We start from the raw sequence: 57671 nt of genomic DNA on the forward strand, positions 1-57671 counted from the left end.
GCGCCGAGATTTGCTACAAAGCGTCTGTGTCAATTTAGTGTCATGCCGCATATAGTCAGTCCAATGGTGCAGCTGTCACTCAGAAGCCGGTCAATCGCGGGACATGAGTAGATCACCGTGACGAGTTAATGTTTACCGATATCTAAAGAGATGGTAAGGGACAAATCGCAAGCCCTGTCTAGACACGGCATTGCCGTCCTCTTAGTGCTTGCGATTGTCGGCGTGCTCGCGCGCTCGTGGATCGCCTACCAAACCACAACGACGGCTGTCCGTCAAGCAGAAGCGGCGTATGAAGCTCGCCGCCAAGTCCTTACCGTTCTAACGGATCTTCTCGATCAGGAGACCGGCATGCGCGGTTATATGAGCACAAAACAGCGCTCATACCTCGCTCCATTCACCGCAGCAAGCGGACGGATAGAAGCCGATTTTGCTCTGGCTTTCAAATCGTCAGAAACGGCCAATGCGCAGAGCATCGAGCCGACGCTTCTCGACGCCGAATCCAATTACAAGCAATGGCTCGGACACGTCGCGGCGCCGCTCGTGGCTGGATCGAGCATTCGCGATGCTGCCGGCTTGCAATCCCAAGGCAAATCCCTCATGGATCGCATGCGCTCCGATATCGCTCATGCCCTAGACGTCCTTGATGACAAGTCGGCTTCGTATTCCAGACATACCCAAGAACAACTCAGGTTCGGCGCGATTGTCAGCGTTCTCATCGGATTGGCGCTTTGCTCGGCTATCGCGTTCATGTTAGGGATTCAGCGCCGGATCGAAGGCGAACGCGACCGCTTCGTCAACAGCGCTCAGGATATGTTCGTCGTGGCCGGCATGAATGGCCATTTCTTGGATGTGAATCCCGCCACTGAGCGCATATTGGGCCGGACGCGCGCAGAGCTCCTGAAAAAACCGTTCATATCGTTCGTCCATCCCGATGACGTGGCGCGCACGATCGAAGCGGTGAAGAGTCTGAGCACCGGCCAGTCGCTCGTGGGCTTTCGAAATAGATATCAAGCTGCGGATGGAACGTATCGTTGGATGTGCTGGAACTCTGTTCCAGACGTTCGACGGCGAATCACCTATGCTAGCGGTCGCGACGAGACGGATCGTGTGGCGTTTGAGATGGAGCGCGACCAGCTAGCCTACAACGATCTGGTCACGGGCTTGCCGAATCGGGCATCATTCCTCACAAGAACCTCGCGCGCGTTGGCTGCCGCACATGCGGCACAGACGGAACTCGCCGTCATCTTGTTCGATCTGGATGGGTTCAAGGCCGTGAACGACGCGTACGGGCACTCCGCCGGCGATGCGGTGCTGCGCGAGCTGGCGCAGCGGGTCCGATCCGTGCTTCGCGAGGCCGATCTCGTCGCACGGATCGGCGGCGATGAATTCACCATTCTGTTGCAGGCGCACGTGGGATCGCTCGACGTCGACATCGCCGTCCGCAAGATCGAAAGCACCTTTTGCGAGCCGCTCCGCGTTCTTGGCCACGAGATGCAAGTAAATGCCAGCATCGGCGTCGCTCGATATCCGCAAGACGGGGATACGACCGAAGCCTTGCTCGCGCGTGCGGATGAAGCCATGTATCGGGCCAAACGGTTGGCCGGCCACGCCTTGCCCTGAACTACAGCCAAAAACCCGGGGTCAGACAGGCTGGTCTTGAAGCGTTCGAATCCGTTCGACGACGTCGAAATGTATCGGAGCGGCGGCGCTCAACTTCTCATAACAAGCGAGAGCGGCGCGAACGTCGCTCCTTCGCTCGTGCAGCAACCCGAGCTGCAGCAGCGCTTCATCGTATTCCCACTTCTGGTAGCCCCGTCCGCCTAGTGCCTCCGTCAAGGCATGCACCGCATCGTCGGGATGATCGGTCTGTTCCAACCGGAGCGCTTCGATGATCTTTGCGAGCAACCGCCCCCCGCGATCTCGCGAAAGCAACTGCGCCACGCGCGTCGACCGCTCCAGCAGATCCATCTTTAGATACGCCAGCGCGGCGAGATAGCGGACGACGGGAGGTGAGATCTTCGGCATCGCCGCCTGTTCGTAATACACGACTGCCGCTTTGATGTCGCCGACGGCTTGCAGCACTTCGGCAAAGATCAAGCGGTGCGCGACCGGGGTGGGACTCCCGACCGTGTGCGCCCATGTCTGACGAAGCACGGCTTCGCCCGCGCCGGAGCGCAGGGCGTTGCTTAACCGATCTGCTTCCTCGTGCGGTATCAGCCGCTCGTTCGCGAGCAATGCGACGGCCCTGAGCGCATCGGCGAATTGTCCGTCGACCTGGCGTGATTGCGTCGTCTTCGGTGGCTCGGTTTTTGCCGGTATCGCATTCGCTGGACTGGCTTCGGCGTGTGCATTGCCCACCAGTTTGCCCACCGCGGCGACACGGGCGGCCAGCACGGCCCCCTGGCGGTCTTGCTCCGCCATCAATCCATCCAAGGCGTTCATCGCCTGCACGGCCTCGTCTGTTTTCGCGTGAAGCGTGGCACCGAGCGTTTCGAGTGTCTTGCACGCGGCGTCGGTCTCACGCTTTCGGCCGATGGCGATATCGAGCGCGGCGCGCGTTTCTTCGAGATGACCGTGGGTCTCGTCGGCGACCGCCTTCACGGATACCGTCGTTCCCTCAACGGTGGAGAGATTGTGCTCGAGCGCGTCTGCGTGACTGCGTGCCTGAGCGATGTTCGCGCGAAGTTGTTCGAGGGTGCCCTCCACGGAACCGGCTTCTGTTTTCGCTTTGGCGACGCTCACCTCGACGATCTCGACTTGTGACTTCGCGCCGTCGAGCGTGACGCCGATCGCGGCCGCTTGTTGTTCGGTTGCTACTCGAAGTTCGTCGACGAGCGCGGCCAACGAGCTCAGTTCTTCGACCGCGCGCTTGCGCTTTTCCGCGGCCTCACTCAGCGCTGCATCTTCTTCCGCCTTTGCCCTCTTTGTCACGTCAAGTGTACGCTGCAGGTCGAGCACGGAATCGCGAAGCGACGTGCTTCTCGCCTTGAGCGACTCGATCATCGACTGAGCTTGGGTCAATTCATCCTCGACGAGAGCACGCCGGCGATCGGTTTCTGCGACGCTTTTCGTTACGCTCTCAAGATCGACGGGCGATTCGGGTCGATGATTATCCACGGGGCACCTCTGGAGCTTATGTGGTGGGGAAAAGCAAACTGCGTGAGCGATTGAATGCGAACATCAATTCGTCGAGCAAACGTTCGCGCGCGAAAGCTCGCGCGCCTTGCGACTTATTACTCGGGGGCCCGCTCGCTTTGGTCGGAGGGCGGGCAAGCGATGCGGAAGCGAGATTTCATCGCGTTTTCGCACTGGACTATCCGGGTCCCTACAATTGAACGCCGATTTCCAGCATCGTGCGGAACTGATCGCGCTGCGCGCCGTGATCGCCAAATGCAAGGCCAGGTGCCGGGCTCGTGACCCGCACGCTGGAAAAATCTACGCGTGCAAAAGTGTGGCCGTTGGTCCAACTGGGTGTTAACGTATACGTATTCACGCCGCTCCCGGGTCCGTAGCCGATGAGATCCGCATTGCCGCTCGGGTCGCCGACCGTGCTGGAATTGTGCAGCGTTTCGTAGCGTACCGCGGTGCTGAAATGGCTGCTGAAAGTCCAGTTCGCCAGGAATGCTCCGCCGAACGCGCTTTCGGGTCCCGCGTAGCCTAGCCCGGCAGCAGCGGGCGAGCGCGCGTACAAGATGTATGGCGCGATCTGAAGCTTGCCGCGCGTGCGCGAGAAGACGACGTTCAGCAATTCTTTGTTCGCGATGGATGCCGTCGGATTCCCCGGTGTCGTGCTATTCGGAATGACGGCGACGAACAGCAGCGAGTCCGTAGAGTCCGGCGCAAATGTCAACGCGCCTTCGGCCGCGCCGAACTTGCCGGAATAGAAACCATCATCAACGCCGAGCGTGGCGGTGAGCTTGCCGGTTGTGAACGACGCACGAACTCCTCGAGTGACGGCGTTCTCCACGTTCCAGACGGCGCCGCGCTGAACATTCCAGTTCAGATACGTGTATGTGGATTCCGCGCCGGTCAGTGTCGCGAGCACGCCCGCGCTCACATTGAAGTTGGCGTTCGGCACGTATTCGACGTAGGCGAGCGGCAACGGCCCGAAGAGATCGGTATTGGCCCCCGATTGGATCGTCTTATTGCCTGCGATCCCCACGACGGGAATGCTGTACGCTCCACCTTGAAGCGCCCACTGAAAAGTACCCTGCGGCTTGGAAAGCAAGACGAAGGCATTGCTCAGATTGGACCGAGCTGCATGATCGGCGCCGTCAGAAGAATCGAAGCTGCCTGTCGCGTTGACGCCGCTCGTCAGCGCAAGCGATTCGCTCAACACCACGTGCAGAACGACCGGCGGCGTTGGCGTCGCAGCCGGCGACGGAGCCGCTGCGGGCGCAGGCTGTGCGGGATCTGCGTTGGCGGCAAGTCCGCCGAGCGCGATCGATATCACAGCGATAAACGCGACTGAGAACATTCGAAAGCCGGGCAGTTTCATTTTTGTCCGTCCAAAGCTAGGTTCAATTGCATGACGTTCACGTGCGGCTCCCCCAAGAATCCAAATGTACGCGGCATGATGTGCAGCGTAACTACTGCGTCCACCGCCTCAACGGTCAAGTGGCGCGCCTTCGCCACTCGCGGAGACTGATAGAACGCGGCTTCGGGGCTGATGTCCGGGTCGATGCCGCTGCCGCTGCTTGTCACGAGATCCATCGGGACCGGCATCGTCGCGTCGGGGTTTTCTTTCGTCAACGTCTTGATCGTAGCCGCAGTGGCGTCGATCAACTTCTTCGACGTGGGGCCGAGGTTAGTGCCGCTCGTCGACGTCGGATCGTATCCGCTGCCTGCGGCGGAGGGGCGCCCATGAAAGTACTGCGGCCTGGTCCACAGTTGGCCAATGATATCCGATCCGATGGCTTGACCGTTGCGGTACACGATCGAGCCCTTCGCCTGCGCCGGGAAGAGGAGTTCCGACACACCTGTCATTGCTAGCGGATACAGGATGCCCAGCAAGATCACGGTGACGGCCGTATAGGCTGCGGCGTGGCCGAGATGGCGAATCGTGTCGTCCTTAATTGTCTGCAGTTTCATAACGATTTTTCCCAACGCCTCACGTGAGATGGAACGCGGCGAGTAGTAGGTCGATAAGCTTGATACCTACGAACGGCACTATGATGCCGCCAATGCCGTAAACGAGCACGTTTGTGCGCAGCACCGCGTCGGCGCCCCTCGGGCGATATACCACACCTCGCAGTGCCAGCGGTATCAGCGCCACGATGATGAGCGCATTGAAGATCACAGCAGCGAGTATCGCGCTCTGCGGAGTCGTGAGACGCATGATGTTCAACGCATTCATCGCAGGATACGCGACTGCGAACATCGCCGGCAATATCGCGAAGTACTTCGCCACGTCGTTGGCGATCGAGAATGTCGTTAGCGCGCCGCGCGTCATCAAAAGCTGTTTGCCGATCTCGACGACTTCGATGAGCTTGGTCGGATCCGAATCGAGATCTACCATGTTTGCGGCTTCTTTGGCGGCTTGCGTGCCCGTATTCATAGCCACGCCGACATCGGCCTGCGCGAGCGCCGGCGCGTCATTCGTACCGTCACCGGTCATCGCAACCAGTCGCCCGGATTCTTGCTCGCGCTTGATCAGCGCCATCTTGGTCTCGGGCGTGGCCTCTGCGAGAAAATCATCCACGCCAGCCTCGCGCGCGATCGTCGCCGCGGTCAGCGGGTTGTCGCCCGTGATCATTATCGTGCGGATGCCCATAGCGCGCAACCGAGTGAAGCGCTCGGCCATGTTCGGCTTGAGGATGTCCTTGAGATGGATAACTCCAAGGATCCGCTGGTCGTCGGCGAGCAACAGCGGCGTGCCGCCCGACCGGGCGACGCGTTCCACTTCGTCCGCGAGGACGACGGTGCTCTCGCCCGTCCGCTCCCGTACCCAGGCCCGGACAGCGTCCGGCGCGCCTTTGCGGATCGCACCGCCGCCAGGCAAATCGAGCCCACTCAAGCGTGTATATGCGCTGAACGGAACAAACGTCGAGCCTTCCGGAACGAGCGACTGCACATCGACATCCGCCGCGCTGGCCGCCTGGCCATCTTCAGGTCGAGGACCAGCCAGAGTCACGATTGACCGGCCTTCGGGCGTCTCGTCCGGGATCGATGACATCAACGCCGCGCGCGCCGCGACTATATCTGTAACACCGGGCGCGCAGATGATCTCGGTCGCACGCCGGTTGCCGAGCGTGATAGTCCCGGTCTTATCAAGCAACAAAGTGTCCACGTCGCCGGCCGCCTCCACCGCGCGGCCGCTCATCGCCAGAACATTTCGTTGGAGCACGCGATCCATGCCCGCGATGCCGATGGCGGAGAGAAGGCCGCCGATCGTCGTCGGGATGAGGCAGACGAGGAGCGCGATTAGAACCGTAACCGACTGAGCAGTACCCGCGTAAAGCGAAAACGGTGATAGTGTCGCCACCGCGATCAAGAAAATTATCGTAAGACCGGAAAGCAGAATAGAAAGAGCGATCTCGTTCGGCGTCTTCTGGCGCGACGCGCCCTCGACGAGAGCAATCATTCGGTCCAAGAAGGTTTCACCCGGATTCGAGGTCACCCGCACGACGATGCGGTCCGAGAGGACGCGCGTCCCGCCGGTCACGGCGCTGCGATCTCCGCCACCCTCTCGGATCACCGGAGCGGATTCTCCGGTGATCGCCGACTCGTCGACGGACGCTGCGCCCTCGATCACGTCGCCGTCCGCCGCGATCAATTCACCGGCGATGACGGCGAAGATGTCGTCTTTTCGAAGCGATGTCGCTGGCACCGACTCTTCGCGTCCCGCGACCACGCGCCGCGCCATCGTATCAGTCTTCGTGCGGCGCAAAAATTCGGCTTGGGCTTTGCCGCGGCCCTCGGCCACGGCCTCAGCGAAATTTGCGAATAATACCGTGAACCAGAGCCAGATCGAGATCGCGAAATCAAAACCCGCTGGACCGTGTGAACGTAGGGCCCGAAGAAAAAAACCGAGCGTGACCAGCGCGCCGATCTCGCAGATGAACATGACGGGATTGCGCGCCTGCCAGCGCGGGTCGAGTTTAGCAAAAGAATCCCGGACTGCTCGAATGATAATGGTCTGGTCGAAGAGCGCGCGGGCTCTCGGGCGGCGATCGATTCGGCGTTGCGTAATCATGACAACTATTGAACCTGTCCTAGAATCATTCGGAGCTGTTCAACGATCGGCCCGAGCGCATCGGCCGGGAAGAACGTGAGCGCGCCTACGATGATGATGACGCCGATGAGCAAGCCGACGAAGATCGGCGAATAGGTCGTGAATGTGCCGATCGTTTCCGGCGCTCGCGGCTGGCCGGCGAGCGAACCGGCAAGCATCAATGCCGGGATCAGGAAGAGGAAGCGGCCGCACAACATGACGATGCCCATAAACACGTTGAAGTACATATTCGGACCAAGACCAGCGAAGGCGCTGCCGTTGTTTTCGGTGGTTGAGGCGAATCCATAGAGCAGTTCGGAGAATCCATGAACGCCGTTGTTGCCAAGTGTGGCAGTTCCGGCGGGCACGAGCACCGAAATTGCGACCGGAATGAGCGCGAAGATCGGCAGAACAAGCGCACCGAGAATCGCGAGCTGCACTTGGCGCCGGTCGATTTTCTTGCCCAAGTATTCCGGCGTTCGTCCGACCATGAGTCCCGCGATGAACACCGTCAAAACCACGAACAAGACCATGCCGTACAGCCCGGTTCCGACGCCGCCGAAAACCACTTCGCCAAGTTGAAGATCGGCGAGTGGCACGAGTCCGCCGAGGGGCGTGAACGAGTCGTGCATAGCATTGACGGCGCCGCACGACGTATCCGTGGTGACGGTGGCGAAGAGCGCCGAGGCGCCGACGCCGAATCGGCATTCCTTCCCCTCCATGTTGCCGCCCGCTGTGCCCAGCGCGTGTACGATCGGATTGCCTGCGGATTCTGCCGCGTAGGCGACGGAGAATCCGGCGAAAAAGAGTATCGACATCGCGGCGAAAAGGGCCCAGCCCTGTCTCGTGTCTTTGGCGTGGCGGCCGTACGTGTACGTCAGGCCGGCTCCGATCAGGAATATGAGCAGCATTTCAAAGAGGTTCGTCAACGGCGTCGGATTCTCATTAGGCGACGCAGAGTTGGCGTTCACGAAGCCGCCGCCGTTAGTACCAAGCTCCTTGATGACTTCTTGCGATGCCATCGGGCCACCGGTGATTGCCTGTTTGAATCCTTCGATCGATACAACATTTTGGTACGCGTGGAAGTTTTGGGGAACGCCCTGCCAACAAAGCCACAATCCGCCGACAACACTTATCGGAAGCAGCACGTACAAGAGCGCGCGGGTCATGTCAGCCCAGAAGTTGCCGACGGTTTTACGATCAGTTCGACACACTCCACGGATCACGGCTATCGCGATCGCGATGCCTGCTCCGGCCGAGACGAAATTGTGCCAGGCGAGACCCGCCATCTGCGAGAGATAGCTCATCGTGCTCTCGCCGGAGTAGAATTGCCAATTCGTGTTTGTCGTGAAAGAGACGGCGGTATTCCAAGCTAAGCTTGGGGCTAGATTTGGGAGATTCTGCGGATTGAGCGGCAAGTACGCCTGGGTGCGCAGCAAGAGGTACAAATAGAGTAGCCCCACTGCGCTCAGGGCGAGGACCGCGAAAAGGTAGGTGACTGCGGACATCTCCTTCGCGGGGTCTATCCGGCATACGCGGAATATCGCGCTTTCGGCCGGGGCCAACAGCGGCGTGAGAAACGTCCGCTCGCCCGCGAAGACGCGTGCCATGTATGCACCGATTGGTTTCGTGCACAGAACCACGATGCCGAAAAATACCAGGGCCTGAAGCCAGCCGACGATTGTCATGTTCTAAATATTCTCGCAGGCGACCGTGAATCGGTCGAAGAGATAGAACAGGACGAGCGTGAGGAGGATAAGGATTGCGTCAAGCATCGTGTTGCCGTCAAAACCTCTCCGGGCGCAGCATGGCGTAGACGAGATAAACGAGCGCCAAAATGGCTAGGATGAGTCCGATGAGCTGGTCGAACATTTTAAATCCGTTCGCAATTCGGGTCGGGCATTTGGTCGCGCTCCTCCGGGAGCTTCAACAATCCTACGCCCCGTAGTCGATGGGCACAAGCCGCCGAACGGATAGTCCGACTGGACATCGGTGGGTTTACACGTGCGGCGCTAATCCGGCGTCGCAAGGACGAGCAGTTCCCTCGCACCGGCGCGCAATAGCCTACGCGCGAAAGGCGCTCGCCCGAACATGCGCACCTTCGTCCTACGGCCTTCTACGGCTATGGTCGTCGCGCCGTCGGCGAGTGCAGCGGCCACCAAGCCGCGAGCGGGGTCGTTCCCGGTTTCCGAGATCCAGCGCCCCCGCAAGTCCCGGCACAATTCTCTAAGCTCGGCCAGCGCGTCAGAATCCGATGCGTCGGACCTCGGGGCGATATGCGCCACGGTAAGGCCCACTTCCAGCCTTGCGGCCAAGGAAGCGCAGCGTCGGATCAGTCCTGCATCGCGTGCGCGATCGGCGACGCCGACGAAGAGCCGCGATATACCCGATTGCACCCTTCGCGCACCGCGGGCGCGGATGGACTCTCGCAACGCAAGCTCACGCAGCGCCGCCAAATTTTCTTCGCGAAAAAAGTTGGTCAATGCCCGTTCGATCCGCTCGGGCTTATAGATCTTGCCCTGCCGCAGGCGTTCGCGCAATGTGTCGGGCGCACAGTCGATGAAGATCACCTCGTCGGCAAGATCAAGGATTCGATCCGGCAGAGTCTCGCGAACTCGAATGCCCGTCATCCGGGCAACGGGGTCGCCCAGCCCGTCGAGGTGTTGGATGTTGAGCGTAGTCATTACCGATATGCCCGCTCGCAACACGCTAAGCACATCTTCGTATCGCTTGGTGAAAATGCTGCCTGGGGCGTTGGTGTGCGCGAGTTCGTCGATGAGCGCGACCACCGGATGACGGGCAAGCAATGCCTCGACGTCGAGCTCCTCACGGCGGATGCCGCCCGACTCAATGACGCGGCGAGGAAGCGTTTCGAGGCCGTGCAGCATCGACTCGGTGTCTATGCGCGCGTGCGTCTCGACGAACGCGCCGACGACGTCGACCCCAGCAGCCTTGAGCTCCTGAGCGCGGCCCAGCATGGCATAGGTCTTGCCGCAACCGGCGGCCGCCCCAAGATAAATCGTCAGCTTGCCGAAACCTATGCGCAAACGATCGCCGGCGGTCTGCGCTAGCGGATGGACATCGACTCCGACGGATTGCGCCGCTCGCGCGCCTGGCCCGACGACATAGACATCCCGATCGATCGGCCCGGCCAATAGAGCTTCCGCCAATGGTCCGCGCGGCACGGCGATGAGTGACGCGCCGAGGCTGCGTTCAGGGATGCCTCCCGGCTCGCCCGGCCACGGAATGATCCGTGCACCTATTGCTCGCGCGACTCGCTCCGACGAGTCCGCGTTGGGGTCGGTGTCAATCGCGATCTCCAAAGCGAGATCCAGCGCGCCTGCGATTTCTGCTGCACGCCGGGCTGCGTGTGCGATATCGGAGCCAGTCGGCGCGAGCAGCACAGCCGTCGATACCCGCCTCGCCTCGACTTCTGGGATCGTAAGATCGTCGATCTTGCGCATCAGCAATTCGCGCAATGCGAGCAATGTGGAAGTCCGGAAAGCGCCGCGAAGCGCAGTCTCGGCGTCCTCGGTTCTGACGACCATGCCAGCTCGCATTCGATCGGCGAGCAGTTCGGGCGAAGCGTCGATAGCAACGACTTCGTCAGCGACAGCAAGGAATGAGTCGGGAACGATCTCGCGGACCGGAAAGCCCAACAATCGTTCGGCTGTCGGCGCCGCCGATTCCAGGTGCTGGATATTGAAGCCTGTGATGACGCCGATTCCGGCGGCCCGCAGTGCGAGTGCGTCCTGCCACCGCTTGGCGTGCGTGGAGCCCGCGAGATTCGAGTGCGGCAGTTCGTCGAGGATCAAGACGTCCGGCTTCGCGGCCAGCGCTGCCTCGAAGTCGAATTCGGCAAACCGCGTGCCGGCGATGTCGACCATGCGCGGAGCGAGCACGGGGATTCCCGCACAAAGTTCTTCGAGCAGCGGCCTGCCCTTCGTTTCGATCCACCCGATGACGACGCGACTTCCAGCGGTCATGCGGGCTCGGCCTTCCGTGAGTAGCCGGTGCGTTTTCCCGCTGCCGGGAGCGGCGGCCAAATAAACGGTCAGCTTAGGCGATAAGCCCAACCGCCGCAACAATCGTTCGGGAGCGGCGCGATCAGTTTCGCGATTCACGTAGACTGAGTTCGCGCGCCACTCAGCCGGTCCCCCGGAGGCCGGAGAATCTCCGGCACAGAATCGGGATGCCCTTGAAGCCGCAATACATTCCCTATGCGTGCGCGGTCCTATTGATCGCCGCATTTGCTATCGATATGCTGACGCCGCAATTGTTCGTCGCGGCCATCCTCTTGAATGCCCCGGTTGCGCTGACCAGTTTTGCGTTCGATAGGAAGCTCACTGGGAGAATCGTCGTCGCCGCGCTCGTGGCCAACCTCGCTGCGGGGTGGTACAACGGCTATCGAGATCGACACTACGATCCGATCGCGATCGAGGATCGTGTTTTAGCCGCGTTATCTTGCATATTGGTCGGCGCGCTGAGCATTGGCACGCAGCGCGCAGCGCGCGGCGCTGCGGAACTCGAAGCGCGTCAGCGCCAAGCACGTCGTGAGCGGACGCTTCGCGAATCGTTTGAAACGATGCGCTCATCTGTCAATCGTGAGATTGTGCTTCGCTCAACCGCGCGCGAGGCTATCCGCGTTCTTCAAGCGGATGCTGCGGTCGTGTTCGCGCGTCACGACGGCTTATCACTCGACGAACAATATCTAGCGGAGAGCGGGATACGCGAGGTGGACCTGCGGCGCGCGCGGCCAGCGCCCGAGCTCGCCTCAGTTCTCACGCGAGCCGCCGAATCCGGTCAAGCCGTGGCGCTCGATGCCGCCGATCCCATGAGCCGTTTCGTGCTCGACACGCTCGGCGCGGCGCGCGGCATTGCGGTGCCGCTGGGCGGCAGAGACAACCAGCAGGGCGCGCTGGTGGTCTTGCGGCGCAACGCAGAGGAACCGTTCGATTCGGATGCCGCCGATCTCGCGTTGACGTTCGCCGACGAAGCCGCCGCCGCCATCGCGCAAGCAAACCTTTTCCTTGAGCTCGCCGCGAAGAACGAGCAGCTCGCCCAGGCCAATGCGGCTGCCGTCGAGCGCAGCGAGGTGATCCGGGATATCGTGTACGCGCTCTCCCATGACCTGCGCACTCCGCTCAGCGCAGCTCGGATCACGATGAGGCAAGCGCTCAACGGCGCGTTTGGCGACATGCCGCCGGCGTACGTCGAGATCCTCAAGCGCACAATCGCCTCCAACGATGAATTGCAGCGCCTTGCAGAAACGCTGCTCGTCGTCGCACGCTACGAATCGGGAGAGGCCTCGCCTGCTCGAACGAGCGTGGATCTCTCGAGGCTCGCGGACGACGTCGTCTCGGAGCTCGAGCCGCTCTGGCGCTCGGAAAGCATCGTGGTTGCCCGGTCGGGCAGCGAGGCCGCGGTGACCGTCGTCGGCGATGAAAGCGAGCTGCGCCGCGTCGCGGTGAACCTGATCGCCAACGCGGTCATCTCAACGCCTGCGGGCGGGCACGTTGCCGTCGCCGTCGAGTCCGATGGCCGTGAGGCGAGCTTTTCAGTTGATGACGACGGGTATGGCGTGCCGGAAGCCCAACGGCCCATGCTCTTCCAACGTTTTTCACCGGGCGCCCGCCATGGCGCCGGCTCCGGGTTGGGACTGTACATAGTTCGCCGCATCGCCGAAAGCCACGGCGGACGGGCGTCGTATCAAGCTCGCGATCCGCGCGGCTCCCGATTCACGGTGAGCTTGCCCGTGGAATCCGCGGATGTGGCTCGTGCCTGACCGCATCCGCGTATTGGTGATAGAGGATCATGCGCTTACGCGCGCAGGACTTGTCACCGCGCTCGATGTCGATCCGTCGTTTGAAGTCGTCGGCGAAGCAGCCGATGGGCCGGCGGGTTACGACCTCGCAAAAGAACTAGCTCCCGACGTCGCGGTCATCGACATCGGCTTGCCCGGCGAAGACGGCATCGCTCTGACGCGCCGGATCCGGCGCGATCTAATCAAAACGCGAGTCGTCATCCTCACCATGCACGACCTCGAAGACGAGGTCATTGCCGCGCTCGCGGCCGGCGCCGATGCATATTGCCTGAAGACATCGCGAACTGAACGGGTGTTGGAAGCCGTGCGCATCGCGGCCGAGGGCGGCGCCTATTTCGATCCGCAAGTGGCGCACGTGGTGTTGCGCGAGCTCGGGCGCCCGGCGACCCCCGTCAAAGCCGCAGCATCGCCGCTCACACCGCGAGAGACGCAAGTGCTGCAGCTCATCGCCGACGGAAATTCCAATGCGGAGATCGCCGATCGGCTCGCCATCGGTCTCGGTACGGTCAAGGGACATATACGCGACATTTTGGAAAAGCTCGCGGTAGCCGACCGTACCCAAGCCGCGGTGGAGGCCTTCCGCCGCGGACTGATCTAGCGCTTGAGGGTATCTAAGTCGATGAGCTCTTTCGACAATCTCATCCCCGTCATGTCCACGGTGATCGCCTTCGCCACCGTGATCTTCACGACGATGATGATGGCGCGTCAGACGCGGGAGATGAGGCACGAACGAAACGCCCTTGCGTTGATCGAAGCGATCGACGGTCTTTCGGCCCCGGACGTGGTGAAGGCGTTCGAAGAACTTCGCGGCATCGAGAAACGATATCTCACCGATGCCGACTTCCGTTCGCGCTTTGTGGGATCGGAGGACGAGCGAGCGCTGTTCGTCGTGGGTCAATTCATCGAGACGGTGGCGTGTTTAGCCCGGCGCGAGGTGCTCGACGTGACGCTCATCGTGGATGCCGTGGGATTGTTGCTTCGAACCCGGTGGGAGACCATCCGGCCGTTCATCGAGCGCTATCGCACCGCAGAAGGCAATCCGTACGTCTACGAAAACTTCGAGTGGCTCGCGCGCTACAGCGCGTGGTGGAAGGACGTTCCCCGGCCCAGACATCCCAACTACGATCCTGCGCAATTCGGGATGGTGGGCACGGAATAGGCGCGCGCCCTACTTCGAAGCGGCCGCCAGCGCTGCGTCGAGAATGGTCTTTTGCTCGCTCGGATTCCGCCAGCGAGCCTGTGCGTCCGCGGAAAGCTTATCTATCGGATCGAAGTAGAGGAACGATTTGCCCGGCTTCACGCTCGGAGCGGTGTACACCGCGATGCCGTTTTCACGATCGTAGTATTCGTAGCTATGCAGGTCCCGTTTGCCGCCGCCGCCGGGCGCGTCGCAAAGGAAGAGCGGCGTGTTGAAGCCGGCAGTGGACCCGCGCACGAATTTCTCGATGTCCACCGCGGTCTGAATGGTGGTGCGCAGGTCTTCCACGCCTTTCACCATGTCGTGCATGTAGACGTAGTACGGATGGACGTTGAGGTAGCCGAGGCGTTTGACGAGCAACTGCATGGTGTGCTTGTCATCGTTGACGCCGCGGATCAACACGCTCTGATTGCGCACCATGATGCCTCGTTCGAACAGCAGCCGCATGGCCTTTTCCGTGATCCACGTGATCTCGTTCGGCGAGTTGAAATGCGTGTGCAGCATCACGTCCTTGCCAAGCTTCCGTCCCTGATCCACGATGGAAGTGAGCGCGTCTGTCCATGCCGTGTCGGTGAGTATCTTGCTTGGCATGACGGCCGGCCCTTTTGTGGCGAAACGCATGCGGCGCACGTTCTCGATGGAGAGCAGCCGTTCGCCGATGGCTTTCAGGCTCTTGGCTGAAAGCTGGTACGTGTCGCCGCCCGAGATGACGATGTCTTCCAACTCGGGGCGCGACTCGATGTATTGGAACGCGCGCTCCCATTTCTTGGGATCGGTGGCGAGGGTGGCCTTTTCCACCGTCTCCGTGTCGCCGCCGATGGCGTACGAGCGAGTGCAAAAACGGCAATAGACCGGACACACGTTGAGCGGCAAAAAGAGGGCCTTATCGACGTACCGGTGCGTAAGGCCTGGAACCGGCGCGTCTTCTTGTTCGTGCAGCGAGTCGAGCGACAGTTGTGGATGGTCCGGCAGCAGACGCGACGCGAGGGGAATGAATTGCGTGCGGATCGGATCGTTGACGGGGTCGGTCCAGTCGATGAGCGCGATCATATATGGCGACACGCGCACCTGCATGGGCGCGCGATGAAAGCCGGCGCGCGCGTCTTCGATGAAACTCGCCGATGCTAGCTCTTGAATCGTGCCGATCAGCTCTTCCGGCGTCTTGACCGAATGCCGGCCTTGCCAGATATGGTCGAGGAACGTCTTCTCGTCCACATCTTTGTAAGCGGGAATGTGGCGCCAGAATTCGCCCTGCGGCAGATTCTTATGCTCGAACGCGTCAAGACCGGCGGGCGGTTTGAGCGCGACGATGGGGTCGGCGGCGAGCGGGGTCTCGATTTTCGCGGCGGTCATTTGTTCCTCTGATCAGCGTACGCTGCGCAAGCGGCGCGATTGTCCTTCAGCGGCCTGAGTGAGCTCGAGTCCACCGCGCTCGAACGGCGTGGAGAGCACGATGGTGGTGCGCGTGCGGACCATGCCAGGGATTTGCTTGAGCCGCGCGAGAAATTCGTCGAGGTGCGTGGTGGATCTGGTCAGCACTTTAAGGACGTATGTCTCTTCGCCGGCGACGCTGTGAATTTCGCTCACCTCGTTCATGGCCGACACGTTGGCAGTGAAGTCGTCGTACTTGGTCTCAGCCGACGTGAAACAGCTCACGAACGCGGTCAGAGCAAGCCCGAGTCGCGGACCGTCGAGTTGCGCCGCATACCGGCGCACAAACCCGCGTGCCTCCAGACGTTTGACGCGATCGTGGACGGACGGTGCTTTGAGCCCGACAAGCGCGCCGAGTTCTGCGAAGGTCGAGCGAGCGTTGCGCTGCAACGCGTCGAGCAATTGGAGATCGAGTTCGTCTAAGTCGGGGCCTTCAATCATCACGCCACCTGCCATGAACATAGCTACTTTATTAGGCTAGATAAGCATATCATGCCTAATATGTCGGCGCAAGGCCCTAAATCGGGGAACGAACTAACGCCACATACCGGTCAGGACCGGGGCTCCACATGCGCTGGCGGTGCACGCGACCCCGGCGATATCCTCGATCGTGTGAAGAACGGCGTAGTGGTCGATTTTTTGGTCGTATTTCCCGGGAAAGATCGTCGGCCCTAAGAGGAGTGTTGGGATGGCATTTTTTCCGCTCGTGTCGGGCTCCGCTTCATCCCATGTCAAAATCGCGAGACCGTCGTGCGCCGCATCGTATTTCAGGATCGCCGGCAGATTCGCTTTGAGCCAATCGTCGCCCGTCTTCGTGCTGCAGTCGTGCATGTCGTCGCACATGTTCGGAACGATGAACGAAACGGCCGGCAAGGTGTTCGGCAAGCCATGCCAGATAAGATTTGACGACGCCGGGACGTTGGTGAAATTGACCCACGGGTTGTGCTTTCGCGCATAGAGCGATGTTCTGCAGCCGGTGAACCCGTCGCTCGGCATGGACTCCGAATAGCCTGCGAATGTCTTGCCGGCGGCGATGACCTCTGCGCCAAGATTCGTCGCGCCAAACGAGTGCGGACAGGAATCGTCGGCGACTCCCTGCGGCGAGCCCGAGAATAGCGCAAGATAGTTCGGTTCACTTGGGTGAGCCACGGCATGGCTGTCGGTCATGAGCGCCGCTTGAGGAACAAGAGTGTCGTTGATGAACGGCGCATCCGTGTCGCCGATCACGCCGACCGAATCACGATTCTCCATAACGATGACGATAACGGTCGAAGCGTGCGCGTGAACAGGTTCGGCCGCGCGCGCTCCGCCGCCGGCGGCCGCAAGCAAGAGCGCCGCGACGAGCATTGCTGGGACTTGCATTTGTTAGCTTCCTCTTCTCTTAGAGCCGGTAGAGCAGCCGGAACCGCGGTGCGAAGACGTAGTTCAGTTGAACGAGCACGATCACGGCGATGCTCCAATACGTGTTGACGATGCACAGCAGCGCGCCAAGGGCATATAGCGCCTGGGCCACGACGATGCGCCGCTCCACTGCCCGGCCGATCTCTTGTGTTGTATCTTCCTTGACGAGCCCGGTCCGCGTCGCATATCGCCAACTCCCGAACAGCGCGACACCCAGGAGCAGGATGTTCGCCCAGTAGACGATGAGCGCGATTCGAAAGGTGATGAATTCGGCCAAGAGTCCGGTCGAAAACGGCGTCATCGACACTGCGAGCAGAAACCCGATGTGAATCCACGCGAGATCGCGGTCGCAACGGATGAACCGGCTGACCTGGGTTTGTTGTCCGACCCAAAAGATCCCAAGCGTGACGAACGTCATGAGATACGCGACGAGCTGCGGGGCGAGCGGCGCCAGAGCGCGCCAAAGATCGTGCTCCGTGGAAATCCCGGAGCTTAGCGGCACGCGAAGATCGAGTACCAGCAGGGTCATCGCAATCGCGAAAACGCCGTCGCTGAGAGCGGCGAGCCGCTCGAGGCTTTGACCGGCGATCAAGTTGTATGTCGCTCGCATCCCCAATATTTCGGAATGGCCGGCACGGGGTCCCTCGAGTATCAATCTCGAAGCGGGCATTTCCAGGGAGGAACGACGATGGATCTCGCAGGGCACACGGTGCTCGTCACCGGAGGGACGTCCGGTATCGGACAAGCATTGGCGGATCGATTTTTCCACGGCGGAAGCCGTGTCATCGTCTGCGGACGCCGCGAGAACAGGCTCAACGAATTCATAGCCGAGCACCCCGGGGCGCACACGCGAGCGTGCGACGTGGCAGTCGCATCTGAGCGCGTGGCGCTTGCCGAATGGGCGATACGCGAACATCCAAAGCTCGACGTGGTGGTGAACAACGCCGGCATTCAGCGTCACATCGACTTCACACAGATAGAGCCGTGGGACTCGACGCATCAGGAGATCATCACCAACTTCGAGGCGCAAGTGCACCTTTGCATGCTGTTGATCCCACATCTTCGCACGCAGCGCAAGCCCGCGATCATCAACATCACGTCGGGTTTGGCGTTCGTACCGCTGGCTTCGGCGCCGGTATATAGCGCGACGAAGGCGGCATTTCACTCATTCACGTTGAGTCTACGCCATCAGTTAGCAAAAACGCCGATCGAAGTGATCGAGATAGCACCGCCCGCCGTCAACACCGATCTCGGAGGACCCGGCCTCCACACGCATGGGGTTCCGCTCGACGAATTCGTGGATGCCGCGGTGGCGCAACTCAAAGAGGGAAAAACCGAGATCAGCTATGGATTCTCCGAGCAGGTGTCCGGTGCGTCACGTTCGGAACGCGAACAGATCTTTGCGCGCATGAATCAAGCCTGACTCATCGCGCAAATTCGGGGCTGCGCACGTTTGGCGATCGCCGGTAGCGCACCGACTTGGCAAGCGACGCGACGTCGACGCCGGATCGGATAACGCAGGCGGCGCCTTCCAGGGCGATCGTCGATGCCAGGATTTCGCCCGGGCAGGCGTGAGGTCCCAATCCAAACGTGAAGGTTCGGCGATCTCTTCGATCCACCTCAAAACTGTCGGCGCGAGCATTGGCCTTCGGGTCGCGATTGGCCGCCGCGAGCAACACGAGAATCGCTTCGCCCGACCGGATCGGGGCCCCTAAGATCGACCCGGACCGATGGGCATACCGGCGGGTGTTTTGTACGGGCGAATCATAACGGATGACTTCGGCGACAAACGACGGTGACAACCCGCGATCGCCTGACGCCGCGTCGCGAACGTCGCGTTCAGCGGACAGCGCGAGCAGGCAATTTCCGATGAGGCCGGCGCTCGCCTCGTAGGCTTGGAAGAGAAAACCGATCGCGTTCGCGACCGCTACATCGGCGTCGTCGCAGCCGGCTTGAAGCAGCTCTCTCCTGACGGCGGCTAGCAGACTGCTCGAAGATTGCACGTCGAGTTCGTCGAGAAGCGAGCGGAAAAAGCTAGAGAGTTGCTCCGCGGCGACCTTGCCTCGCTCGACGACGGTCGCCGAACTCTCTGTCGCGACGCACCTCACAAAATCGTGTATCAATCCGCTCATCCAACGAAGTTGGCCCGCGGAGACGCCGAGCAGGTCGGCGATGACGTACGACGAGAGCTGATGGGTAAAGGTCGCCGGCAGACCGTTTGCTTGGAGGAGCGATCTGGCATACTTGAACGTCTTTCCCATCACGAGCGGAGCCTTGATCGATCCAATCGCTGCGGCCACCGCTTGTTTGACTCTACGATGATCGTGCCCGTCGTTCACGCGTACGAAATGCCGGAATACGTCGCCCGCTTCCGAGCCGACCAGCTTTTGCGGCACCGTTTCACCCGCAGGGCGTACGCCGCAAAGATCGCTCGTCAATACCGCGGTCACGGCTTCTGCGCTGGAAGCGATCCACGTATCGAGCGTCTCGTCGAAAAAGAACGGCTTCTCCGCGACTAAAGACGCGTAATACGGATAGGGATGCGGATGCGACACCGCCGCAATCGCGTCGATTGGAGTCGCCTGCGTCAACATCTCATCGGCTTCCCCGCGAAAGTTTAGAAGGTGGATGTATCTTAACATATTAATACTTCGTCATGCGACGAAATATGACTGTAGGACCGGATATCGCGAATGCTGCCACGCTGCTGGGCGAACCGGCGCGTGCTGCGATGATCGCCGCGCTCCTGGGCGGCGAGACTTTTCCAGCCAGCGTTCTGGCCGCGCGAGCTGGCGTTTCAGCACAGACGGCCAGCGTTCACCTTTCGAAGCTCGCCGCTGGTGGGCTCGTTGCTTCTACCAGGAACGGAAGGCACCGGCTGTATCGTCTTGGCAGTCACAAGATCGCCGAAGCGGTGGAGGCGCTTGCCGCGATAAGCGCGCCGCACCCGGTGCGGTCGATGCATCAGTCGGACGAAGCCAAGGCGCTTGATCTCGCCCGCATGTGTTACGATCATCTTGCCGGCTTCATCGGCGTGAGCGTCACCGAGGAGCTCGTCCGCTGCGGCGTGATAGCGCGACTCGAGAGCGGGTATGACGTAACGCGACGCGGGCACTCGTGGCTCGCGAAATTCGGTATCGACGTCGCTTCGCTCTCGACCACGCGCCGGAAAGTCGCCACCACATGTTTGGATTGGAGCGAGCGCCGCCCGCATGTCGGTGGCGCGCTCGGCGCTGCGCTGGCCGACCGGATGCTCGTGGCCGGATGGTTCAACCGGCGCCGTACAAACCGGAGTCTCATCGTGACCGAACACGGGTGGGCGAGCCTAAAACTGCGCTTCAAGATCGATCCCGGCTCTGAGACCTACAATGCACGATTCGCAGGCGGCCGGCCGGTCGCGCTCCGGAGCTAGCAGCGGCGAAGCGAAACTGTAGCGCCGCTCGCCAGGAAATGGCATTTGGAGAAAGCCGACGGAGGGATTTGAACCCCCGACCAACGGTTTACAAAACCGCCGCTCTACCCCTGAGCTACGTCGGCGCGCTAGCGTCAAGCCTTGTGGCATAAGGCTTTGCGATTTTAGGGCCATCTACCCGCTCGGGCAGAATTGGCGTCATTGGACCGTTGACAACGACCCAGGCTGGACACCCAATGTCGAACTCCAAGGCTCCGATGTGAAACGGATGGAGAATCTGTCGTATCGTAGTACGATGGCGTCCGCCGAGTTTATTGCTCGGCGAACCTTCATCCTAGAACGCTAATGAACGGTTATGCCGACGGGCTGGTCTAGCCCGGTGTCAATTCCGGAGATCGTCTGAATCGGCGCGACGTTGCCGTTCGCTCCCGCGGCGTACACGGTCACGCTTGAGGGAGCGCTCGTGGAACCGCACCCGCAGTTTGCGACGTAGATCTTGCCGCTGGCATCAAGGGCGATCTCTTCAGGGAGGTTTATCCCGGTATTCGAGCCGATGATTGTCCGGATCGGCGCCACGTTGCCGTGCGCGCCCTTTGCGTACACGGTCACGCTGAAGACGCCCGCGTTTGTGACATAGATGTTAAGGCCGGCGTCGAACGCGATCCCAAAGGGAGTGGATAGGCCGGTGTTCGATCCGCTGATGGTCTTGATCGGCGCCACGTTGCCGTTCGCGCCCGCGGCGTACACGGTCACGCTGCTCGGAGAGCCGGAGTTCGCGACATAGATCTTGCCGTTTCGATCCAGCGCGACGACTGACGGGATGTTGAGACGCGTGTTCGAGCCACTGATAGTCCGGATCGGCGCGACGTTGCCATTCACGCCAGCAGCGTAGACGGTCACGCTACCGGGGCCTTGCGTAGCGGAGTTGTTTGTGATGTAGAGGTTAAGAGTCGGATCGAGTGCCACCCCATTGGGGTGATCGAGCCCGGTATTCGAGCCGCTGATGGTCTTGACCGGTGCGACGTTACCGTGCGCGCCCTTGGCGAATACTGTCACGCTGTCTACCAAATGGTTCGGGACGAACATCTTGTGGCTGCTAGCCACGGCGATGCCCTGGGGGTCGTTCAGCCCGGTGTTCGAGCCGCTGATGGTCTGGAGCGGCGCGACGTCGCCGTTCGCGGCGAGGGCGTACAAGGTTACACTACCTGGACCAGCGCTATTCGTAACATAGATGCAGGCCGACGTCAGGCATGGCGATGTGTCCGGAAAACCCCGCGCCGGGCTGGCAGAAGCGTACTGCGGAGCGTGTTTCAGTGAAGGCTGAACCGGCGAGTTGTTCCCGGCGCACGCCGCGACGGTAAGGGCAATAGTAACGAGCGCGCAAGCGGCTAGCCGACGACGACCAATCGAGATTCGACTTGTCATGATACCCTCCCGTTCTGAGTTGGCCTCGCGTCCAGTATAGCATTAGGGGTGGTCAACGCAACGTCAAATCCGCTTTGCACGCACCCTACCAAATTTGCGAGCAGCGTCGACGCTGCACAGGGTCGAAGCGTTAAAAGAATCACCCCTGCACCTAAAGTATCGGGGTGTCAGCACTTCGACGAGTTACTAAACCGCCGCTCTACCCCTGAGCTGCGTCGGCACAACCATTTCCGACCTTGGCTTGAGACTGTCAGTTACCTTTCATTCCGGCCTCGTGCCGGCCTCGGTCTCAGCCGGCGGCGTTCGCAGCACTAACGCTAGCCCAAAAGGACCATGAGAGTAATAGAGGTGACTGTTCGAACTTTCGTTGACTAACGGCAATCGAAAAATCTCCGGCAAGAGGTGAATTCATGCGGAACTCTCTTATCGCGATCGCCTCGATAGCTGTTGTCCTTTGCGGTTGCAGCCGGACACAGTCGACGTTACCGATACCGATTGGGAATCTACAGGCAACTCAAGATCGTATTGGAATTCCGCCGGCGAGCGCGCCAACACAATACACAATCCTGCATTCGTTTCACGGCGGTGACGACGGCATCACGCCGTATGGCGATCTGCTTCGGGATTCGGCCGGCAATCTTTACGGCACCACCTTTTTAGGGGGTCCTGGAAACTGTTCTATTTCCGGCTGCGGAACCGTATACAAGATCAGCGTAAGCGGCAAGAAGACCATACTTTACCGTTTCCACGGTAGAGATGGGTACCTCCCCAGCGGTGGCCTGATTCGAGATGCCGCCGGAAACCTTTATGGCACTACCGGAGCCGGCGGAACATCATTCGACGGAAATGTATTCAAGCTTGACCCCAGCGGCAACGAGACTGTCCTCCACGCGTTCAACGGCACGGACGGGAAGCATCCTTTTTCAACATTGGTTCAGGATGCGGCCGGCAACTTCTACGGCACGACACACGATGGAGGCTCTTCAGACGATGGCGTCGTGTTCAAGCTGGACTCGAGCGGCAACGAGACCGTGCTCCATAGCTTCAATGGAACAGACGGCAAGAATCCCATCGCCGGTCTGGCACGGGATCCCGCCGGAAACCTTTACGGCACGACGTTCGACGGCGGATCCACAAGTTGCGATGGCGGTTGCGGAGTGGTGTTCAAAATTGACTCGGGCGGCAAAGAGACCACGCTTCATCAGTTTAACGGTTCGGACGGCGAAGGACCGTACGCGGGTGTGATCTTGGACGCGGCGGGCAATCTTTATGGCACGACCACCGTTGGGGGCACGCAACGCTATGGAGATGTGTATAAGCTCGATCCGAACGGCAGCGAAACTATCCTCCATACCTTTGTCGCCTCGGACGGCGAGGGTCCGTTTTCTGACGTGGTCCTTAGTGAAACCGGCGACTTGTACGGCACTACCGTTGGGGGCGGACGGTTTGGATTAGGCGCAGTGTACAAATTGGAACCGAGCGGCAAGGTGACCGTGTTGCACAGTTTTTTTGGCAAAAGAGACGGGATCAGTCCGTACTCAGCTTTGATTCGGGTCAAGGGAGGCGATCTTTACGGTACTACTTCCGCTTATGGCCCAGGTGCAGATGGCGTGGTGTTCACGCTCGCGCACTAGGGTAGCGCGCACGCATCGGCCGAGTGTGGCTCACATCGATGGGTTCCAGTCCTCGTTCGTTATTGTTCGCTCTAGTCGTTCAAGGCCTCAGGATTACGTCGCGCCGTAGCCGGCGACTGGCGTCAGTGGTGCGTCTGCTCGATCTGTTCGAGAAACCGTGCCGCGCGCGGGATGCCGGGGTCCTTGCGAATGCCGCGCTCGTAGTCGGGATACATCTCCGGACCGAACGGCGGTTGACAGTCTCCGAAATGATTATCGATGTTCCAACGCAAAAAACCGTTCTTCTTCCACTCCGACATCACAAGCACGCGGCCCGATGGCAACGTGAACGCGATGCCCTGCGGTGTGGGTGCAAACGTGCATCCGCCGGCGCGGGCCACGTCTGTGATCCAAGTCAGGATGTCGGCTACCGCCATGATTTATCGCCCATATTTGTCATAGGAGCTCGCTTCGCGCAGCGGACAGCCGGCGCCCCCTCGCTTCGAATCAAAACGAAAGGATAACCGTGTCGTCGCCGCACAGCAGGCCGTCATGGACGGCATCACTTTCGTTCGTAGAATCCGCGATGAAGGCGTCGAGTATCCGCCGATCGGTTCGTTCGTCGGCTTTGTTCTCACAAAGATTGAAAAGGGGAGCTTGGAAGCGGTCGGCACGCCAACCGCGGCGCACTACAATCCGCTCGGTGTCGTCCATGGCGGATTCTCGTCAACGCTCATGGATCTTGCGCTTGGACTCGTATCGGTGACCGTACTGCCTTCCATGGATCACGGTGTGACCACGACCGATCTCAACCTTCGTTACGTGCGCCCGATTACGGAAACCACGGGTCCGATGACGGTGGTCGCGTCGGTGCTGCATGCCGGCAAGCGAATCGTGGTCGCCGAAGCATCGCTACGCGACGAAAATCATAAGCTCTACACGCTTGCCCAATCGACGCTGCTCGTCGTGGCCAGACGATAGCTCGGCGCCACTTGGCCGCGAGCGCGCGCAAAAACAAAGGGGCTGCCTTTCGGCTGCCCCTGGATTTGCGGATGTCGACCTTGCTCTAGTACAGGTCGACTTCGCTGAGGTTCTTCTCGATCTTCCGCTTGACGCGCTGAAGTGCGTTGTCGATAGATTTGACGTGGCGATTGAGGTCGCGCGCCATCTCCTGATACGACTTGCCCTCCAAGTAGCTCAGCAGCACCTGCGACTCGAGGTCGCTCAGGTTCTCCTGAATCCGCTCTTTGATGTCCTCCGAGACTTCCTGGTTGATGACCAGTTCCTCGGGATCGGACATCTTCGCGCTCGCCATCACGTCGAGCAGCGTCCGTTCGCTGTCCTCATCGTAGATGGGTTTGTTGAGCGAGATGTACTGGTTCAGCGGGATGTGCTTTTGGCGGGTGGCCGTCTTGATGGCCGTGATGATCTGCCGCGTGATGCACAGCTCCGCGAACGCGCGGAACGACGAAAGTTTGTCGGCGCGGAAGTCGCGGACGGCCTTGTAAAGGCCGATCATGCCTTCTTGGATGATATCCTCACGGTCGGCACCGATGAGGAAGTAACTTTTGGCTTTGATGCGGACGAAGTTCTTATATTTGTTGAGCAGGAATTCCATGGCGAGATTGTCGCCACATTTCGCTGCATTTACGAGTTCTTCGTCGGCACGCTCGCTGTAATCTAGAGTCTCTTCGGCCTGGTGGAGTGCCCCCAAGTTTTGTTCGTACCCCCGGTTTATTAGAGTGGCATTCGCCCTCTTTTTGTTCCTTTGTGATTATAGGGGTGCGATGGGCTTAAGTCAAGGATTGACGGGGGTTTGACCGCTTGTACTGGTCGTCACAAGCGCCTTCGCCGCCCTCTGCCGGACCGCCTCAAAAAGCACAACTGCAGCCGCCGACGACGCATTTAACGATGCGATCTTGCCTTTCATGGGTATTTTGGCGAGAATATCACAACGCTGCAAAGCTAGATGCGATAGGCCTTTGGCCTCCGCGCCCACCACCAAAACGCAACGTCCGGTGTAGTCGACAGCAGTATATGGAACCGCCTGCGGCGCGGTCGCCGTGCCCACGACCCAGCACCCATCCTCTTTCAAGTCGGCAAATGCGCGTACTATGTTCGGGACACGCGCTATCGGTAGATGTGATGCCGCTCCAGCAGCGGCCCTGCGAACGCCGGCGGTCACCAATGCCGATCTCCGGTCCGGTAGGACCGCTGCCGTCGCGCCGGCGCATTCGGCGTTGCGCAAGATCGCGCCGACGTTTTGTGGATCTTCGATGTGGTCGAGCGCGACGACCAGCGCATTTTCGTCTGCGCGAACCGCCGCTCTCACCGCGGCCCACTCGGTGTATCCAAACGGCGGCGCCAGGGCGACGATGTGCTGGTGATGCGCATCGCCGTAGCGTCGAAACGCAGCCTCGTCTTCGATGTCCACGCGGATGCCGCGTGCCGCTGCGGTCTGCAAGAGAACTGCGATGTCCTTATCCGCCGCGCGCCGCCGGCCGACGGTGAGGCGCAACAGCGGCTCGCCGGCTGCGATCGCTTCTGAGACCGAGTGCACCCCGAAGACATATTCGCGATCTGCGTCGAGGCCACGAACCGGTCGACGTGCTGCGCGGGCCTCAGGCCGGCGCACTGACGGTCCAATCCGTTCCGCCCTTGGCGTCTTTGAGGCTAATGCCGGCGCTCGCCAGCAAATCGCGAAGCCGGTCGGATGTGGCAAAGTCCTTCGCGGTCCTCGCATCCACGCGCATGGCCACAACCTTGTCGATGAGCGCGCGGTCGTCTGCGTGGCCGTTACCCGCGACGGTGGCGAGCGAACGGCGCGCATCATCCGACAGACGCACTTCGAGCGCTGTTGGTCCCAGACCGGCGAGCTCCGCGGTCGGCGGCAGACCGAGCACCTCAAGACAACGCTCGACGAGCGCGACCGCGGCAAGCGGCGATCCGTCGCGGCGGGCGGCGGCGGCCCGCTCGGCTTTCAGACGCTTCTGAAGCCAGCCGATCGCGCCCGCAGTGTTGAGGTCGTCGTCGAGCAGGGCATCGAATTCTTCCGAGTCGATCGGACCGCTGGCCCGAGCCGGCAAGCCGGCAGCGGCCGAGCGCAATAGCTCGAGATCCGCGTACAAGCCGCGCAGACCTTTGGTGGCGGCTTCAACCGCTTCGTCCGTGAAGTTGGTGGGCTTGCGATAACCCGTTTGGAGGAAAAAGTACCGGATCGCCGCCCACGACTGGCGCTCGAGCAGCTCGACGAGGGGCACGAAATTGCCGAGCGATTTGCTCATCTTCTGGCCGTCGACGTTGAGCAGACCGGCGTGCATCCAGAGCTCCGCCATCGGATGTTTTCCGGTGAAACTCTCAGTCTGCGCGATCTCGTTCTCATGGTGGGGGAAGATGAGATCGGTGGCCCCGCCGTGGATGTCGATCGTGTCGCCGAGATAACGGCGCGACATCGCCGAGCATTCGATATGCCAGCCGGGCCGCCCGGGCCCCCACGGGCTATCCCATGTCGGCTCGCCCGGCTTCGCCTTCTTCCAAAGCGCGAAGTCGAGCGAATCGTTCTTCTGCTCGCGCACTTCAAAGCGGACGCCGGCGCGCAGTTCATCCACATGGCGGCCGCTCAATTCGCCGTAACGCGCAAACTCCTTGACCTTGAAATACACGCCGTCGGCGGTCTCGTAGGCGGCGCCGCTCGCCACGAGACCTGAGATCATCTCGACGATCGCCGGAATCTCTTCCGTCGCACGCGGCACGACGTCGGGTTCGCGCAAGTCGAGGCGGCGCGCGCATGCATTAAACTCGCCGTAGAAGCGCTCGACGATCTCGCTCCATGAAACGCCATCCTTATTCGCCCGATCGATGATCTTGTCGTCGATGTCGGTCAAATTCTGCACAAAGCGAACGGCATAGCCGCGCGCGGTCAGATGGCGGCGCAGGACATCGAAGGTGAGAAACGTGCGCGCATGCCCGAGGTGCGGATGCGAATTGGGTGTGAGGCCGCAGACGTAGATGGTGACCGCCGGCGGCGACAGCGGTGTGAGTTCGTCGAGCCGGCGCGTTCGGCTGTTATAGACGCGGACCGCCATACGGCTCCCCGCTGCGGGCTTTTTCTTCGAGCGCATCCACGCGCCGGACGAGCGCCTGAATGGCTTCGTCTTCCGGATCCGGCATGTCGACGTGCGGAAAGACGGGCTCGGCTACTTTGATGCCGTCTTGGTGCACGACGTGCCCGGGTACGCCGACCACGGTGCTGTTCGGGGGCACGTCTTTGACGACCACCGCCCCCGCTGCGATCTTCGCATGCGCGCCGATGACGATCGCGCCGATGATCTTCGCGCCCGCCCCGACCACGACTCCCTCTTCCAACGTCGGATGGCGCTTGCCGTGCTGGAGGCTCGTTCCGCCAAGCGTCACGCCCTGATAGAGCGTGCAGTCGTGTCCGATCTCCGAAGTCTCGCCGATCACCACGCCCATGCCGTGATCGATGAAGCATCCGCCGGCGATCTCGGCGCCGGGATGGATCTCGACCCCTGTCCAAAAGCGCGTCACGTGCGAAAGGAAGCGCGGCAGCACCGGCACGCCCCAACGCTGGAGCGGATGGATAAAACGGTGGGCGAAGACGGCGTGAAATCCCGCATAGCAAAGCAGAACTTCGAGCCAATTGCGCGCGGCTGGGTCACGCTCAAAGCATGCCCGCCAATCGTGGGAAATCTGGGTGAATATCGACTCGTGACGCATTGGTCCATCCTGCTATCGTGTTTGCGGCCGCCGGCGGATGGCCCGCCGGCTTAAGGCAACGGGCGCCTCATGCGCCCGGTCAACAGGAGCAACAGCAGATCGAAGGCCTTGCCGGCGTCACTAATGTCATCACCAAGATGTGATTCAATCCGACGGCGGCCGGTCCTTCCACGCGAGCGCGCGCCGGACGCGGGAAGCCACGCGCGACGCCCCTAGCAAGGGCAGCAGCAGGGGCAGTTCGTGGCCGTGGTCGTTGCCGGTCACTGCCGCGCGGATGGGTCGGAAAAGAGCGCGGCCTTTCACGCCGTGGCGTACGCCGAGCGCCGCGAGCGCGTCGCGGGTCACGGCTGCAGCCCACCTGTCCGTATTTTTTTCGCACGCATCCGCGATCGACGCAAACTCTTCGAGCATTGCCCGCGCCGCTGACGGTTCGAGCGCGTCGGCGACGGCCGGATCGATCGCGAATCCATCGTCAAAGATCGCGGCCGCTTCTTTTGGAATATCGGAGAGCACGTGGACGTGCTCCGTGAGCGTGCGATCGAGCAATGCGCGCCAATGCGGGTCGTTGAATTCCGGCAGTGCGCGGACGGACTCGTCCATACCCGCCCATTGCATGACGAGGGCTATTCGCTCGTCGTCGGGCAAGCCGCGCAAGTAGTGCGCGTTGAACCACTGCAATTTGCCGTGGTCGAAAACAGCCGGACTTTTGGCGACGCGGTCGAGCGAGAAGGCGCCGACCAGTTCGGCAAGCGAGAAGAATTCGCGGTCGTCGCCTGGCGACCAGCCGAGCAGCGCGAGATAGTTGATCAGCGCCTGCGGCAAATATCCTTGCTCCCGGTATTCCGCCACCGCCGTGGCGCCGTGCCGCTTGGATAGCTTTTGGTGGTCTGGCGCGAGGATCATCGAGACGTGCGCGAACAGCGGCTGCGGGCGCTCGAGCGCCTCGTACAAAACGACCTGACGGGGCGTGTTCGGAAGATGCTCGTCGCCGCGGATCACGTGCGTGATGGCCATTTCACTGTCGTCTACGACTGCGGCGAGATTGTATGTCGGCAAGCCCTCCGATTTGACGACGACGAAGTCGCCGATCGTGCCGGCCGGAAAATGCACCGAACCGCGGATGAGATCTTCGACGTACACGTCGCGGTCCGGCATCGCAAAACGAAGCGCGGGCTTTCGGCCGGCGCGTTCGTGATCCGATCGCGCTTCCGCGGTCAGCGTGCGGCACTTGCCTGAGTAGCGCGGCGGCAATCCTTTCGCTTCTGCCGCTGCTCGTTCGGCATCGAGCTCTTGCGGCGTGCAATAACAAGGGTATGCCTTTTCGAGCTCGAGCAGGCGCGCCGCGGCGAGCGCGTAGCGGTCGCGGCGGTCGGTCTGGCGATAGGGCCCAAACGGGCCGCCGATGTCCGGCCCTTCATCCCAATCGAAACCGAGCCAGCGCAAGTCGTCTTGGATGACCGTTTCGGAGTCGGCCGACGATCTTGCCGTGTCGGTGTCTTCGGAACGGAGCACAAGCGTGCCGCCGTGTTTTCGCGCGAACAGGTAATTGAAGAGCGCCGTCCGTGCACCGCCGACATGCAGCGTACCGGTCGGCGCGGGTGCGAAGCGAACGCGGACCTTCGGGTCGTCGGCCATCATGCCCGCGCCTCCGTGCCGGCCGGGCCGCTGTTGGTCAGGATGTTCGCGATCGCGTAGGCCGCCACGCCTCGCCCTTCGCCCTCGAATCCGAGCCCTTCTGTGCGCTTGGCTTTGACGCTGACGCAATCCAGCTTTACGCCGAGGGCGCCGGCGAGATTGGACCTCATCTGCGCGACGAACGGCGCCAGCGCCGGCTCTTCGGCCACCACCGTGCAATCGACATTGCCGATGTCGAAACGCTCCGCTTTGACGAGCGAAACCGCCCGCCGGACAAGCTCGACGCTGTCGGCGCCTTTGAATCGGGGATCGCCCGCCGGAAAGTGCGTGCCGCAATCTCCGAGCGCCGCTGCGCCGAGCAATGCGTCGATCAGCGCGTGCGCCACCACGTCGCCGTCGGAGTATCCGTCCAATCCACGTTCGAACGGCACGACCACGCCGGCAAGCACCAGCGGCCGGCCGGCGACGAGCGGATGGGCGTCAAAGCCGAAGCCGACTCTCAATGCGCGGTCCGCCGTTGCGCCGCGATCTGCGCCGCGACGGTCAAATCTTCAGGCGTGGTGATCTTGATGTTGTCGTAGGAACCTTCGATGATCTGCACGTCGGTTTCGCCGGCCGCCTCCACGAGCATGGCGCAATCGGTGCCGACAAATCCGTCGCGCTCCGCCGCCTCGTGCGCGCGCATCAGCACGCCATACGCGAATGCCTGCGGCGTCTGCGCTGTCCACAGCGTCTCGCGCGCCACGGTTCGAAGAACAACGCCGCTTTCGCTCGCCTGTTTGACCGTATCTTTGACCGGCACGGCGAGAATCGCCGCGCCGTTCGGGCCGGCGGCCGCCGCGACGCGCTCGATCTGATCGGCCGTGACAAAGGGCCGCGCGCCGTCGTGCACGAGAACGATCGCGGTGTCGGTCGGTGCCGCGCGCAACGCTGAGTATACCGAATCTTGCCGGCGCACACCGCCCGCGACCACCGCTCGCACTTTCCCGCCGCCAAGCGCGCGCGCAAGGGCCGCAAAGGCGTCTCGCTCATCCGCTTCGCACGCGATGACAACGTCAGTGACAAGCGCGCAGTCCGCAATCGTCGCAAGCGACCATGCCGCGACGGGTTTGCCATCCAGTTCGTGCAGTTGTTTTCGCATGCCGAGCCGGGCGCCGCGGCCTGCTGCCGCCAGGATGGCGGTGACGCGCGTGGGCGCCATCGTCTTCAGCGCTTCACCTTGGCAAAGATCATGCGCCCTGCCGCGGTCTGCAAAACCGACGTCACTTCCACCGCCACCGCTTCGCCTTTGAGCGCGCGCCCGTTCTCCACGACGATCATCGTGCCGTCGTCGAGGTATCCCACGCCCTGATTGAGCTCTTTGCCCTCTTTGACGATGGTCACCGCCATCGCCTCGCCGGGGATCACCACCGCCTTTAGAGCGTTCGCCAGTTGATTGATGTTGAGGATCTTGACGCCTTGAAGGCTGGCCACGCGATTGAGATTGAAGTCATTGGTCAGGATATGCGCGCCCATATCGCGGGCGAGCACGACGAGTTTGCCGTCGACGTCGCGTTCCGGCACGTCGCGGTCGAGCACTTCGAGCGACTGCGAGACGTCGCGAAGCTGTGAAAGCACTTCCAGACCTCTGCGTCCGCGTCCGCGTTTGAGGCTGTCCACCGAATCGGCGATGGTCTGCAGTTCGCGCAGCACGAACTTGGGGACGATGAGCCGACCGTCCACGAATCCCGCTTGCACGATTTCAAGGATGCGTCCGTCGATGATGACCGACGTATCGAGCAGCTTCGGCGGCGCATCGCCTCCGTGCATCGCGCCGCGCGTCCAGGTCGAAAGCCGCTGGCGCAGGCCGACGCGCACACCGAGATAGCTGAAGAACAGCGTGATCATGGTGTAGAGGACGAACGAAAGCATCGGGCCGTAGCGCGGCAATTGGTTGAACCCGCTGAAGATGTCGCGCACGAAGAACGAAACGGTGAGTCCGACGATCAATCCGATCGCGCCCGAGAGCGCCTCGGCCGGCTGCAGCCGTGCGATGCTGTCTTCGATGCCGTAGATCAGCTGCTCGAAGGCGCGGAAGAACAGCGGCGAAACCGCGATGCCCAAGAGCGCGCCGAGGACGGGAAGTCCGATGTCGCGCAAGAGCGCCATCATGCCGATGGCGCCGATGAACGCTTCGAAGTGCAAGGAAAGCTCGTGGCCGCCGATGATGCCGAGGATGCAGAACAGCACGGCGAATGTGGTCCGCAGAGCGAGATTGGTCACGTTGGCTCGTTTCGAGAGAGATCGGGGGAGAGGAATTCGGCGCAGACGGAGTTGGCAAGCAATCGGCCTCTGCCGGTGAGACGCGCGCGTGCGCCATCGTCTTCGAGCAACCCGGCCGCCGAGCATTTTTTCCGGGCCGCGCGAAAGACCGACGCCGAATCGATCCCGAAGCGGCGCGCGAAGTCCGCGTCGACGATTCCTTCGTCGGTCCGCAATGCCAGCATCGATGCTTCGCCGATTCGCCGTTCGATAGATAAACGCTCCTCATACGCGCGCACCGGCCGGCCCGTTTCCATCGCCGCGCAATAACCCTCGAAATCGCGCTGATTCGCGTACCGCAGCCCACTTTCGTAACCGGCGGCGGACATGCCGAACGCGAGACAATCACGTTGCCGCCAATAGCCGATGTTGTGCGCGCTCTCGTAACCCGGCAGCGCGAAATTGGAGATCTCGTAGTGCGCGAATCCCGCATCATTCAAAATCGCGTCCGCGGTCTCGAGCTGATCGGCCACGAGTTCCTCATCGGGAAAGTCCAGCGGGTTGCGCGCGTACCACGACGCATACGGCGTACCTGTTTCGATGGTGAGGCCGTAGACGGAGACGTGCGTCACCGGACTTGCGACGGCGGCGTGAAGCGACGCCTCGAACGACGAGCGAGTCTGTCCGGGCGCGCCGGCGATCAGATCGAGGCTGACGTTTTCGAATCCGGCGGCACGCGCCGCGTCGAGGAATGCCGTCGCTTGCGCGGCCGAATGATCTCGGCCCAATCGATGAAGCTCGACATCGTCAAACGACTGCACGCCCACCGACAAGCGATTGATGCCTGCATCGCGCCAGCGGTCGAGGTCCGAAAGACCGCGCGAGGGATTCGCCTCGAGCGTGACTTCGATCGTGCCAGGATCGATGGCGAACCTCGCGCATAGGCGCTCCATCAAACTTTCGATCCGCGCAGCGGGCAGCGCCGAAGGGGTGCCGCCGCCGAAGTAGACCGTCGCGATGCCGCCCGCCGGTTTTGCGGCGCGCTCGATCTCGGTTTGCAGCGCCGCGCAGTAGCGCTCGATAGCTTGTTGGCGCGTGCGGACGACCGCGAAGTCGCAATAGGGACAGATGCGGTCGCAAAACGGGATATGCACGTACGCGCCGGTGCCGGTGTCGGCAATCGAAGCGGCCCAGCGCGGCGCCGGTGACGTTACGGGATGAAGCATACGCCGACCGCGCCCGGGCCGGCGTGAGTCCCGACGGTCGGCCCTATGTCGCAAGTGATTTCCGAGACCGGCTCGGTGGCGATCCGCAGCCGCTCGCTGATGGACGCTGCAAGCTCGGGCGCGACGGAGTGCAGGATTGCGATCCGTGCACGGGCTTTGTCCGGCATGCGGTCTATGGCCGTCTGCACGAGTTGATCCACCGCGCGCGTGAACGTGCGCACTTTGGTGTGCTCGCTCACGGCACCGTCTTTCAGCGTGAGTATCGGCACGATTTTCAAGACGTTTCCCACTAGTCCTCGAACGCCGCCGATGCGGCCGCCGCGGGCGAGGTATGTGAGGCTTGGAACGGTCGCGAACAGTTGGACGTGCGGCAAGTCCGCGCGAATCGCTTTCTCGACGTCGTCGAAAGAAGCGCCTTCGGTGAAGCGGTGTCGCGCATCGATGGCCAGCATGGCGATCCCGGCGGAAACGCATCGCGTATCGATGACCGATATGCGCCGCGCGTCCACCATCGATGCGCCGATCGACGCAGCGTTGAACGTGCCCGACAGCGCGGCGGAGATGTGCAGCGAAAGAATGCGCTCGGCGCCGGCATCGAGCAGGCGACGGTAGGTCTCGACGAACGCGGCCGGCGCTGGCTGTGCGGTGATCGGCGGCTGCGGGCTCGTCTCCAATTTGGCATAGAACTCGGTGCTGGAGAGGTCGACGCCGTCGCGATACTCCTGATTGCCAAAGCGGATGGTCAGCGGCACGACGTCGACGCCGTTTGCTTGGGCGAGTGCGCCCATGTCCGCGGCCGAGTCGGTGACGATCGCAAAGCGCTCGCTCATACGGCTGCCCTCGTCGCGTCGGCGATCGCGCCGAGAACGTCCTGACGGACGGCGGTCAGCGCGGCCCGGCACGCGCTTTCGACGGCGAACGAATCCGTCCGGCCGTGACCGATAAGGCAGACGCCACGCACGCCGAGCAAGGGCGCGCCGCCATATTCGCGATAATCGAGCTTAGCCCTGACGCGCCGCAGGGCGGGAAGCATCAACGCGGCGCCGGCGCGCGCGCGCAAATTCTCCTTCGACGCGCGGCGCACGGAGCCGAAGATGTATTCCGACGTCGCCTCGACGAGCTTGAGGGCGACGTTGCCGACGAAGCCGTCGCAGACGATGACGTCGGCGTCGCCCAAGAGAAGATCGCCGCCTTCGACGTTGCCGATGAAATCGATTGGCGCCGCCCGGAGCAATGGAAACGCGGAAGCAGTCAAGGCGTTGCCCTTTCCCTCTTCTTCACCAACGGAGAGGAGGCCGACTTTCGGCGCTGCCACACCGAGCACGCCGCGAGAATACGCGACGCCCATCAACGCGAACTGCACGAGCCATTCCGGTTTGCAATCGACATTGGCGCCCGAGTCCAACAGCAGCATCGGGCCCTTTATCGCGGGCCATGCGGTCGCGAATGCCGATCGCGCGATGCCGGGCAGCGTGCGCAGTCTGATCGTCGCGATCGCCAAGAACGCTCCGCTGTTGCCCGCGGAGAAGGCGGCGTCGGCGTTGCTGTCGCGCACGAGCTCGATGGTGCGGCCCATGGACGTCTGGCCGCCGCGGCGCAGCGCGGCCGACGGCGCTTCGTGCATCGACACTTCCTCTGAGGCATGAACGATACGGACATTAGCGGCGGCGCCCGCCGCTGCGAGCAGAGGAGCGATGCGCTTTTCGTCGCCGACCAGCAACAGTTGAAATCCCAGCGCCTTGGCCGACTTGCACGCGCCCGCCACGACCTCCGCCGGGGCGAGGTCGCCTCCCATCGCGTCGATCGCGATGCGAACGTCGCTAGCGTTCAATGCAGACCACGTAGTCGGAAGACGGCTGTCCACCGTAGTAGACTTCGACAGCCATTTTCGGATAGGCGACGCGCACCGCGCCTGCCAGCGCTTCCGCATCCTTAAGTTTGCGGCTCGCGCCGTAGTAGAGCGTGGTGAGCTGCGCGTCGCTCGTCCCGCTCTCGCGCACGAGCGCGACGGCGATGCCGGCCGCGTCCGAACCCTCCACGAGCCGCTCTGGACTTCCGTTGCGCGCGTCGAGAGAACCGACAAGCTGATTTCTTTTCACGGCGACGCCGCCGATCTCTGCGTCACGGCCTGCTGCGAATATGGAGCCGCTCGCAGCCACCGTGGATTCGGCCGCAAGTTCGTCCGGCGCGACTTCTGCGTCTTGCGGTTTGTTCAACAAGGCGAAGAGCGTGGAAATCCCATCCCCGACGGTCCGCGTCGGCACGACCAACACGCGACGGTCGGTCAGGCGTCCGACTTCGTTGGCCGCGAGAATGACGTTTTTATCGTTGGGAAGCAGGTAGACGACCGGCGCCAGCACTTTGTTGACCGCGACGAGCAGGTCTTTCACCGACGGATTCATGGTCGCTCCGCCGAGAACGGTCACGTCGGCGCCAAGCTCCTTCGCTATCTTGACGAACCCCTCGCCGGGCACGACGGCGACGATGCCGCGCGGCTTTGCTTCCCGGTCCACCACCAAGACGTTATGCTGCTCTTCCATGTTGTCGATCTTGAGCTTGGAGACTTCGCCCAGTTCGCGCACGCTCTCCGCAACTTTTTGCGGAAAGTCGGTGTGGAGATGGACACGGATCGTGCCTTCGCCGCCCGCGACGATGAGCGAATCGCCTTGCGTCATCAGCTGTGAGCGCAGCTCGTCGACGCCGACCGTGGCTTTCGTCAGCACGAACTCGGTGCAAAAGCGGTTGACCTCGACATGCTGTTTGTTCGTGAACGTGATCGCTCGCACCGGTTTGCGCGGGAACGCCGTCGTGTATGTCGCGCGGCCGGGAAGCATGCGCAAAATGCCCTCCATGAAATACACAAACCCTTGCCCGCCCGCGTCGACGACTTTGGCCTCTTTGAGGATGGCGAGTTGTTCGGGCGTCTTTTCGAGCGCTGCGTTGGCGGCGACGACAACCGCGAGCATGACGCGATTGAAATCCGGTTCGGAGACGGCGGCCTTGAAGGCTGCCTCCGCCGCGGCCGACGCCACGGTCAAGATAGTGCCTTCCACGGGTTTGAGCAATGCTTGTCGCGCCGCATGCACGCCGTCGCCGAGCGCGGTTGCGAAGTCGACGGTGCCGATGGCGTTCTTGTGCCGCACCGCGCGCGCAAAGCCGCGGAACATCTGCGAGATGATGACGCCGGAGTTGCCGCGAGCCCCCATGAGCGCGCCTTCCGCAGCAGCGGCGGCGACGACCTTGAGATCGATGCTGTGCGCGGCGCGCGCTTCGATCATGGCGCTGCGCACGGTGAAAAGCATATTCGTGCCGGTATCGCCGTCGGGCACGGGGAAGACGTTCAGGTCGTTGATGACCGAGCGGTACTTCCTGAGGAAATACGTGCCAGCTATGACGAAGTTGGCAAACGTCTTTCCGTCGCAGCTGGTGATTCGCACACCTGACGTCTACGACGTCCCGTATAGCTGACCCTTGAAGCCCGCGTGCCGCTGTGGTATTATAGCGAGGTTGCTCTAGTCCGAGGAGAATCTTTTCATGGCCAAGCGATGCGACGTTTGCGGCAAAGGGCCGGCGTCCGGAAATAACGTCAGCCACTCGATGCGCAAAACGCGCCGTCGCTGGCTGCCGAACCTGCAGTCCGTCCGCGTCAAAGTCGGCGGCACGGTGAAGACCTCCAAAGTATGCACCGGCTGCTTACGATCGAAAAAGGTCACCCGCGCAGTCTAAACTCATGTTTTCCTGTAGGGCCGACCTTTATGGTCGGCCCTAATTTTTTTTTGGCCGACCATAAAGGTCGGCCCCACAGAATTGGTCGGCCCCGCAGATTAACCCAGGTGGTTGTAGCCGCGCGGTTCCAGCAGACGGCGGCCGGCGTCGTCCTCGATCCACACAACGCCGTCGCCCGGTTCGAAGCGGCCTATAGGCGAGAGCGATGTTCCGCATCGATGCTTCAACGCACTCGCAACATGTTTGAACGCGCGCCGCGAAGCTGCGAGCAGCAGCTCGTAGTCGTCGCCGCCGTGCAGGATGAGCTCGAGGGGCTCGACCTTGAGCGCGTTGGCCGCCGCGCGCAATGCGCTGGCCGGCTCGAGCAATCGTAGATCCACGACGGCGTCAACTCCGGATGAACGCGCCATGCGCGCGACGTCGCTCGAGATGCCGTCCGAAATGTCCATCATCGCGTGCACGGCTGCGCTGCCGCCGAGGAACGCGCCTTCGCGTAGCCGAGGCAGCGGCCGCAGATACGCGCCGCACACCGCATCGCGATCACGAACATCCAGCGTCTGCGCGATTCCCGCATCCAATACGCGCAATCCCGCCGCGGCGAGCCCGAGCGCACCGGTAAAGGCGATCACGTCGCCGGGCTTTGCTCCGCTCCGCAGCCGCATGCGCGTGCGGCGCACGTCGCCGGCCACGGTCACGCCGATGGTGAACACCGGTGACCGCACGATGTCGCCGCCGACAACTGCGCAGCCGGATGCGCCGGCAAGTTCTGCTATCCCTCGATAAAACGCGACGAGCCACGCTTCGTCTATCGCCGGAGTGAGCCCGAGCGCGAGCACGACGACGGCCGGACGGCCGCCCATCGCCGCGATATCTGAGAGATTCACCGCGAGGGCTTTGCGTCCAATATCTTCCGGCGTCGCGCCCGAAAGCCGGAAATGCGTTCCATCGACGAGCATGTCGGTTGTGATCAAGCTTAGGTGCGAAGCCGGTGCTTTCCACGCTGCTGCGTCGTCGCCGATGCCGGCGCTGACGGATCTTGGGGGCTCACCGAGCACCCGTTTGAGCGACAAGACGAGCGAGTCTTCGGTGAGCAGCGCCGCGATCAGTTCGCCCACAACTCTCGGACGAGTTTGATCGCCGCGCCGGGATTTGGCGTGCCATAGATGCCGGCGCCCATCACGATCGTGTCTGCGCCCGCTCGCCCGACCTCGACGAAGTTCTCCGCGTGCACGCCACCGTCGACCTCAAGCTCGACAGAATAGCCTCCATCCGCGATCATTCGCCGCGCGGCGGCGATCTTCGCGGTGGAGGTCGGAATGTATGACTGACCGCCGAAGCCCGGGTTGACGCTCATGATGAGCAACAGGTCGATGTACGGCAGGATCTGATCGAGTTCGGAGAGCGAGGTGGCCGGATTGACTGCCAGACCTGCGCGCGCTCCGCCGCTTTTTATCTGCTGGATCAGACGGTGCGCGTGCACCGTGGCTTCCCAATGCACGGTCACGATGTTCGCCCCTGCGTCGATGAACTCGTCGACGTACTTCTCGGGTTCCACGATCATCAAATGCGTATCGAACGTGAGCGGCGTGAGCTTGCGAAGGTCTTTGATGATCTTCGGCCCCCACGTGATATTGGGGACGAACCATCCATCCATGACATCGATATGGAAGTAATCGGCGCCGGCCTCGGCGACCACCGCCATCTGCGCACGGATGTCGGCGAAATCCGCCGACAGCAGCGATGGCGCGATCTTTGGGCAGCGGCGCGCGTCACCGAAGCTGGACTTCATGGAGCGCGACTTCGCGTCGCGCGGCGCCCATTCCTTAGAGCGCGGTCGAGTTCACGAGTGCGTCGTCCACGTACGTGTCGATCGTCGCAGAACCGGTGACCGTCACGTCGAACGAGAGCGTGAAGCCGCCGGTCGTGTGCTGGTCATAGAGCGTTCGAGCGCCGGTCGCATCGAGCAAGACAACGCGGATGTGCGCGGGCGATGACGATCCCGGCAGTGCGACCGACACCCGCATGCCTCGCGCGCCCTCCGGGGCCGGAAGCGCGCCGCTCGGCGTGGGCTGCGGCGAACCTTGATCGGGCGAACCGCTGGCGCCGGCAATCGGACTGACTTCAGCCGCCGGACTTTGTTCCAGCGGCACCGGCGTGGGCGGTGCGCCGCCGCTCACTTGCAAGGAGATGCGCTGGTTCGGCAACAGAGGCGAGCCGGCCGACGGATCTTGCGCGACCACCGTGCCTTTCGGTCTCGCTCCGGGCGCGATCGCAAGCTGGGTGATCTTGTCGAGCGGTATGCCTGCGTCTTTTGCAGCCGCAAGCGCGAACGACGCGGATGCACCGACGAAATTCGGCGCATATTTCTGCGGCCTGCCGCCTGCTACGACGAGTTCGACGCGCGATCCGGCCGGCAACGACGTGAACGCATCCGGCTTCTGATCGAGCACCGTTCCCGCGGTGACGTCTTCCTGTCTTTTCGTCTGCACGTCGCCGGCAAACAGATGCGCGTTCTCGAGCGCGACGGTCGCGTCGCGGAGCGACATCGCGCCGACATTCGGCACTTTGACGGTCGGCACGCCGTCGGATACGATGACGTCGACGCTTCGTCCCTCGCGCACCTCTTCGCCCGCCGCAGGCAATTGGCCGAGGATGCGATCCTTCGGTGCCTTAAAATCCGATCGCCGGGCGACGACGTGAAGCGTGACGCGCGAATCAGCCGCGAGCGTCTGCGCCGCCGAGAACTGAAGTCCGATCAACGACGGCACGGTGACCGGGGCGCCGGCGGGCGCGGTGAATGCGTTCCATGTGAACACGAGCCAGACGATGATGATCGCGGAAACCGCAAGCGCAGTCCAAAACGCGATGAAGTACCAAGGGCGTTTGCCGGCCGGCCGTTTTCCGCTCTTGGCGGCTCGCTCGGCGCGCAATTTCGCCGTGCGACGTCCGCCTCGCGGCTCATTCCCGCCGAAATCGCTCACGCAAGCTGTTCCAACACGGCGTCGGGAATGTCGGCATTGCTCGAGAGGCGGGTCACATCTTCATGTTCTTCCAGCGCATCGAGGAAGCGGAGCACTGCGGGCGCGTCTTCCGCGCTCACCGGCGCGAGCGTCTTCGGCACGAGCTCCACGGTGGCCGACTGCACGCGAATCCCGCGCGGAGCGAGCACGCGCCGCTCCACCTCATCGCGGACATTCGAAAGCGATCGCGGCTCGGTCACGATTTCGACGTCTTCGCCGTTGACCGCGACGTCGAGCAGGCCGTCGAGATCGGCGCATTCGAGCAGTTGGTCCTCGGTGATCGCGGCCGAAGGAAAACGGATCACGCCGCGCTCCTCGAACAGCCAGGCGACGCAGCCGATCTCGCCGAGATTGCCGCCATTGCGCGAAAACGCGTATCGCATCTCGGAAGCAGTGCGATTGCGATTGTCGGTCACCGCATCGACGATGACGGCGACTCCGCTAGGGCCAAACCCTTCGTAGCGGATCTCCTCGAAGGCGTCTCCCTTGCCCTCGCCCGTCGCGCGAGCGATCGCGCGCTTGATGTTGTCCATCGGCATGTTGGACTCGCGCGCCTTGGCGACCGCCAACTTCAGCTTGAAGTTCGCATCGGGGTCGGGCACGCCGGATTTCGCGGCGACGATGATCTCTTTGCTCAACTTGGTGAAGATCTGCGCGCGCTGCGCGTCGATCTTGCCCTTGTGTAGGCGGATGTTGTGCCATTTGGAGTGACCGGACATCGACGTTTACCTGTCTGACGTGAGCGGCATGCCAAAGCGCAGCCGGAGGATATCTCTTATGGTCTTGAGGATGACCGCCATTCCTGCGCCCTTGGAATAGCCGGTCGTCCGCGGATAGTGATGGACGCCGCGCTCCATGATCGCGACGCCACGCCGGCTCAACTTGATCAGCAGCTCGGAGCTTATGAACGCTCCGTTCGATTCGAGCGCGAGGCCGTCGAAGACCTCGCGCCGGAAGAGCTTGAACGCGCAATCGATGTCGCGCACGCGCAACCCGAACACCATGCGCACGATGAGTTTGTAGGTTTTCGCGATGAATAGCCGGTGCGGCGGGTCGTTGCGCTTGATCCGAAAGCCGACGACGACGGGTGCCTGCGAGAGCATCGCAAGCGAGCCCGGCAGCTCGTGCAGGTCGAACTGTCCGTCCGCATCCGAGAAAAAAATCAGTTCCTTGCGCGCGCTCGCAAAACCCGTGCGCAGCGAAGCGCCGTAACCGCGGTTGCGCTCGTGTTTGACGAGCCGCACGCGCGGATCGGCCGCAGCCAAGCGCTCGACGATCGCCGCCGTCTCATCGGCGCTGCCGTCGTCGACGACGACGACTTCCAGGTCGGCGGCGAGCGGCGCGCAGGCGGAAAGGGCGTCCGAAACCGTCTTTTCGATGATGTCTTCTTCATTGTACGCCGGAAAGAACACGGTGAGCGACGGAACGCGGATCTCCGCGGCGGTCATATCCATCCAAACCAGTTCGGCGCTCCGTAGTGGAACCACATGCGGTGGTCCCAGCCCCACCACGGGATCGGCGCGCCGTTGAGAATCGGCAAGAAGTAGACGAATCCCCCCACGCAAAGGGCCAGATAGGCGTCGACGCCGACCGCGATCCAGTTGCGATACGTCTTGCTGCGCGCGAGGCCCACTTCCCACAGCCGCAACATGACGTACGTCGAGCACAGACAGATGAGCGCGGTGTTCGAATAGAAGTTGTATTCAAAGTCGATGCGCGTCGATGCAGCCCACGGCACCCACTGCCAGAAGTACATGATGACGACGAACAGCATGCCCTTATGCCGCTCGCGCCAAGCCAGCACGCCTGCGGCCGGCACAGTGATCACGCCGGCAAGCCACACGTACGGATTCGGCAGCGCGATGATCTCGGAGACTAGGTGATTTGGGTCCGGAGCGCCTGGAAACTCTTTCCAGAAATAAGAGACCGGGCGGATTTCGAACGGCCAGCTCCACCAAGCCGATGCGTACGGATGCGTCGCGACGAGATCGTGATGGTAATGCCACATGATGCTCTGCAGCCAGATCAGCGCGGCGAATCCCTTATGGCCGCCTTGGCTCGGGTCCATCGCAGTGTGCACGGCGTGCTGGAAGTTGGGCACGTAGCAGAGCACGTAGATGACAAGGGTCGCGAAGACGATCGAAGAGATGTAGAGCGGCAACCGCGCGGCAAACGGATTGCCCCAGATAAAGCGCGCGCCTGCGCTCGTCGCCTTATCCCATGCGCTGGGCAGGAATTGCTGTGCGGTGATGAGTCCCCCGACGAACCAGAGCCCGGCGAGGTCGAACAAACCGTACCACTTGCTTGCGATCATCGCAGCGACCGAAAGCGCGGTCAGCACGAACCAGAACGTCCACGGTTGCGAGTCGCGAACGTGCGTGCCGCGCCAGTTGCCCTCGATCGTGCCGTCTCGTTTACGTCGCAGCTTTCCGTCGGGCGTCGTGATCTCCGCCCCTTCGTTCGTCCACACCACGCGCGTGTCGCCGTCGGTCGTGACCGCGTTCTTAAAGGGACGTCGCTCTCCCGAAGGCAGCATGATGCCGTCGCCGTCCAGGACGACGCCGTCGCCGAACACCACTGCGCTGCGCGCCTTTTCAAAAGCGGCAGTGCGCGCGAAGAGCCACACGGCGACGCCGCCGAACGCCGCGACTGCGAGCAGATACGGAACGATGGACGCACTTTCAGTGGCGGGAGTGCCGGTCACGATAGCCTGGATCTTCAAGTAGGCGAGTACGCTGAGGAACGCCGCGATGCTCGCAACAATTCCGTTCGTCGACGGATAGCTGACCGGCCCCGGGCGGGCGACGATCTGGGATGCGATGATGAGTCTGTATGCGCAGTACATGGTGAGCAGCGCGAGAAATCCCATGAATATCTCGGGCTGCGCGATGCGCGCTTGCACGTACCAGTAGTCACTCGTCACGAGCAGCAGCACCGCCGCGGTGGCCGCCGGCGTGGACGAGAACAGCCGCTTGGCGAAACCGTAGAGCAGCGGAATGGTCAACACGCCGCACACCGCGCTCGTCATGCGCGCACCGAACGGATCGCCGGCTTTGAAGACCAGGTTGAAGAGCCACGCCCCCGCGGCATAAAGAAGCTTGATGAACGGCGGATGCGTCCATTCGTAAAGATCTTTGCCCTGCAAATACTCTTGCGCAGCGCGGGCATAGTAGATCTCGTCGAAATACCGGTCGGTGGGATATCGAATGCCGGTGAAGAGGAGCAGCGCCGCCACGGCCATCCAACCGCCCACGATGATGTAGTCGGCACGCGTCCAGCCGACGAGGCCCTCAAAGACCGAACGGTATGCGCCGCCTCCCACGGAAAAGGCCTGTCTGATCCGGACGAACGACTCCGCAAGCGACGCATCCATCTCATCGACGAGATACGACCCCGCGACGGCGAACAGCACCAGCACGTTGATCAGCGAAAGCCCGTGCACTTCGAACGGATTGAGGTCGGCGCTCGGATGGTATAGATATTGCAGCGCGTACGTGAGATTGAACATGAACGAGACCGAGAGCAGAACGAGGGCCGCCTTTGGCAGCGCGCCTCGGTTCCACAGCAACGGCAAGACGGCGAGAGCCGAGAACATATACCGCTCGTGCACGCGAGTGGTGAGCATGAAGTAGCCAAGCAACGCGATGAAGCACGCGGAGACAAACCGGTACTGCCGCTCGCTCACGTCCATGTCCGGACCGGTCGTTCGCCATTGCCGCCAGGTGAGCGCGGCCAAGAGAAAGACGAAGATCGCGATGCCCCAGTCGTATTGCGGGAAGCCTAAACCGGGGATGCAACCGCCGCCAAGAGAGGGCGGCAGGCAGACGCGGACCACTTCGGTGTCGGGCTGCCACATGTCGCGGACGATCGAATACAGATTAAATGCATTGGCCGAGTTGACCTGATAGACGCTGACGCCCGTTTGATAGCGCTGGTAGAGCCATGTCAGTACGCCCACCGGATCGAAGTTGGGCGCAAACGGTATGGAGCCGATCCACGCGACGGCTGCGCCGATCACCGGGGCAAGCAGCACGCGCCATGAGAACTGGCGCCGGAGCTGCCACGCGATGAGGAGCGGTGCGACGACCAACGGCTGCGGCTTGATGAGCACGGCAAACGCAAGGGCCGCCCACGCGAATTCGAACCGGTCTTCCAATGCGAGGTAGATGGCGAGGACGAGGAAGACCGCCGCAACCGAGTCCGCCTGGCCCCAATACGCAGACACGAACCACGAAATGGGATTGAGGACGAAGACTGCGACTGCCCAGAGAGCGCCCGCGCCAGGCCAGGTCCGCCGCGCGATCAAGTAGATGAGGACGCCGATGCCGATGTCGGACACTATGGCCGGCAGCTTGCAAAGGAAGAGCAAGTGGAAGTAGTCGTTTGAGGCAAAGAACCGCGCGAAGATCTGGCCGACGCACCACAGCACGAGCATATAGCCCGGCGGGTAATCGACGAAACCGGCCCTCGCGTAGAATGCTTTGACGCCGAACTTATTGAGGCTGAGCGTCCACGATTCGAAGCTTCCGATGTCCGTCACGTGCCCTTGTGACGGCAACAAAATGAGCCGGATCACTAGACCGGCTCCGAGGATGATCAGCAGCCACATGACTTCGCGCGACGAGAACGGCACGCGCCGCTCGCTGGGCTGCTTGATTTCCGACACGACGCTCACGCTTCGTTACCGTCCGCTCCACGCCTCTACGAATTCAGCAAGCGCGTGAATGTCGCGCGCGCCCTCTCGCGCCGCATCGGCATTTTCGGCAGCCGCGCGAACGCCTGCCTCGCGCGCGCCCGCCGCCTCGAGTTCGGCGCGCAGCGCGCTGACGACGCGGTCGTCAAGTCCTGTTCCCGGCCTGCTGTAGGCTTTGCGGATCGCGGCGCCCGCGCCGGCCGGGGCGTGCTCCAGCGCCCACACGACCGGAAAACTCTTCTTGCGCCTGCCCAAATCGGCGCACGCCGTTTTGCCGGTGCGATCGGTTTCGCCCCAGATGCCCTCGATGTCGTCGCGGATCTGAAAATACAAGCCGAAGCGCCGTCCGACTTCCGCACATCGCGCCACGTCTTCGTTGGATGCACGCGCGCACAGAGCGCCGAGCCGCGCCGAGCAGGCGAACAGCGCCGCGGTCTTGCCCTCGATCATCTCAATGTACCAAGAGGTCGTCGCTGTCGCGTCACCTTCCCCCGCCAAGTCGAGCGCCTGACCGCGGCACATCGCTATGTGTGCTCGCGCGAGCGACGCCGTCATCGCATAAGCGATATCCGTGCCGAGCAGCTCCGCGACCGGTTCGAGCGAACGATATGCGAGCGCTCCCACGACGTCTCCGCAATTGACGCCGTGCGCTAGACCAAATTCGGACCAGACGGTCGCCCGCCCGTGCCGCAATTTGTCGCCGTCTTCGATGTCGTCGTGGATGAGCGAGTAATTGTGCAAGAGTTCCACAGCGGCGCATGCGGGCAACGCGACGGCGTCGCTCGCGCCGAATGCGCGTGCTGCGGCAAGAACGAGTCTTGGCCGCAGACGTTTGCCGGTTCGCGCGCGTTCCGGTTCGGCAAGTCCGAAGTGATGACGCAGTTGAGACCGGAGCGGCTCGCGATGCGCGGCATCTTCGATGACATCGCGAAGATACTGCTCGAACGGACCGAGCGTACCGGCGGCTTCCGAAATGACCCTCAGACCTCGACGGTGCGAGCTTCCGGGAACCAGTCGCGCAAGCGAGCGACGACGTCGTCCGCGAGAAATCCGGGCGTGGACGCGCCGGTCGCGATGCCGATCCGTTCATCGCCGCGGAACCAGTCGCGCTGCAGATCGCCGGCGTTTTCCACGAGGTACGCGCGGGCGCCCTCGGCCTCGGCGATCTCCGCGAGGTGGCGCGTGTTCGCCGATTTCGTGCCGCCGATGACCACCATGGTGTCGACGTCGCGGGCGAGATCGCGCGAAGCGTCTTGACGGCCTTGCGTATCGGAACAGATCGTGTTGTAGACGCGGACCTCATAGTTGATGGCCGCGATCTTCCCGACGAGTTCTTTGAACTTGTCGCCGTTCAGCGTGCTTTGCGAGACGATGGCGATGCGGCGCATGCGACGGATCTCGGTTTCATCTTGGGGCCACTCGTTCATGACGAGGCAGCCTTCGGCGTGACCGGCAATGCCTTTGACTTCAGGATGGTTCGGATCGCCTAAGATCACGACGCTGCGGCCTTCTTCGGCGAGCCGGGCGGCAAGTCGCTGCGTGCGGGTGACCATAGGGCAAGTGGCGTCGGCGACGCGGAGACCTTTTTGCTCTGCCGCGGCGATGACTTGCGGCGGCAGACCGTGCGCGCGGACGAACAACGTGCCCTCTGAGATCTCGTCGAGACTGTCGACGTTCTTGAGGCCCTTTTCATCGAGTTCGCGCACGATGAGCGGGTTGTGGACGATGTTGCCCATGGTGTGGACGTCGTCGCGCTCGGTCGTTTCCGAAAGCGCCTTCTTATACGTCAGCTCGACGCCGAAGCAAAAACCTTGAGTGCGCGCTTTAAGTATTTCCATGTTCTTGACCGGGCATGAGTCTTTCGATAGCCATTGCGAGATCGAGCGTCCATTGATCGAGTTCAGCCTTCGTCGCTTTTCGTTCCGACCCCTGGAACATCATCGGCTTGCCGATGTTGACTTCGACTGGATCGGTGCGAAAGCGACGAAAGGCGAATTCCGTGTTGACGAGTGCGACCGGCACGACAGGACATTTAGCCGTGGCCGCGATGAGGACCGCGCCGCGCCGCGCCGTCGCCGCTCCGTCGATGTTGCGCGTGCCCTCCGGAAAGATGCCGACGCATTCGCCTGCTCTGAGCGTCTTCAACGCGTGCTTGATGGCGCTCGGGTCGGCGATCTCGCGATTGACCGGAAAGGAGTGCACGTTCCGCAGAATCCAGCCGAGCACGGGAATAGTGAAGAGCTCTTTTTTCGCCATATAGTGGATGGTGCGCGGGAACCACGCGCCGAGAAGCGGTGGATCCAAATACGAGCGATGATTGGCGGCAACGATGAGGGGCCCGGCGAGCGGCACGTTCTCGACGCCGGTTACGCGGGCGGCGTAGAGCAGCGTGGTCAGTGGCCGGAGCACGGCCTTACAAAATGGATATAAGCTCACGGCGCGGCCCCGACGATCTGTGCCAACTTTTCGACGACGTCGTCGATGCTCATGGCGGACGTGTCGATCTCGATCGCATCGGCTGCCTTCAAAAGCGGGGATGCCGCGCGCGTCGTGTCGCGTGCATCGCGGCGTTCGATATCCGCGCGCAGTTGCTCGCGCGTCGTCGAATTCCCAGCGGCGCGCAGTTCGGCGAGACGCCGGTCGACGCGGGCATCGACGCTGGCCGTGAGATAAAATTTGAAACGCGCATGTGGCAGTACGGCCGAGCCGATGTCGCGACCGGCCATGATAACGTTGCGCCCCTGTGCGAAATCGCGCTGTGCGCCGATGAGGCGGGCGCGCACGCGCGGCATGGCCGCGACATGCGAGACGGCGCGGGAGACCTCCGGTGAGAAGAGCTCCGGTCCGAGCCGGACGCCGTCGGCGATCACCGAGTATCCGAGAGGCTCGGCGGCGTCCGGCGCGGTCTGCAAGTCGAGCGCATCGGCAAGTGAGCCCACAGCCGCTTCGTCGTCGGGAGCGATGGCGCGGCGTAGCGCGATGAGCGCGACAGCCCGGTAGAGCGCACCGGTATCGAGAAAGAAACAATGTAGTCGTGACGCCAGCAGGCGCGCCACCGTGCTCTTGCCTGACGCGACTGGTCCATCGATCGCGATGTGCAGGGGACCGGAACCCACAGAAAATCCTTTCACGACGGTCCGTGCCGGCGTCTAGTGCGATACATGCGGTGTTCCCGTGGCGGGCGAGCGCGGTCCTGCCGAAGAAACGCTCGAGTCATGGCAAAGCGGCAGACACACTTCTATTGCAGCGGTTGCGGATTCGAATCACCCAAATGGCTGGGCCGCTGTCCTACATGCGATGCTTGGAATTCTTTTGAAGAAGCGCCGCGCGCACCGAAGACGTCGAACCGTGTCGACCGCCGCGGATCCGGACCGCTATCGGACGCTGTCAAACTCTCCGACGTCGACGGCGCGGCGGCACACCGAATCCCAACCGGAATCGGCGATCTCGACGAGCTGTTGGGCGGCGGTATCGTTCCCGGTGCCGTGTTGCTGCTCGCGGGATCACCCGGCGTTGGCAAATCCACGCTTGCGCTCGCATTGCTGCACGCGCTCGCCGGCGATCACCGCGTGCTTTATTGTTGCGCCGAAGAATCGGCGGGTCAGACCAAGATGCGGGCCGCGCGCGTTGGGGCTTCACCTGAGATCATGCTCATAGCGGACCCCGACGTCGATGCAGTCATCGCGTGCGCGCAAAGCGTGCGCCCAACGCTGCTCGTCGTCGATTCCATTCAGGCGGTCAATCTGTCGAGCGTCGAGGGCGCACCGGGTTCTGTCGCGCAAGTCCGAGAATGCGCGCAATCGTTGACGCGCTTCGCAAAGGAAAGCGGCTGCGCCGTGATCCTCGTCGGGCACGTCACCAAAGACGGCGCGATCGCCGGGCCAAAACTGCTCGAACACGTCGTCGACACGGTGCTGTCATTCGAGGGAGAGCGTCTCGGTACGCACCGGCTTTTGCGCGCCACGAAGAACCGTTTCGGCGCGACCGACGGCGTGTGCGTGTTTTCGATGGCGGACGGCGGCTTGCGCGAAGTCCGCAACCCGTCATCCGTTTTTCTTGGCGAACGGCCGTCGGCCGCTCCGGGCTCAACGGTCGTCGCGACGCTGCAGGGCGCGCGGCCGTTGCTCGTCGAGGTGCAGGCGCTCGTTTCGTCCGCGGGCTACGGAACGCCGCGGCGTCTCGTCAGCGGGCTGGACTACAATCGCGCGTGCATGATCGTCGCTGTCCTCGAACGCCGGCTCGGCATGCAGTTGGGTTCGCATGACGTCTACATGAGTGTCGTGGGCGGGATCAAGGTCGTGGAACCCGCGGCCGACCTCGGCGTCGCGCTCGCCATCGCTTCGGGATTGCGCAACCGGCCCGTCCCCGACGACCTCGTGTGTTTCGGCGAGATCGGACTCGCCGGCGAACTGCGCGCGGTGACCGGCGCGGAGCGTCGGCTTGCCGAAAGCGCAAAGTTAGGATTTCGTGTCGCAGTCATGCCCGGCGGTTCGCGAGAGCGCGTGGCCGTGGGCGATCTTGAATGCAACACCGCGCGCACGCTTGCCGAAGCGATCGCACTTGCACTCGATTGACTGTACTAGGGCAAGCATCGCGTACTAGGGTGAGCAACGCTCACCCAATTGGGCAAGCGATGCTTGCCCTAGTACTGCTCGCTCACCCAATTGGGCAAGCGATGCTTGCCCAATTACTGCTCGCCCACCGACAATCTCGTCGGTCTGGCGGGTGGCGCCAGTCACGGCGCGAATCGTCCAGGCATGACGCCTGATCAGACCGTCGCTATCGACGGCACGAATCTTTCGCTTGCAAAGGTCGCTGCCATCTCGTGCGACGGCGCGAAAGTCGTTCTCGCGCCACATTGCCGCCCTCGCATGAAAGCGGCTCGCGATCTCGTTGAAAAAACGGTGGCGTCAGGCGAACGCATATACGGCGTGACCACTGGCTTTGGCCGCATGAAAAATGTGACGATCCCCCCCGAAGACGCGGTAGAGCTTCAGCGCAACCTCGTCCGCAGCCATGCCAGCGGCGTCGGTGAACCGCTTCCCATCGACGCGACGCGCGCTTCCCTGCTCTTGCGCGCGCATTCGCTCGCCCGCGGCAACTCAGGCGTCCGCATCGAAATCGTCGAGCTCTTGATAGAGATGCTCAACCGGTACGTCACGCCGGTGATTCCGTCGCAGGGGTCGGTCGGCGCGTCCGGCGATCTCGCACCGCTAGCCCACATGGCGCTCGTTCTTGCCGGCGAAGGCGAGGCTTGGCACGACGGCAACCGGCTTCCCGCAGCGCAAGCGCTCGCTGCCGCGGGACTCGCACCTCTCGCGCTTTCCTTTAAGGAAGGCTTATCGCTTATTAACGGCACGCAAGTGATGACCGGCATCGGCGCGCTGGCTCTTGTTCGCGCTGCAAACGCGTGCAAAGCCGCCGATATTGCCGGCGCCATGAGTTTGGAGGCGTTCCTCGGCACCGACGCGCCGTTCGACGAGCGGATGAACGCGCTTCGGCCCCATGCCGGCCAAGCGCATGTCGCCGCGAACATGCGCAGGCTGCTGCGCGATTCCGGCGTCATGGCCTCGCATGCGGACTGCGACCGAGTACAGGACGCATATTCGTTCCGCTGCATTCCCGTCGTCCACGGCGCGGTGCGCGACGGCGTCGCGTTTGTCACGAACACCGTCGAGATCGAGATGAATTCCGTCACCGACAACCCCGTGATCTTCCCCGAAGACGGATTATTCATGAGCGGCGGTAATTTTCACGGCGAACCGGTGGCGCTGGCTATGGACTATCTCGCGATCGCGCTTGCCGAGCTCGGATCGATCGCCGAGCGCAGGATCTACAAGTTGGTGGACGGCGCCGAGGGCCTTCCGCCGTTCCTGACCGAGCACAGCGGTCTGCGCAGCGGCTATATGCTCGCGCAATACACGGCGGCGGCGCTCGTCAGCGAGAACAAGACGCTGTGCGCGCCCGCTTCGGTGGATTCCATCCCCACGTCCGCCGGGCAAGAGGACCACGTCAGCATGGGCACGATCTCCGCTCGCCAATGCGAGCGCGTCATCGGCAATCTCGAAAACGTCATCGCGATCGAACTGCTCTTGAGCGCGCAGGCGCTGGACTTTCGCGCTCCGCTGACCTACGGACGCGGCACCTCGATCGCGCATCGCGCCGTGCGGTCGATGGTGGAGCATCTCGACGATGATCGGATCTTGAGCATCGACATCGCCGCAGCGCGCGAACTCTTGACAAGCGGCGCGCTCGTCAGCGCGGTTGAATCCGAGCTGGGCGCGTTGTAAACATCCTGACCGGCACGAAAGGACGTCGATGACCATAACCTCATCTTCCCGCGTCGTCCGCGCTCCGCGCGGCGCTGAGCTCTCCTGCCTTGGTTGGGGTCAGGAAGCCGCGATGCGTATGTTGATGAACAATCTCGATCCCGAGGTGGCCGAACGGCCGCAGGATCTCGTCGTCTACGGCGGCAGCGGCAAAGCTGCGCGCTCGTGGGAAGCATTCGACGCGATCGTGCGCACGCTGAAGCGGCTCAAGAACGACGAGACCCTGCTCGTGCAGTCGGGCAAACCCGTCGCGGTGTGGCGCTCGCATGAAGGCGCGCCGCGCGTGCTGATCTCCAACTCCATGCTCGTGCCGAAGTGGGCCGATTGGGAGAACTTTCGCAAACTCGAAGCGCAAGGGCTGACGATGTACGGCCAGATGACGGCCGGATCGTGGATCTATATCGGCACGCAAGGGATCTTGCAGGGAACGTACGAGACGTTTGCCGCGCTCGCCGCCAAACATTTCGACGGGTCGTTGAAGGGCCGCATCGTCCTCACGGCAGGTTTGGGTGGAATGGGCGGCGCCCAACCACTCGCGGTGACGATGAACGACGGCGTGGCGATCTGTGTCGAGGTCGACCCTTCGCACATCGCGCGGCGCATCGACGGCCGTTATTGCGACGTCGCCGCGTCGTCGATCGACGAAGCGCTCGCGTTGGCGACGGCCGCAGCGAGTGAACGCCGCACCCTTTCCATAGCGCTGCTGGGCAACGCTGCCGACGTCTTTCCCGAAATGCTGCGGCGGCGAGCCCCGATCGACGTCGTCACCGATCAGACGTCGGCGCACGATGCGCTCACCGGGTATGTGCCCGCCGGGTTCACGCTTGAAGGCGCCGAGGAATTGCGCGACGAGGATCCGGCGCAGTACCAGCGGCGCGCGATCGAATCGATGGGCGTGCAGGTCCGCGCGATGATCGACTTTCAAACCGCCGGCGCGGTCGTGTTCGACTACGGCAACAATATCCGCGCGCAGGCAAAGCTCGCAGGCGTCGAAGACGCGTTTTCGTTTCCCGGGTTCACGCCGGCATTCATCCGACCGCTCTTCTGCCAGGGAAAGGGCCCGTTCCGTTGGGCCGCACTATCGGGAGATCCGGCGGACATCGCGGTGCTCGACGACGCGTTGCTCGAAACGTTCCCCGACAATGCGCACCTGCATCGCTGGATAGCGATGGCGCGTGAGCTAGTGAAATTTCAGGGGCTGCCCGCCCGCATTTGCTGGCTCGGCTATGGCGAGCGCGAGAAATTCGGCTTGAAGATCAACGCCATGGTCCGCTCAGGCGAAGTAAAGGCGCCGATCGTCATCGGGCGCGATCACCTCGATGCGGGCTCTGTGGCATCGCCGAATCGCGAGACCGAGAGCATGCTCGATGGTTCCGACGCGATCGCCGATTGGCCGATCCTCAACGCGCTGATCAACGCTGTGGGCGGCGCGCACTGGGTCAGCCTTCATCATGGCGGCGGCGTGGGCATCGGCTATTCCATTCACGCCGGCATGGTCGTGGTGGCCGACGGCTCCGACGACTCGCACGAACGCTTGCGGCGCGTGCTCACCACGGATCCGGGCATGGGCATCGTGCGCCACGCCGATGCCGGCTACCCCGAAGCCATCGCTGCGGCCGACCGGAACGGGATTGACTGGCGGTTTTAGGTTCATGTGTCGCTCTGTGGGGCCGACTTTAATGGTCGGCCGCTAAGAACAAAATGGGCAAGCGATGCTTGCCCTCCTACAATGGGGTCGGCCCCGCAGATCCCTATTTCGAGTGGAGTGCTTGCCAGGCTTTGCTTGTAGGGGCGTGATCGAGGCGCTCCGCGATGACAGATGTCGCGGCCGCGACTCCGTCCAACGAAACACCCGTCTCGATTCCCATGCCGTGCAGCATGTAGAGAAGGTCTTCCGTGGCTAAGTTGCCCGCGGCGCCCGGCGCGTACGGACAGCCGCCGAACCCGCCGGCGGCGCTATCGATGATCGCGATGCCGCACTGCAGCGCGGCGAGCACGTTCGCAAGCGCGGTGCCGCGCGTGTCGTGGAAATGCATGGCGAGCCGTTCAACTCCGAACCTTGCGTTCAACCGCTCGCACAGATCCGTCACTTGATTCGGCGTCGCCACGCCGATGGTATCGCCGATGGAAAGCTCGTCGATGCCGAGATCGAGCAGTCGATGCGCCACCGATAGCACGGCGCTGGGCGCAACGGCGCCTTCGTACGGGCAGCCGAAGCACGTGGAGACGTATCCACGGACTGCAATGCCTTCCTTCTTCGCGCGCGCGACGACCGGCGTGAAACGCGCGATCGATTCAGCGATGGTCGCATTGATGTTGTGTCGCGTGAACGATTCCGAAGCAGCGGTGAACACCGCGATGTCGCGCGCCCCGGCTGCCAACGCTCGGTCCATTCCGCGTTCGTTCGGAACGAGAACCGGGTAGCGCACGCCTTCTTTCCGGCGAAGGTCGCGCATGACTTCGTCGGCATCGGCGAGCTGCGGAATGGATTTCGGGCTGACGAACGACGTCGCTTCCACGACTGCAAGCCCGGCATCCGCCAATGCTTCGATGAACGCGATCTTGATCGAAGTCGGCACGATCGACTTCTCGTTTTGCAGGCCGTCGCGGGGCCCGACCTCGACGACCTTGACCTGAGCCGGCACACCGCTCATTGTTCGATCCGCACCAGCACGTCGCCGGCAGCCACGGCGTCGCCTTGCGCCACGGTGACTTCGACGACGTTGCCCGCGTGCGGCGCGGCGATGCTGTGCTCCATCTTCATCGCTTCCATCACGACGAGGACTTGATGCGCTTCGACGGCGGCTCCCTTTGCGACGTCGACCTTGACGATTTTGCCGTTCATCGGCGCGGCGACCGAGCCGGCTATGCCGTGCGCGGCATGCCGGTGGCCCTTGGCGGCTTCGGCGACCGTCGGCGGCGGAACGAGCGCGCAATCGGCGTGGAACCGGTCGAACGCAAGCGCGATGGACCCGCGTGTACGCCACGCGACGAACGGCGACGCGATTCCATCCGCGAACGCGACGAATTCTCCGCGGCCGCGCTCCGAAACCACGACCGTGCGGCCGCCCGCGGCGCATTGCCATGTCGCTGAAAACGGATCCCAGTGAATCTTCACCGTAGCCTCGACCGGCCGGACAAATGCCACATAGCGCTCGGAAGAAGCGAGCCGCCATTCTCCCAGCCGCTGCCACGGATCGCCGCGTTGCGGACCGTTGCCTTCCGCCAGCAGAGCCGCGGCGGCACACATGACCGCCAGTTCGTTGTCGCCGTCGCGCGAAAGCACCGAAGGCGTGAAGTACTTGTCGATGAAGCCGGTTGTGGTCTCCCCGCGGGCGAATGCTTCGTTGCGCGCGAGCCAGCGCAAGAACGGCAGATTTGTGGCGACGCCGCCGACTCGGTACGCATCCAACGCTGCGGTGAGCCGCTGGATGCACGCGTCACGCGTCCGATCGGTGACGATCAATTTTGCCAACATGGGATCGTAGTCCGATGAGATGACGTCGCCCGCGATCACGCCCGCGTCATTGCGGATGCCCGGGCCATCGGGGGTTGCGAATGCGGTGAGCCGTCCGGTGGACGGCAAGAATCCGGATGCGGCGTCTTCTGCATAGATGCGCGCTTCTATCGCATGACCTCGCGGCACGACGTCCGCCTGCGACAATGAAAGTGGCCGGCCCGCCGCAATCCATAGCTGCTCGCGCACGAGATCGACGCCGACCACCGCTTCCGTGATCGCGTGCTCGACTTGCAGGCGCGTATTCATCTCGAGAAAATAGTATGAACCGTCCGCGTCGAGCATGAACTCAACGGTGCCCGCATTGATGTAACCGACCGCCGACGCCGCGCGCACGGCGGCTGCGCCCATCTCGGAGCGAAGCGCCTCACCGACCGCGACCGATGGGGTTTCCTCAAGAATTTTTTGGTGACGGCGCTGGATCGAGCACTCGCGCTCTCCGAGATGGATGCACGCGCCATGCGCATCGGCGAGCACTTGGATCTCGATATGGCGCGGCGCGGTGAGATATTTCTCGAGGAACACCGTGCCGTTGCCGAACGCAGCGAGAGCTTCCCGTTGCGCGCCTTCAATGGCGGCCCTCAGTTCTGACGATTCGCGTACGACCCGCATGCCTTTACCGCCGCCGCCGGCCGCGGCCTTGACCAGCAACGGCATGCCGATGAGCTCGGCCGCCGCAAGAAGGCCTTCGTAGGATTGGTCGGCGCCGAGATACCCGGGCACCGTCGCCACACCGGCGGCGTCGGCTGCGCGTTTTGCGGCGATCTTGTCGCCCATCGCCCGCATCGAGCTTGCCGGCGGTCCGATGAACGCGAGACCAGCAGTTGCGCACGCGTCGGCGAACCCAGCATTTTCCGAAAGAAAACCGTAGCCCGGATGCACCGCGAGCGCACGCGTGGCGGCGGCAGCGTTGAGAATGGCATCTGCATTCAAGTACGAGTCGCGCGCGGGTGCCGGCCCGATGCGGACCGCCTCATCGCATTCGCGGACGTGCAGCGCGCGGGCGTCGGCGTCGGAATAAACGGCGACCGTGCGCACACCCATTGCGCGACACGTCCGCGCGATGCGCACGGCGATCTCCCCGCGATTTGCGATGAGTAGCTTCCCGAATGGAATCTCTAACGCCACGAGGGCGCCCGCTTGTCGAGAAACGCCCGCAGGCCTTCTTGGCCTTCGGCACTCGTCCGGCGCTCGCTGATCGTCCGCGCGGTCCATTCTCTCGCTTCCTCCGGCGCGAGGTTCGGCACGGTGCGGGCGATTTTCTTGGCGACGCGCGCCGCTTGAGGCCCGCACGCCCGGATCTCGTCAACGGCGCCTTGCACCGCTGCGTCGAGGCTGGCGGCCGGAACGATCTCGTGCACGAGGCCGATGACCCGCGCGCGCTCGGCGCCAAAGCGTTCGGCGGTGGTGAACAGCGCGCGCGCGTGGCCTGGCCCGATCTTTGCGAGCACGAACGGCGAAATGACGGCGGGCACGATGCCGAGTTTGGCCTCGGTGAATCCGAAGACCGCGTTGTCGTCGGCTATCGCGATGTCGCAAACGGCGACGAGCCCCGAGCCTCCGCCCAAAGCTGCGCCTTGCACGCGGGCAACGACCGGGATCGGGCAATCGTTGATGGCTTTGAACATATCCGACAGCCGCAACGCGTCGCGATAGTTCTCATCTTGATCCAGTTCTAGACTCGCGCGCATATAGTTCACGTCTGCTCCGCCGGAGAACATCGTGCCCGCGCCTTCGAGCACGACAGCGCGGCTGGAGTCGTCTCCGGCGAGCGCGATGAACGCGTCGGTCAGTTCCACGATCATGGCGCCGTCGAGTGCGTTGCGCACCTCCGGCCGGTTCATGCGCACGCGGACGACGTTTTCGGCACGCTCGATCACGATGGTTGCGGGCATCGGGGTCCTTTCGTTGATGGGCAAGCGATGCTTGCCCTACTACATTTTCTCAAAGACTCACAGGCGGAACACGCCGAATTTCGTCGGCGGCAGTGGAGCGTTCGCGGACGCCGCGATGCCGAGCGCGAGTACGGCGCGGGTGTCCGCCGGATCGATGATGCCGTCATCCCACAGACGCGCGGTGCTGTAGTAAGGATTGCCTTCTGCTTCATACTTTTCAAGTGTGGGGCGCATGAATTCGGTCTGTTCGGCCGCCGTCATCGTCCGCGATTGCTTTTCCAACTGTTCCATCTTCACAGTCAGCAGCACGCTGGCGGCCTGTTCGCCGCCCATCACCGAGATGCGCGCATTCGGCCACATCCAAAGCTGACGCGGCGAGTACGCCCGGCCGCACATGCCATAGTTGCCCGCGCCGAACGATCCTCCGATGACGACTGTGAACTTCGGAACCTCGGCATTCGCCACCGCCATCACCATCTTCGCGCCGTCTTTTGCGATGCCGCCTTCCTCGTATTTCTTGCCGACCATGAAGCCCGTTATATTCTGCAGGAAGACGAGCGGCACGCCGCGTTGGCAACACAACTCGATGAAGTGCGTGGCTTTAAGCGCGCTCTCCGAGAACAAGACGCCTTGATTGGCGAGAATCCCCGCGGGCTGTCCTTCGATATGTGCAAAACCGCAGACCAACGTCTGCCCATATAGCGCCTTGAATTCGTGGAAATCGGATTCGTCCACGATTCGCGCGATGATCTCGCGGACGTCGTAGGACTTGCGGCGGTCGCGAGGCACGACCCCGTAGATCCCGGCCGGGTCGTACTTCGGCGGCCGCGGCTCGCGCACGGGCCATGCCGACCGCTTGCGCGAGTTCAGATTGGCGACCGCTTCGCGCACGATCGCGAGCGCATGCTCGTCGGAAATCGCATAATGATCGCTGACGCCGGAGATCTTCGTGTGCACGTCGGCGCCGCCGAGATCCTCCGCGCTCACGATCTCGCCCGTCGCAGCCTTGACGAGCGGCGGTCCTGCCAAAAAGATCGTGCCTTGGCCCTTGACGATGACGGTCTCGTCGGACATCGCCGGAACGTATGCGCCGCCCGCGGTGCACGAACCGAGGACGGCTGCGATCTGCGGAATA

At 62.5% G+C, this 57671-nt stretch carries 51 protein-coding genes and 1 tRNA gene (1 of these 52 running past the window's edge); 12 read left to right on the top strand and 40 right to left on the bottom strand.

Annotation, left to right across the window (positions count from 1 at the left end):
* The first annotated feature begins 204 nt into the window (after positions 1-204).
* Positions 205-1620, top strand: a complete 1416-nt coding sequence (locus tag VII69_12405) for a diguanylate cyclase (GenBank protein ID HEY5095908.1) — start codon at positions 205-207, stop codon at positions 1618-1620.
* Positions 1621-1641: 21 nt separating this feature from the next.
* On the opposite strand, the gene VII69_12410 is transcribed toward VII69_12405, so the two are convergent.
* From VII69_12410 to VII69_12435, 6 genes are all read right to left on the bottom strand, one after another.
* A complete protein-coding gene (locus tag VII69_12410; GenBank protein ID HEY5095909.1) occupies positions 1642-3117 on the bottom strand; it encodes a hypothetical protein in 1476 nt (491 codons plus the stop codon).
* Between the two features lie 208 nt (positions 3118-3325).
* Complete coding sequence (locus VII69_12415) at positions 3326-4498, bottom strand: outer membrane beta-barrel protein (protein ID HEY5095910.1); 1173 nt, start codon at positions 4496-4498, stop codon at positions 3326-3328.
* Positions 4495-5091, bottom strand: coding sequence for a potassium-transporting ATPase subunit KdpC (kdpC, locus tag VII69_12420; GenBank protein HEY5095911.1), 597 nt, complete (start codon positions 5089-5091; stop codon positions 4495-4497). Before kdpC ends, VII69_12415 begins: the two co-directional genes overlap by 4 nt.
* Positions 5092-5110: 19 nt before the next feature.
* Entirely contained in the window at positions 5111-7195 is a 2085-nt protein-coding gene (kdpB, locus tag VII69_12425) for a potassium-transporting ATPase subunit KdpB (protein HEY5095912.1), read from the bottom strand.
* A gap of 5 nt (positions 7196-7200) precedes the next feature.
* Positions 7201-8901 carry a potassium-transporting ATPase subunit KdpA gene (kdpA, locus tag VII69_12430; protein HEY5095913.1) on the bottom strand — a complete coding sequence of 567 codons (1701 nt, stop codon included), beginning with the start codon at positions 8899-8901 and terminating at the stop codon, positions 7201-7203.
* 324 nt (positions 8902-9225) lie between these two features.
* Positions 9226-11337 carry a hypothetical protein gene (locus VII69_12435; GenBank protein HEY5095914.1) on the bottom strand — a complete coding sequence of 704 codons (2112 nt, stop codon included), beginning with the start codon at positions 11335-11337 and terminating at the stop codon, positions 9226-9228.
* A 74-nt stretch (positions 11338-11411) separates the two neighbouring features.
* Here VII69_12435 and VII69_12440 point away from each other — a divergent pair, with 74 nt between their 5' ends.
* Genes VII69_12440 through VII69_12450 form a run of 3 tightly spaced genes read left to right on the top strand, consistent with a single transcriptional unit; the run spans position 11412 to position 14196 of the window.
* Positions 11412-12998, top strand: coding sequence for a HAMP domain-containing sensor histidine kinase (locus VII69_12440; protein HEY5095915.1), 1587 nt, complete (start codon positions 11412-11414; stop codon positions 12996-12998).
* Positions 12991-13635, top strand: coding sequence for a response regulator transcription factor (locus VII69_12445; GenBank protein HEY5095916.1), 645 nt, complete (start codon positions 12991-12993; stop codon positions 13633-13635). The genes VII69_12440 and VII69_12445 overlap by 8 nt, the downstream gene beginning before the upstream one ends.
* Before the next feature lie 21 nt (positions 13636-13656).
* Positions 13657-14196 carry a DUF4760 domain-containing protein gene (locus VII69_12450; protein ID HEY5095917.1) on the top strand — a complete coding sequence of 180 codons (540 nt, stop codon included), beginning with the start codon at positions 13657-13659 and terminating at the stop codon, positions 14194-14196.
* Positions 14197-14205: 9 nt separating this feature from the next.
* Here the strand turns inward: VII69_12450 and VII69_12455 are convergent, their stop codons facing one another.
* The 4 genes from VII69_12455 to VII69_12470 all read right to left on the bottom strand — a co-directional run bounded on the left by VII69_12455 (position 14206) and on the right by VII69_12470 (position 17677).
* On the bottom strand, positions 14206-15588 hold the full coding sequence (locus VII69_12455) for a KamA family radical SAM protein (protein HEY5095918.1): 1383 nt from the start codon (positions 15586-15588) through the stop codon (positions 14206-14208).
* A 12-nt stretch (positions 15589-15600) separates the two neighbouring features.
* On the bottom strand, positions 15601-16128 hold the full coding sequence (locus VII69_12460) for an Lrp/AsnC family transcriptional regulator (protein ID HEY5095919.1): 528 nt from the start codon (positions 16126-16128) through the stop codon (positions 15601-15603).
* A gap of 72 nt (positions 16129-16200) precedes the next feature.
* A complete protein-coding gene (locus tag VII69_12465; GenBank protein HEY5095920.1) occupies positions 16201-17028 on the bottom strand; it encodes an alkaline phosphatase family protein in 828 nt (275 codons plus the stop codon).
* A gap of 19 nt (positions 17029-17047) precedes the next feature.
* Positions 17048-17677, bottom strand: coding sequence for a TMEM175 family protein (locus tag VII69_12470; protein HEY5095921.1), 630 nt, complete (start codon positions 17675-17677; stop codon positions 17048-17050).
* Between the two features lie 78 nt (positions 17678-17755).
* On the opposite strand from VII69_12470, the gene VII69_12475 reads away from it, so the two are divergent.
* The gene (locus VII69_12475; GenBank protein ID HEY5095922.1) at positions 17756-18490 is read left to right on the top strand and encodes an SDR family NAD(P)-dependent oxidoreductase; all 735 of its coding nucleotides are present in this window, start codon (positions 17756-17758) and stop codon (positions 18488-18490) included.
* Position 18491: 1 nt separating this feature from the next.
* Here VII69_12475 and VII69_12480 read toward each other — a convergent pair whose 3' ends face one another.
* Positions 18492-19709, bottom strand: a complete 1218-nt coding sequence (locus VII69_12480; GenBank protein HEY5095923.1) for a cytochrome P450 — start codon at positions 19707-19709, stop codon at positions 18492-18494.
* Positions 19710-19735: 26 nt separating this feature from the next.
* On the opposite strand from VII69_12480, the gene VII69_12485 reads away from it, so the two are divergent.
* Positions 19736-20479 carry a helix-turn-helix transcriptional regulator gene (locus VII69_12485; GenBank protein ID HEY5095924.1) on the top strand — a complete coding sequence of 248 codons (744 nt, stop codon included), beginning with the start codon at positions 19736-19738 and terminating at the stop codon, positions 20477-20479.
* Positions 20480-20532: 53 nt separating this feature from the next.
* On the opposite strand, the gene VII69_12490 is transcribed toward VII69_12485, so the two are convergent.
* Positions 20533-20604 (bottom strand) — tRNA-Thr (locus VII69_12490).
* 217 nt (positions 20605-20821) lie between these two features.
* On the bottom strand, positions 20822-21673 hold the full coding sequence (locus VII69_12495; protein HEY5095925.1) for a hypothetical protein: 852 nt from the start codon (positions 21671-21673) through the stop codon (positions 20822-20824).
* A 641-nt stretch (positions 21674-22314) separates the two neighbouring features.
* On the opposite strand from VII69_12495, the gene VII69_12500 reads away from it, so the two are divergent.
* Positions 22315-23538 carry a choice-of-anchor tandem repeat GloVer-containing protein gene (locus VII69_12500; GenBank protein HEY5095926.1) on the top strand — a complete coding sequence of 408 codons (1224 nt, stop codon included), beginning with the start codon at positions 22315-22317 and terminating at the stop codon, positions 23536-23538.
* A gap of 122 nt (positions 23539-23660) precedes the next feature.
* On the opposite strand, the gene VII69_12505 is transcribed toward VII69_12500, so the two are convergent.
* Positions 23661-23954 (bottom strand): hypothetical protein, encoded by a 294-nt coding sequence (locus VII69_12505; GenBank protein ID HEY5095927.1) that lies wholly within the window; start codon positions 23952-23954, stop codon positions 23661-23663.
* A 115-nt stretch (positions 23955-24069) separates the two neighbouring features.
* On the opposite strand from VII69_12505, the gene VII69_12510 reads away from it, so the two are divergent.
* Positions 24070-24498, top strand: coding sequence for a PaaI family thioesterase (locus VII69_12510; GenBank protein ID HEY5095928.1), 429 nt, complete (start codon positions 24070-24072; stop codon positions 24496-24498).
* A gap of 85 nt (positions 24499-24583) precedes the next feature.
* On the opposite strand, the gene sigH is transcribed toward VII69_12510, so the two are convergent.
* The 12 genes from sigH to VII69_12570 all read right to left on the bottom strand — a co-directional run bounded on the left by sigH (position 24584) and on the right by VII69_12570 (position 36793).
* Entirely contained in the window at positions 24584-25231 is a 648-nt protein-coding gene (sigH, locus tag VII69_12515) for an RNA polymerase sporulation sigma factor SigH (GenBank protein ID HEY5095929.1), read from the bottom strand.
* Between the two features lie 84 nt (positions 25232-25315).
* Positions 25316-26152, bottom strand: coding sequence for a 23S rRNA (guanosine(2251)-2'-O)-methyltransferase RlmB (rlmB, locus tag VII69_12520; GenBank protein ID HEY5095930.1), 837 nt, complete (start codon positions 26150-26152; stop codon positions 25316-25318).
* On the bottom strand, positions 26139-27602 hold the full coding sequence (gene cysS / locus VII69_12525; GenBank protein ID HEY5095931.1) for a cysteine--tRNA ligase: 1464 nt from the start codon (positions 27600-27602) through the stop codon (positions 26139-26141). The genes rlmB and cysS overlap by 14 nt, the downstream gene beginning before the upstream one ends.
* Complete coding sequence (gene cysE, locus VII69_12530) at positions 27583-28254, bottom strand: serine O-acetyltransferase (protein HEY5095932.1); 672 nt, start codon at positions 28252-28254, stop codon at positions 27583-27585. The genes cysS and cysE overlap by 20 nt, the downstream gene beginning before the upstream one ends.
* Before the next feature lie 144 nt (positions 28255-28398).
* Complete coding sequence (gene gltX, locus VII69_12535; protein ID HEY5095933.1) at positions 28399-29892, bottom strand: glutamate--tRNA ligase; 1494 nt, start codon at positions 29890-29892, stop codon at positions 28399-28401.
* Positions 29889-30392, bottom strand: a complete 504-nt coding sequence (gene ispF, locus VII69_12540; protein ID HEY5095934.1) for a 2-C-methyl-D-erythritol 2,4-cyclodiphosphate synthase — start codon at positions 30390-30392, stop codon at positions 29889-29891. The genes gltX and ispF overlap by 4 nt, the downstream gene beginning before the upstream one ends.
* Positions 30389-31090 carry a 2-C-methyl-D-erythritol 4-phosphate cytidylyltransferase gene (gene ispD, locus VII69_12545; protein HEY5095935.1) on the bottom strand — a complete coding sequence of 234 codons (702 nt, stop codon included), beginning with the start codon at positions 31088-31090 and terminating at the stop codon, positions 30389-30391. The genes ispF and ispD overlap by 4 nt, the downstream gene beginning before the upstream one ends.
* A gap of 5 nt (positions 31091-31095) precedes the next feature.
* On the bottom strand, positions 31096-32151 hold the full coding sequence (locus tag VII69_12550) for a hypothetical protein (GenBank protein ID HEY5095936.1): 1056 nt from the start codon (positions 32149-32151) through the stop codon (positions 31096-31098).
* Positions 32148-33356 (bottom strand): radical SAM family heme chaperone HemW, encoded by a 1209-nt coding sequence (hemW, locus tag VII69_12555; protein ID HEY5095937.1) that lies wholly within the window; start codon positions 33354-33356, stop codon positions 32148-32150. Before hemW ends, VII69_12550 begins: the two co-directional genes overlap by 4 nt.
* On the bottom strand, positions 33341-34186 hold the full coding sequence (locus VII69_12560; protein ID HEY5095938.1) for a DegV family protein: 846 nt from the start codon (positions 34184-34186) through the stop codon (positions 33341-33343). The genes hemW and VII69_12560 overlap by 16 nt, the downstream gene beginning before the upstream one ends.
* Positions 34183-35187, bottom strand: a complete 1005-nt coding sequence (gene plsX, locus VII69_12565) for a phosphate acyltransferase PlsX (GenBank protein HEY5095939.1) — start codon at positions 35185-35187, stop codon at positions 34183-34185. Before plsX ends, VII69_12560 begins: the two co-directional genes overlap by 4 nt.
* Complete coding sequence (locus tag VII69_12570; protein HEY5095940.1) at positions 35177-36793, bottom strand: DAK2 domain-containing protein; 1617 nt, start codon at positions 36791-36793, stop codon at positions 35177-35179. Before VII69_12570 ends, plsX begins: the two co-directional genes overlap by 11 nt.
* Positions 36794-36890: 97 nt before the next feature.
* On the opposite strand from VII69_12570, the gene rpmB reads away from it, so the two are divergent.
* Positions 36891-37082 (top strand): 50S ribosomal protein L28, encoded by a 192-nt coding sequence (gene rpmB, locus VII69_12575; protein HEY5095941.1) that lies wholly within the window; start codon positions 36891-36893, stop codon positions 37080-37082.
* Positions 37083-37180: 98 nt separating this feature from the next.
* Here the strand turns inward: rpmB and thiL are convergent, their stop codons facing one another.
* The 10 genes from thiL to cmk are packed head-to-tail and all read right to left on the bottom strand — an operon-like array spanning position 37181 to position 47926.
* Positions 37181-38197 carry a thiamine-phosphate kinase gene (thiL, locus tag VII69_12580; GenBank protein HEY5095942.1) on the bottom strand — a complete coding sequence of 339 codons (1017 nt, stop codon included), beginning with the start codon at positions 38195-38197 and terminating at the stop codon, positions 37181-37183.
* Positions 38185-38871 (bottom strand): ribulose-phosphate 3-epimerase, encoded by a 687-nt coding sequence (gene rpe, locus VII69_12585; GenBank protein HEY5095943.1) that lies wholly within the window; start codon positions 38869-38871, stop codon positions 38185-38187. The genes thiL and rpe overlap by 13 nt, the downstream gene beginning before the upstream one ends.
* Positions 38872-38905: 34 nt before the next feature.
* Complete coding sequence (locus tag VII69_12590) at positions 38906-40063, bottom strand: PASTA domain-containing protein (GenBank protein ID HEY5095944.1); 1158 nt, start codon at positions 40061-40063, stop codon at positions 38906-38908.
* Positions 40060-40821, bottom strand: a complete 762-nt coding sequence (locus VII69_12595; protein ID HEY5095945.1) for a YebC/PmpR family DNA-binding transcriptional regulator — start codon at positions 40819-40821, stop codon at positions 40060-40062. Before VII69_12595 ends, VII69_12590 begins: the two co-directional genes overlap by 4 nt.
* Positions 40822-40827: 6 nt before the next feature.
* Complete coding sequence (locus tag VII69_12600) at positions 40828-41556, bottom strand: glycosyltransferase family 2 protein (protein HEY5095946.1); 729 nt, start codon at positions 41554-41556, stop codon at positions 40828-40830.
* Positions 41547-44777, bottom strand: a complete 3231-nt coding sequence (locus tag VII69_12605) for a phospholipid carrier-dependent glycosyltransferase (protein HEY5095947.1) — start codon at positions 44775-44777, stop codon at positions 41547-41549. The genes VII69_12600 and VII69_12605 overlap by 10 nt, the downstream gene beginning before the upstream one ends.
* Positions 44778-44783: 6 nt before the next feature.
* Positions 44784-45845 (bottom strand): polyprenyl synthetase family protein, encoded by a 1062-nt coding sequence (locus tag VII69_12610; GenBank protein HEY5095948.1) that lies wholly within the window; start codon positions 45843-45845, stop codon positions 44784-44786.
* Positions 45776-46633: a 4-hydroxy-3-methylbut-2-enyl diphosphate reductase gene (gene ispH / locus VII69_12615; protein HEY5095949.1), complete on the bottom strand. Its 858-nt coding sequence runs from the start codon at positions 46631-46633 to the stop codon at positions 45776-45778. The genes VII69_12610 and ispH overlap by 70 nt, the downstream gene beginning before the upstream one ends.
* Positions 46620-47231 (bottom strand): lysophospholipid acyltransferase family protein, encoded by a 612-nt coding sequence (locus VII69_12620; protein HEY5095950.1) that lies wholly within the window; start codon positions 47229-47231, stop codon positions 46620-46622. Before VII69_12620 ends, ispH begins: the two co-directional genes overlap by 14 nt.
* Positions 47228-47926 (bottom strand): (d)CMP kinase, encoded by a 699-nt coding sequence (gene cmk, locus VII69_12625; protein HEY5095951.1) that lies wholly within the window; start codon positions 47924-47926, stop codon positions 47228-47230. Before cmk ends, VII69_12620 begins: the two co-directional genes overlap by 4 nt.
* Before the next feature lie 84 nt (positions 47927-48010).
* Between cmk and radA the strand changes: the two genes are divergently transcribed.
* The 3 genes from radA (at position 48011) to hutU (ending at position 52772) form a co-directional block, all read left to right on the top strand.
* Complete coding sequence (gene radA, locus VII69_12630; protein HEY5095952.1) at positions 48011-49369, top strand: DNA repair protein RadA; 1359 nt, start codon at positions 48011-48013, stop codon at positions 49367-49369.
* Positions 49370-49474: 105 nt separating this feature from the next.
* On the top strand, positions 49475-51085 hold the full coding sequence (hutH, locus tag VII69_12635; GenBank protein ID HEY5095953.1) for a histidine ammonia-lyase: 1611 nt from the start codon (positions 49475-49477) through the stop codon (positions 51083-51085).
* Between the two features lie 28 nt (positions 51086-51113).
* Complete coding sequence (hutU, locus tag VII69_12640; GenBank protein ID HEY5095954.1) at positions 51114-52772, top strand: urocanate hydratase; 1659 nt, start codon at positions 51114-51116, stop codon at positions 52770-52772.
* Between the two features lie 103 nt (positions 52773-52875).
* On the opposite strand, the gene VII69_12645 is transcribed toward hutU, so the two are convergent.
* The 4 genes in view from VII69_12645 to VII69_12660 are tightly spaced (at most 57 nt apart) and all read right to left on the bottom strand, a layout consistent with a single transcriptional unit that may run on beyond the window.
* Positions 52876-53778: a hydroxymethylglutaryl-CoA lyase gene (locus tag VII69_12645; GenBank protein ID HEY5095955.1), complete on the bottom strand. Its 903-nt coding sequence runs from the start codon at positions 53776-53778 to the stop codon at positions 52876-52878.
* On the bottom strand, positions 53775-55769 hold the full coding sequence (locus VII69_12650; protein HEY5095956.1) for an acetyl-CoA carboxylase biotin carboxylase subunit: 1995 nt from the start codon (positions 55767-55769) through the stop codon (positions 53775-53777). The genes VII69_12645 and VII69_12650 overlap by 4 nt, the downstream gene beginning before the upstream one ends.
* On the bottom strand, positions 55760-56536 hold the full coding sequence (locus VII69_12655; GenBank protein ID HEY5095957.1) for an enoyl-CoA hydratase-related protein: 777 nt from the start codon (positions 56534-56536) through the stop codon (positions 55760-55762). The genes VII69_12650 and VII69_12655 overlap by 10 nt, the downstream gene beginning before the upstream one ends.
* Before the next feature lie 57 nt (positions 56537-56593).
* Positions 56594-57671, bottom strand: partial view of a carboxyl transferase domain-containing protein gene (locus tag VII69_12660; GenBank protein HEY5095958.1) — the 3' portion only. Its footprint extends 530 nt past the window's final position; only the last 1078 of its 1608 coding nucleotides appear in the window; its start codon lies off the right edge, out of view; it ends in the stop codon at positions 56594-56596.

The sequence above is a fragment of the Candidatus Eremiobacteraceae bacterium genome (assembly GCA_036511855.1).
Taxonomy (GTDB): domain Bacteria; phylum Vulcanimicrobiota; class Vulcanimicrobiia; order Eremiobacterales; family Eremiobacteraceae; genus JABCYQ01.

What these genes read in the sequence shown, in the direction of transcription:
- VII69_12415 (HEY5095910.1), bottom strand. Translation starts at nt 4,498, where the DNA reads ATGAAACTGCCCGGCTTTCGAATGTTCTCAGTCGCGTTTATCGCTGTG.
- kdpC (HEY5095911.1), bottom strand. Translation starts at nt 5,091, where the DNA reads ATGAAACTGCAGACAATTAAGGACGACACGATTCGCCATCTCGGCCAC.
- kdpB (HEY5095912.1), bottom strand. Translation starts at nt 7,195, where the DNA reads ATGATTACGCAACGCCGAATCGATCGCCGCCCGAGAGCCCGCGCGCTC.
- kdpA (HEY5095913.1), bottom strand. Translation starts at nt 8,901, where the DNA reads ATGACAATCGTCGGCTGGCTTCAGGCCCTGGTATTTTTCGGCATCGTG.
- VII69_12450 (HEY5095917.1), top strand. Translation starts at nt 13,657, where the DNA reads ATGAGCTCTTTCGACAATCTCATCCCCGTCATGTCCACGGTGATCGCC.
- VII69_12455 (HEY5095918.1), bottom strand. Translation starts at nt 15,588, where the DNA reads ATGACCGCCGCGAAAATCGAGACCCCGCTCGCCGCCGACCCCATCGTC.
- VII69_12460 (HEY5095919.1), bottom strand. Translation starts at nt 16,128, where the DNA reads ATGTTCATGGCAGGTGGCGTGATGATTGAAGGCCCCGACTTAGACGAA.
- VII69_12465 (HEY5095920.1), bottom strand. Translation starts at nt 17,028, where the DNA reads ATGCAAGTCCCAGCAATGCTCGTCGCGGCGCTCTTGCTTGCGGCCGCC.
- VII69_12470 (HEY5095921.1), bottom strand. Translation starts at nt 17,677, where the DNA reads ATGCGAGCGACATACAACTTGATCGCCGGTCAAAGCCTCGAGCGGCTC.
- VII69_12475 (HEY5095922.1), top strand. Translation starts at nt 17,756, where the DNA reads ATGGATCTCGCAGGGCACACGGTGCTCGTCACCGGAGGGACGTCCGGT.
- VII69_12480 (HEY5095923.1), bottom strand. Translation starts at nt 19,709, where the DNA reads ATGTTAAGATACATCCACCTTCTAAACTTTCGCGGGGAAGCCGATGAG.
- VII69_12485 (HEY5095924.1), top strand. Translation starts at nt 19,736, where the DNA reads ATGACTGTAGGACCGGATATCGCGAATGCTGCCACGCTGCTGGGCGAA.
- VII69_12500 (HEY5095926.1), top strand. Translation starts at nt 22,315, where the DNA reads ATGCGGAACTCTCTTATCGCGATCGCCTCGATAGCTGTTGTCCTTTGC.
- VII69_12505 (HEY5095927.1), bottom strand. Translation starts at nt 23,954, where the DNA reads ATGGCGGTAGCCGACATCCTGACTTGGATCACAGACGTGGCCCGCGCC.
- VII69_12510 (HEY5095928.1), top strand. Translation starts at nt 24,070, where the DNA reads ATGGACGGCATCACTTTCGTTCGTAGAATCCGCGATGAAGGCGTCGAG.
- cysS (HEY5095931.1), bottom strand. Translation starts at nt 27,602, where the DNA reads ATGGCGGTCCGCGTCTATAACAGCCGAACGCGCCGGCTCGACGAACTC.
- cysE (HEY5095932.1), bottom strand. Translation starts at nt 28,254, where the DNA reads ATGCGTCACGAGTCGATATTCACCCAGATTTCCCACGATTGGCGGGCA.
- gltX (HEY5095933.1), bottom strand. Translation starts at nt 29,892, where the DNA reads ATGATGGCCGACGACCCGAAGGTCCGCGTTCGCTTCGCACCCGCGCCG.
- ispD (HEY5095935.1), bottom strand. Translation starts at nt 31,090, where the DNA reads ATGGCGCCCACGCGCGTCACCGCCATCCTGGCGGCAGCAGGCCGCGGC.
- hemW (HEY5095937.1), bottom strand. Translation starts at nt 33,356, where the DNA reads ATGCTTCATCCCGTAACGTCACCGGCGCCGCGCTGGGCCGCTTCGATT.
- VII69_12560 (HEY5095938.1), bottom strand. Translation starts at nt 34,186, where the DNA reads ATGAGCGAGCGCTTTGCGATCGTCACCGACTCGGCCGCGGACATGGGC.
- rpmB (HEY5095941.1), top strand. Translation starts at nt 36,891, where the DNA reads ATGGCCAAGCGATGCGACGTTTGCGGCAAAGGGCCGGCGTCCGGAAAT.
- rpe (HEY5095943.1), bottom strand. Translation starts at nt 38,871, where the DNA reads ATGAAGTCCAGCTTCGGTGACGCGCGCCGCTGCCCAAAGATCGCGCCA.
- VII69_12595 (HEY5095945.1), bottom strand. Translation starts at nt 40,821, where the DNA reads ATGTCCGGTCACTCCAAATGGCACAACATCCGCCTACACAAGGGCAAG.
- VII69_12600 (HEY5095946.1), bottom strand. Translation starts at nt 41,556, where the DNA reads ATGGATATGACCGCCGCGGAGATCCGCGTTCCGTCGCTCACCGTGTTC.
- ispH (HEY5095949.1), bottom strand. Translation starts at nt 46,633, where the DNA reads ATGGAAATACTTAAAGCGCGCACTCAAGGTTTTTGCTTCGGCGTCGAG.
- radA (HEY5095952.1), top strand. Translation starts at nt 48,011, where the DNA reads ATGGCAAAGCGGCAGACACACTTCTATTGCAGCGGTTGCGGATTCGAA.
- hutU (HEY5095954.1), top strand. Translation starts at nt 51,114, where the DNA reads ATGACCATAACCTCATCTTCCCGCGTCGTCCGCGCTCCGCGCGGCGCT.
- VII69_12645 (HEY5095955.1), bottom strand. Translation starts at nt 53,778, where the DNA reads ATGAGCGGTGTGCCGGCTCAGGTCAAGGTCGTCGAGGTCGGGCCCCGC.
- VII69_12655 (HEY5095957.1), bottom strand. Translation starts at nt 56,536, where the DNA reads ATGCCCGCAACCATCGTGATCGAGCGTGCCGAAAACGTCGTCCGCGTG.